Raw genomic sequence first — 57,397 nt, forward strand, 5'->3', positions numbered from 1 at the left:
CAAAGGCAACCGCTTCTATTGATCAATTGGCCAATGGTCGCTTGCTTTTGGGAGTAGGATCAGGTGATCGTTATGCTGAGTTTCCAGCTTTTGGAAAGTCTTTTGAGGGAAGAGGTGAATTGTTTCGCGAGGTTTTCCAAGACCTACAGACGTTACATCGCGTCGATACGCCTAAAATGAATTCAAGTTTAACGAAAATGCAGGATTTAAACGTAGTGCCTAAACCCTTACATCAAGGCGTTCCGATGCTAGTCACAGGGGCGAGTCAACAATCTTTAGATTGGATTGCCACACATGCCGATGGGTGGATCACATACCCTGGACCCACAACCACGAAGGAGGATACGCTGGGGTTAAAACAAAAAATAGCGGCATTTAGAAACCTAGTACCTCAGGGGATATTCAAACCGCATATGACCAATGAATGGATTGAATTGGATGAAGACCCACATTTTCCACGAACTCCGTTAAGAGGGGGATTTGTCTTGAAAACAGGGCGTTATGGCTTGCTAGACTTACTGCATCAATGGGAGGAAATTGGAGTGAATCACGCGGCTTTAGGAATACAGTTTGGCAAACGTGATATCGGTGAAACACTGGAGGAATTAGCTCAAGAAGTATTGCCTTATTTTAAAGGGGAGCATGTTTAGTTGATGTAGCACTAAATAAATATTGTTGTAAGATGTAAAAATAGAACCTTTATGATTCGTCATAAAGGCTCTATTATTTATCTTTTTTGAATCAAATTTAGATGTGATACATTAGATTCTCTTCATATTATTTTGAAAGTTTGGATTAAACTCCTTTTTCCAGCATTAATTTTTCTGTGGGTAATCCATCTTCAATACCAATAAAATAGCTTTTAAAGCCAAACTTTTCAAGCAGTTTTTTGGATGCTATATTTGCTGGGTCAATGATTCCAATAATAGATGTAGTTGGATAGGTGCGTGCTGCAAGGGCTAAGAGTTCCGAACAAATTTGGGTTCCATACCCCTTACCCCAATAAGATTCCTTGAGGATATAACCAATTTCCAATTGTGTGCGATCGCGTTTGTTCCATTCCATTTTACCATCCCCTAAATACGCGCCTGTGGCATTGTATATTTTAAAGTAACCCAACATCGGATCTTGTGCATTTACTTCGAGAATAGAAGCAAATTTTTCTTGCGCTTGTTCTTCGGTCAGTCCCTGTCCAGAAACATAACGCATAACAGCATCCTCTTTGACTAAAGAATAAAAGATAGTAAAATCATTTGGGGTGTACGGGATGAGTTGAAGTGGTTCCATAAGGTGAATTGAAAATTTTATCAAAGATAGGAATTTATTACGCAAGTAATCTGTTGAATGCCGCTGTAAATCGGATACTATGATTGTTTTTATGAGTACTAAAATCTTGAGAAGTCGTTCTTGATATATAGGTGGTACAACATATTAATACGAAAAATACTTTGTTTTTGTTTTATATTAAAATTAATGGGGATATTATATACATTTAGTGTATGATATCCCCATTTTTCTCTACATTATTAATCTTTTTGTGATTTATTTCTTTTAAACGTTATATTATTTACAAGGAGAAGCGAACGAAGAGTATCACTTGCTTTACGTTAACTTTTAGCTTTATTTTTTTAGTTATTTTTTGTAAATAATCTCGATATAGTATGCTTTTTGCATTTATTTAAGTAAGAAAGCGATTTCTTTTTTTAAGAAAAACCGAAAGTACAGTATCGCGATACACTGTTCTATTTTAAACAGAAAATAAATACGAAATAACGAGTATATTCAACTAGAAAGAAATTTTTTCTTGTCAGAGAAAAAGAAGTTATCACTAGAAAATAGGATGACTAAATAGATAGAGTAAAAATAGTAAAATCAAAAAAAATGAGAGATATTTTTTGGATCATTGTTATTCTTCTACTGCTAGGATGGGGAGTTGGTTATTTTGCCTTTGGGGAAGTAATTGGAGAACTGATACATATTTTGTTGTTAGTTGCCTTAATTATGTTAGTTGTACGCCTTGTTCAAGGAACGAAAAGGAAAGTATAATAGACAAACTCATCCCAACGAATAGCATAAAACAAAAGGAAAAATAAATTGTAAAATGTTGCTTGATCAATTTTTATAAATCAATTTAAAAAAAGATAACCGATGAAAAAAGATGAAATTTACAAGTATGGAAAAATCCTTTGTTGTGCGGCTGCAGGCCTAGCTGTATTAGCCGTAGTTTTAAAGAAAACAGTATTTAGTGAAGGAGCATGTTTAGATGAATGTGCAACCGATGAAGACTAAATGGTTAAGTGAATAATATAGTTCACCGTATAAATTAAATAATAATCATAAAAACGATACCTATGAATAAGTTAGAATTAGAAGGAAAATGGAAAAGAGTAAAAGGAGCCGTTAAACAAAAATATGGAGAATGGTTTGATAACGATAAAGTTTTCGCTGAAGGGAAATTTGATGAAATAGTAGGGAAGATGCAGGAAAAAAGCGGAAAAACTCGAGAAGAAATTGAAGATGTAATTCGAAATTGGAAGGAGGAATAATATAATTCTGTTTTAGTTCAATATACTAAACTTACGAAAAGAGAAGTACTAAACAGGTATTTCTGCGATAGGCTTCTCTTTTTTTACTAAAACAGTATAGGTGGTTGATAATCAAGAGTAATCCATCTCAATCGGGTTAAGGTTTGATTGTTAGGCCCCATATAAAACGTAAGTCTATGAAAAAGAAGAAAACCCCGTATGCTAGTCATATGGGGTTTTGTTTTTTGTTACGAGGTGAGGTTTGCTTTTTTGTGTGGCGGTGAGAAGGTGAGAGGGTGAGGTTTGTTTTTTGTGAGACGTTGAGGCGGTGAGAGGATGAGGTTTGCTCACGCCTAACTTCTCATCGACTCATAATCCACACCCAGTATGTCACCCCGACGGAGGAGGGGGCGCATTAGTCACTCAACGCGAGTTATCCTTTTCAGTATTAAAAGCAGGAACTCTATTTTAACTAGAACATTCACTTCTTTCTCTTTTCCAATTTCCCCTCTCCAATTTGTGCTTTGTGAGGCGGTGAGGTGGTGAGGTTTGCTCATCGTCTCATAATCCACACCCAGTAATCACCCCGACGGAGGAGGGGTCGCATCTCGCGCTGATACCACGCTATCAAATAGCTGTTTGGTACAACAAACATTGGTTGACGGATTGGTACAGTGTTCCGATTAAAGCAGTAACTCTGTTTTAATTAGAAAATTTACTTCTCTCCCTTTTCTTCTCTCCAATTACTTTGTAAGGTTTGCTCATCGCCTCATCCTCTCACCTTCTCATAATCTGCACCCAGTATGTCACCCCGACGGAGGAGGGGTCGCATCTCGCGCTGATACCACGCTGTGGAATGGCTATTTGATACAATAAACGTTGGTTGACGGATTGGTACAGTGTTCCGATTAAAGAAGGAACTCTATTTTAATTAGAAAATTTACTTCTTTCCCTTTTCTCCTCTCCAATTACTTTGTAAGGTTTGCTCACGCCTAACTTCTCATCGTCTCATACTCTCACCGTCCCACCAATCTCATCACTATAAAAAAACAAAGAGGAAACATAAAGCTTCCTCTTTGTATACAGAAAATAACGAAATATAAAAATGTACTAACTAGTAATTGTATCGACTGCCAAAACCATAGCGTTTTGATCTGCGGTTGTTGTGGGATGAGTCTGAATTAGAGTCAGTAAAGATTGAATCTCTTGACGTATCCATCGCATCGTAGTTGCGAGATGTTCTTCCTGCAGTGCTACGAGAACGACTACTGCGTCCTGTTTGCGATTGATTATACGTTTGATCATAGGGCTGATTTTGGCTGTATCGTTGGTCTTGATGACCGTATTCTCTTGGTGAGTTCATGCGGTAAGGACGATCATACTCCTCATCATAACGATTGCGAAACGTTTCATTATAACCATAGTTATCGTCGTTGTTTTCGTAACTATTGTCATTGTAATTCTCATTGTAATTGGGATGATCTGAGTAACGATCGTTTCTAGCGTAGATCTCTTTGTTGTAATCTCTTTGACGGTTCATTGGATATTCCAAGTTTCTGTCGTAGCTATCCATGTAGTTTGAACGTTGATTTGGGTGGTATTCATTGTCGTTGAAATACCCGTCATTTTCATAATCTACATTACTGTCGTATTGTGGATTTCTCGAATTATTGAATCGATAATCCTCTCTATCATTTGTGTTGTGATTATAATCGTCAAAATGATAATTATCTTGAAACTGATTCTCGTTGTGGTTATCGTAGTTTCTTGAATAACCTGAGTTATTTCTGTTGCTTCTTTGGCGATTCGATCTTGATCGGCTGTTATTGCGATTATTCATAGTCTTGAAGTTTTTGTGATTAATAAAAAGTAGTGACAGCTAGTATTTATTATTTCATTGCTTCAATGTTGTTATAACTAAGGCAAAAGTCATGCAAAAGACTGAATAGTGTTATTATTTTATTTTAATATTGTTATTAATTCTTCATTAGCTTAAAGACAGAAGTATAGGTTTATACCTCTTGAAAGGTTTTTTTTTATTTAAATTGTTGTTTTTCAAACTATTGTTTCCTATTAAGTCTATTTTATTTTTCATCTTTTTATTGATGAGATGTTATACATGTTGTAGAAATAATACCCAATTATTCTACAGTATAAAAGTATTTGAAAAGCAAGAGATGAAGAATGACAAGGAAGGCTAAGAATTGCATGGTTTTAGTTTTATTAGGTTGAAATAAAAAAGAACATGATGCAAGAAAAAGAAAAAAAACAGCAGCCTCCTGGAAGTGAGCACCAAATGAAGAATTACCCGGATCACGGAGAATATACGTATAAAGGACATGCGTTATTTACTGGGAAAACCATATTGATTACGGGAGGAGATTCTGGAATAGGAAAAGCGATAGCCATTGCTTTTGCACGGGAAGGTGCAAATGTCGTATTTGTTTATCTATCCGAGCAAGAACGCGAAGACGCCGCGGATACGCTTTATTGGATTGAACAAGCAGGCGTAAAAGGATTAGCCATTGAAATGGATTTAAAGCAAGCAGAGAACTGTAAAAAGGTAGTGCATCAAACGATTGCATCCTTTGGACAAATTGATGTATTGATTAATAATGCCGCTTTTCAGAAGGAACATAAAGAGTTTAAGGATATTACCCTAGAGGATTGGAAAACGACTTATGAAACCAATGTAAATGCGTTGTTTTATATGACAAAATACAGCTTGGAGCATATTCCAAAAGGAGGGAGTATCATTCATACAACTTCAGTAAATGTATACGATCCCAATCCAAGTTTATTGGCCTATGCTTCTACAAAAGCAGCGATTCAAAATATGACAGCCAGTATGAGTAAAATGTTTTTGGAACAAGGCAAAGAAATTAGAGTAAATGCCGTTGCTCCAGGTCCGGTTTGGACACCGCTAATTCCCACGACACTATCCAATGTGGATACATTTGGACAAAATACGCCAATAGAACGCCCAGCCCAGCCAAAGGAAATCGCACCCGCCTATATCTTTTTAGCCAGTGAAGATGCAACTTATGTTTCAGGTGCAATTATTGCAGTAACAGGAGGGCGGATTACGTTATAAATGATACGAAAAGTATAAAAAAATCGAGGACAGTATTCTTTTTTTAAGTAGGGGAGTGCTGTCCTCATTTTTTTTTTAATACATTACTGTTGAGTTCCTATATAACCTGATATTTTAACCATTTCTAATGGACTAAAATCGACGGAAAAAGAAGGCGAAATAGTGTATTTATACACAATATAAAAAGTGTTATTAAATTGTTATACTTTTTAGAAATATGTACATTTGTTGCTTAAATAGAACTGTTTAAAAAATTTAAATCAAATATAAATAACAGAAGTGGTATATATGAATCATTTTCATATGCGTCACTTTCGTTTTTTTTGTATAATTTGGAAGGAAATAAAGGCTCCTTTTCTTTTTTTGGTAGGGGTATTCTTGTATCAAAAAAAGAAAAGGGAGGAAGTAAGTTTTACAAGCTGAACGGTTGAGATATCTCTTATTTGTTGAATAATGGTAGTAAAGTACAATTGAACTTTAAATTAGATTTATTAGGTAGTGAAACTAGTGGGGAGAATTTTGAAAATCAATAAATGAACTAACAAGGTCCGATGTCTATTACAATCAGCAAAGAAAGAGTTAAAGCGTTAATTGAAGCGCTTGAAGAATTATCCAAAGGGAATTACACTAGACGGCTTGACTTGAAAGTGGAGCAAGATTGTTTTTCTCATGCTGAAGTGTTGTTCAATATTTTAGCTGGTGATTATGAAAGTAAATTCAAATATTTTATTTCCTTACAGCCTACGTTGGGGTATGAATTTGTAACGACTAGTATTGTCAAGATTAGTGCACAAGGACAAATTTTAGATATTTCACTTGTACAAGATAATCAGAAATGCTTTGACGAAACGATATATATTAATCGGAATGTTCTTGATTTTTTGGAAGATGACCAACAAGAGAAGTGGATGAAGAATTTTTTACTGTTTCTTCAGACGCCTTCCCATAAAAATTCATTTTCCTTACAGTTGACTGTGGCGGATAAAAAGCTGAATGGATATTGTGGTTTTCATTATATGGATAAATCTCATGATATTTGGATGAGTTTTGCTTTGGTAAATCCCATTGTTCAACAAGATCCATTGACAACGCCTATAAGTTTGGAAAAGCTTCGGAAGATGAGTGAAGAGGAACGGGATAAGATTCAAAAGATACACGCTTTAATTGGAAACAAAGAGTATGAAAGAATCTATACGATTGAAGAATTGTGTCAGCGATTTGATTTGAGTAAAAATGCGTTTCAAAAGGGATTTAAATTATTGTATAACCAAACGTTTTATACCTATTATCTCAATAAGCGGATGGAATATGCCCAACAATTGCTTGCTTATTCCACCTTGTCTATCCAGGCTATTGCTGAAAAGTGCGGTTTTTCAGATTATTCAAACTTCTTTCGAAACTTTCAAAAGGTTGTACATCTTAGTCCAGCTCAATATCGCAAACAAAATTACAAAGGGTTGAAAATAGAAGATTATATCATCAAGTAAACCGCCTAAATTGAAAGTATTTAGGCGGTTAGAAAAAAAAATAAAAGCTTAAAAATGTTGCTATTTCAGTTGCTTATTTTTAATAAAAGTAGCCGCTTCTAAATGCGAACGTACTTCTTGTAGGGTCTCATTCAATTGTGTTCTCATGCTGTAATTATCGACATGGTTAATGGCGTCAATCAGGACATCAGCCGCTTTATTGTGTTTTGAAATGACAACTTCCAGCCATTTTTGATCAAAATTCTTTGCGTTTGTCTTTTCTAAATCTTGTATTTCCTCCCACTGTTTATCCGATAGATTATGAGGAACGGCGTACATCATATCACTGGCTAAAGCATTGAGCTTTTGCAATCTATTTTCGTGGTGTTTTTCTAGTTCTCCAGCAAAATCGCGAATCTTTTCATTGTTCGATTTTCGCTTTCCAAGTTTGCCTAATTCTACTTCAAATAATTGATCGTGAACAACATCAACTAAATAAGAAGAATAATCTGTATTTTTTTGCTCAACTGTATGTTGTTGATTGGCTTTGTTTTGCTCTTTCGCTATTTTTTCAGGCTCTTTTGCGTTTGGTCGGTCTTTGCATGAAGCTAAAAGTGCAAGCATAAAAAAGGCTAAAAACAGGGTTTTTGTATGTAATTTCATAGTTATAAATTTTGGTTAAACATAATCTAATAAGTTAACTCCTTGATCAATGCGCAATTCAATCTCTTGTATTAATTTGCTGTAGAACGTTTGTAAATCGGAATTTTTGGTATTCTGTTTTAAATCCCATAGTACTTCTCGAATGCTAAATTGCAGTTTGATGGTTTCATCCAAAAAATCGCGATCATAGCTGCTGAGATTTGGTGATTCCAATGTATTGATTGTGAATCGAGTGTTGGTTCGAAATAAGATTTCATTTTGTTTTTCCTTGCTAATCAAGTTTTCCATTTCCTTGAGTGCATGTTCATATTCCAGCAAGATTTGTTCAGCAAATTCCTGAATCTTTGGATGCTGACTTTGAGTGATTGCAATTTTGGTATAGTGTAACTGTGTAGCTAATAGGTTGCTAAAACGTTGCTCTAAAACCTCTTGATCGGTGGTATCATAGTTCGTTTCATAAGAAAAAGGTTCTGTATGTACTGGTTTTGGATTGCTCTCATCTTTATATAGATATTGTTCCGAATTAGATTTGTTTTTACAAGAAGTAAGAAACAAAAAGACAAAAAACAAGAAGGTAAAGAGGATAACAAATAGTTTGTAATTGAATGATACTCCCATAGGTATATGTGTTTAAGTGAATAAAAGTGGCTTACCAAGGATGTTGTTATTATGGTATGAGTAACTATGGAAATTACCTTGTGTAAGCCACTTGATTTTCAATTCTAGCAATTTTATTGAGCTGAAACTAAGTTATTTTTGCTTTGCTCCTTTATTTTTTGTAGCGCTTGCGCTGTTTCGTTTGGTACTGCTTGAAGAATTTCTTTGCTCTATTTCATCTTCACTATCATCGTCCTCTTCATTTTCATCTTGCTGCGAATGTTCGTCTTCACCTGCTTCTAGGTTTATGTGACATTCTCCTATTTGTGTAAGCTCGAAATCCGTTTCTTCTTCTTCTTCAAGGGTTTGTTCTAATAAATTAGCTATTTCATAAGCATCGATGGCCAAGGCAAATTGAATTAATCCACCGTAGGTAGCAATCTCATAGTGCTCAATTTGTTGAGCAACTACAATGAGCCCTGCATCTCGTACCATGCTACCATCGGGAGTCACCTGGATTATTTTCTTTGTAATAGCCTCAAAGGTTTCCATGACACTACACGGCTGCTTTTCGGGTGTTAAGTCTAGCTTTCTGAAGATTCGCTCTAAGCGCATGATTTGTCTACGCGTGACAATTTCATGGTCTTGAAGGGTGTCTTTCAACTCCTGTGTGGTAGCTGCTTTTATCAGGGGTGGCAAAGCTTCTATGATTGCATGTTCTGTGTTATAAATACCTTTTAACAAGGTGATAAACAGTTTTTTGAATTCAGTGCTTGCCTGGGATGTATAATTCGAATTTTTCATATTTTCTTTTTTTTATAAAAGAAGGAGCAGAGACTCCTTCTTTTAATTGATATTGGCCTAGCAGTCGATTATCTTCTAGCATTGCTTGTTGAACGTCCGCCACCATGGGATGCACGACCACCCATTCTCGCTATTTCAGTTCTCTTCGCTTTGCTCATTGCTGCGAAACCTCGACGACCAGTACCTCTATTTGAACCACTAGATGAATTCGAGCGGTTTGTGTTTGAATTATACGATCCTCTTCCTGTTGAAGATTGACCACTTTGAGAAGTAGAATTATAAGATCTTCTTCCGGAACCTTGGCCCATGTGGTTAGATGAACCTGATGATCTTCTACCAGAGGAAGAACCATAGTTAGTATTATTGTAACTAGATGAATTTCCAGATCCTTGAGATCTACCTCGTCTTGATTTAGATACAAAACGTCCTTGTGCATCACGAGGATGGTCTTCTTCGTCAAAGTTAGAACGGTGATCATAACCATAGTCATCTTCTCCGTCATAATCAAAGTCTTCGTCGTCAAAGAAGTATTCCATGTCTTCTTGATCCATTTCGTCATCGTAACGCTCATCATCTGCTCCGTCGTCATATCCATGTTCGTAACCTAATTGATAAATCTCTTCTGCCATGTGGTAAAGATGCGATTGTCTACTACTTTGAGACTGACTGTGTCTTGAATTTTGGTGATTCATAATTTCTTTTTTAAAGGGTTAATATGAACTGTGATACTAGCTGTCATAAAAAATTTCACAGTTGCTAGTAAATGTTCAATTTCTATGCACAAAAAGAAATAATGTTATTTAAAGATAATTTTGCTAATGTGTTTATAGATAGTGTTAAAAAAATAAATTACAACAGCTATTCTAGTCTCAATAAGGGATTGAATGCTAGTTGTGTAATTTTTAATATAAAAAAGAATAATATTTATTTTTTATTAAAAATATGTGTATTAAAAACTAAAATAGATAATTACACTAGTTTGTTTATTTTTTTTATGTTAAACTATTTTTTATAATCTTGATAAGTTAATGTTTAATTTATAATATATTGATTTACAGTATGTTATTGTTTTTTATGATTTCGTTGTATTTTTATAAACTATGTTTATGAAAAATGAATAAAATGTGTATATAATACCCGTATTGTGTATTTTATGTGTATTATTTCTACGTATCTTAATTTTTTTATTTGAATTTTATCTTCTTTTTGCTAGTTATAGTGATTAATAGCAATGGTTTTATTAGATTATTAGCAATATAATGCTCAAAGAAAAATGAAGCATAAGAAAGTAGGGGTGATCCGTTTTATATGAGTTGTAGCAGTTGTGAGGCGGTGAGGTTTGTTCTTTGTAGGGTGGTGAGAGGGTGAGGTTTGTTCTTTGTGAGGCGGTGAGAAGGTGAGAGGATGAGAGGGTGAGAAGATAAGATGGTGAGGTTTTTGAAATCGGAGGTTTTATTGATTAAAGAAGATGAGATTAGACTTTACTCATAACCCCATAACCCATAATGGTGAGACATTCTTCTTTAAGCGAAGAAATTATCAAAAAAGCTTTTGACAAAAAAGCGAAAAGAGTAATGCGTTATGAGATACTCTTTTTCAAAGCAGATAGTAGAAAACCAATTTACTTAAAAGCAAAAAACATCTTTACAAAAGACAATGTACTCCCAACGTAAGTCAAATAAAGAGCGTCAAATGTTTGAAAAGGCTGTAAAAATAAAAGGTGTTTGAGCGTAGCGAGTTCTTTTATTTTCAGACTTAAAAACAAATTTGACCTTTATTTGGGTTAGTTGAGGGGGTTTTTGTTTCTTTTTTACCCTTTAAAAAAGAAAGGGGGGACTTTGTGAGGTTTGTTTTTTTTGTGGCGATGAGGCGGTGAGGCGGTGAGGTGGTGAGGTTTGCTCATCGTCTCACCTTCTCATAATCCACACCCAGTATGTCACCCCGACGGAGGAGGGGTCGCATCTCGCGCTGATACCATGCTGTGGAATGGCCATTTGATACAATAAACGTTGGTTGACGGATTGGTAAAGTGTTCAATTAAAGAAGGAACTCTATTTTAACTAGAACATTTACTTCTTTCCCTTTTCCAATTTCCCCTCTCCATTTTGTTCTTTGTAGAGGCGGTGAGAAGGTGAGGTTTGCTCATCGCCTCATCGTCTCACCTTCTCATAATCCACGCCCAGTAAGCGTTAGCTTCTTGAATAGAGAGGCTAGTATTGTAATCCTTGCACCAGTAAAGTCAAGGCGCGTTGTGCTTGTTGCTTATTTTTAGTAGCTGTAAATGCAGTAATTGCACCGCCCATCATCATCAATACGAGGATTAAATCTTCCTCTATCGTAAAGTCAGGACGCAATTGATTCGCAGCTTTAGCTTGTACCACCGAATTGCTGAAAATGGAAAATAAGAATTGAGAAGCTTCCTGGTTTTGTTCTTCTTTCATGTGTGGAAGTAACAGACTGTAATCTATTTGTAATTCTACGACCGCATGGAGTAGTTTAAAAAAAGCTTGGTCCTCATTTTTAAGCTGTTCGGCATAGCTCGCCAGTTGATTTAAATTATGTTGGAATACCGCAGCTATGAGGGCTTGTTTATCAGGGAAATTGCGATAACAGGTCATTCTTGATACTTTGGCAGCCTTGGCAATATCCGTTAAAGATACCTCAGGCCCCTGTGTTTTAAACAATTTTAATGCAGTTAGGATTAATATTTGTTTATTCTGCTGGGCATCTTTTCTTGTTGTGGGCTGTTCCTTCATTTTCTAGTTTTGATTCGTTTTCATCTTTCAAAGATAAATGTTTAAAGTGTTACAATGTGTAACATTTAAATAAAATGTTGTATCTTAGGGTTTTAGTTGATGGTTTAATCAGGGAGCGTGTTCATATACAACACATCTAAAACAGTAACTCGTCTTTGTGCGCTATGCATGACCTATTTTGAGTGATCATCTTCTCTCCATCAACTAGTTCAGGTTAATACATAGGTCAACCATAGTAAGCCGTGCTGTTTTTTTTGTAGATAGAAAAAGATTACCCTAATATTTAACTGTAAACAAATGAAAAATAAAAAAGTAAAAACAGGTGCAGTCCTAGAGCCTCAAACGGTAGACTTACTCGTTGTAGGATCTGGAACAGGTTTGGCAGCTGCTTTGGCAGCGTATGAAAATGAATTATCAACCCTTGTTATTGAAAAAACGCCTTATGTAGGAGGATCAACTGCGCTATCTGGTGGGGCATTTTGGATTCCAGGTAATCAAGTGCTGAAGAAGGATGGATCAAAGGATGATGTCCAAGATGGTCGACAATATTTAGAAGCGCTTATTAAAGGATATCCTCAAGAGCGATGGAAGGCTTTTCTAGATAAAGGAAATGCCGCGATAGCCATGCTTTATCGACAAACTGCTTTGCATTTTTTCTGGGCGAAGGGCTATTCCGATTATCATCCGGAAACACCTGGAGGATCAGCTACTGGGCGTACTTGTGAGTCCAAACCGTTTAATTTAAATCGCCTAGGTAAAGAAAAGGAACGCTTTCGCTTGGGCAAAATGGAAGCTCCTCTGCCTATGCCTGTAACAGGATATGATTATAAATGGATCAACTTGATGCTGAAAAAACCATTGAAAGCCTTTCCTATTATTCTGAAACGATTAACACAAGGGGTTGGAGGATTGCTTTTAGGGAAGAAATATGTGGCTGGTGGTCAAGCTATTGCTGCGGGGATGTTTGATGGGGTGCTTCGAGCGGGAATTCCCGTATATACAAATACAGCCCTTAAAGCCATTCAGGTAGACAAGGGGAGAGTGACAGGTGTTACGGTCATGCAGCAAGGAAAAGAAGTAGCGATTAAAACACGCTATGGAGTTGTTTTGGCCGCTGGTGGATTTGACCATAATATGTTGATGCGTCACCAGTATCAATCACCTACTTTGGTAAATGACTTGAGTTTTGGTGCAGAAGGAAATACAGGGGATGCGATTGTCTTAGGAAAAGAGATGGGAGTCTCATTGGCTAATATGAAAGAGTCTTGGTGGTTTCCAGCAGTTGCTCCAGTAACAGCCAAAGAAGGTCCTCAAGTACTTTTAGCAGAACGATCACTTCCTGGTAGTTTTATGATTAATGCTGCAGGAGAGCGATTTATCAATGAGTCTGTTGACTATATGACTTTCGGACAAACCGTACTACAACTGGAACAAGAACAGCACCCAGTTGGTGAAATGTGGTTGATTTTTGATCAAAAGTATCGCAACCAATATCTATTGGCAGGTTCTGTTTTTCCAATGATGCCTATTCCAAAGACGTGGTACGAACAAAAAATTGCTTTTTCAGCTTCTAATGCCGAGGAATTAGCAAAAAAAATACAGGTTCCTCTAGGTGCATTTGACCAAACTTTTCAACGATTTAATAAGTTAGCTAAAAAGGGTGTTGATACAGATTTTAAACGAGGTGAAAGTAAGTATGACCAATATTATGGGGATCCAACGGTAAAACCCAATCCTTGTTTGCGTCCACTTAAAGGAAAACTATATGCAATAAAAATCGTCTTGTCGGATTTGGGGACATGTGGTGGTTTAATGACGAATGAAAATGCAGAGGTGCTTTTAGAGAATCAGGAGAAAATAAAAGGACTTTATGCTATTGGAAATACGGCAGCGAATGTTTTTGGACCGGTATATCCTGGTGCTGGAGCAACAATTGGACAGGGATTGGTTTTCGGTTATATTGCTGCTAAACACGCTGCAAGCCAAAAGAAAATAGACAAACTGTCATAAGAACTCTCGTTCGTATTACTTAGATGTAGACAATCTCACAGTATACATACGTGTTTTTATATTACATGTAGCGGGGATATTATCTGTATAATATCTCCGTTTTATTTCTTTTTTTGGGTATTTCTATTCATCTCAATATGATGTACAAGGAGAAGTGAAGAAAGGGGGTATGATATTTTAGTTCAACGGTTAGCCTTTTTTAAAGAAAAAAGAGTAGATATAGTAAGGGCTTGGTGTTGTTTTACTGGAATTAAAAAGGGGGAACTCATAGGAAAACCATGGAAATAGTCTAATTTTGCACCAAAGATTAAGATAATGAAAGACGCTAAAAAAGTACAAAAGAAGTTACATGAACGCAATAAACACCAAAAGGGATATGATTTTGATCAATTGAGATTGGTGGTTCCTGAATTAGAAGCTTTTATTATCAAAAATCCATCGGGAAGGGATACGATTGATTTTGCTCTTCCTGAAGCTGTTGTATTGCTTAACAAAGCAATCTTGATGCAAGATTATAAAATAACGTTTTGGGAAATGCCTAAAACGAATCTTTGTCCACCAATTCCTGGACGTGCAGATTATTTACACTATATCGCTGATTTGATGGGCGAAGACAACGGAGGTAAGATTCCTACTGGTGGAGGAGTGAAGGTGTTGGATTTGGGTATTGGAGCTAATGTGATTTATCCAATCATTGGTGTGGCAGAATACGGATGGGAGTTTGTTGGATCTGAGGTCGATGTAGTATCGATTCAAACGGCAAGTCACATTGTGAATAACAACCCTCATTTGAAAAATAAAGTAACAATTCGCCAGCAAAAGAGCAAGCGAAATATCTTGAAAAATATCATTGGAGAAAAAGAATACTTCGATGTAGTCATTTGCAATCCTCCTTTCTTTTCATCTAGAGCAGAGGTATTGGCTAAAACAACCCAAAAGCTTCGAAATTTAGGCAAAGAGGTTATTGGAAAGCCTGTACAGAATTTTAGTGGTCAGAATAATGAATTGTGGTGTGAAGGTGGAGAAAAAGCATTTATTACGAACTATATTTACGAGAGTAAACACTTTAAAAGACAAGCGGTTTGGTTTACGACGCTCGTTTCAAATAAAGATAACCTAAAACCATTGCAGGCGTTGCTAAAACGATCTGAGGTAGCTGAAGTCCGTGTCATTCACATGGAACAAGGCAATAAAGTGAGCCGTATCTTGGCTTGGAAATATTAGAGGTTTATGCTTTGTAGGGGGTGAGGCGGTGAGAGGATGAGGCGGTAAGAGTTGTGCTTTTTGAAGTTGTAAGATTTATCGATTAAAGAAGGAACTCTGTTTTAATTAGAACATTTATTCCTCTTCTTTGTGAGGCGGTGAGAGGATGAGAGGGTGAGGTTTGCTCACGCCTAACTTCTCATCGTCTTATAATCTACACCCAGTAATCACCCTGAGGCAACGAAGGGTCGCATCTAGCGCTCACACCTAATACTGAACGGAATAACTAGCGTTGAGTACGGATACATCCCCTCTTTCGTCGGGTTGACATAGGAGAGGGTGAGATGGTGAATTTGTTCTTTATGAAGTTTGCTCACCGCCTCATCCTCTCACCGCCTCACCACCCATAACCCTAACTCATACGCTCCATTTCTCTTTAAGCAGTTCTTCCAATTGATTGATTTCTGCTGCATACATGGTTTTCTTTCTCGTGCCGAAGTACAAGGTGTTTTCTAACGGTTGGATTCCTTCCCATACTAGTTTAATCTTACCTGATTGAAGGCTATCCTGACAAAGGAAATCGGGTACAATAGCAAATCCTACACCATCACTTAGACAGCGAATAATAGAGCTCATATTGGGAACGATGTAATTCGGACTAAAATCAGGGTGTTGTTTAAAATGGGCCAACCAGAAATTCTTTAAGTGCTCCATATCTGCTGCGGTACTGTACCACAGCTGTTGTTTAAGCAATTCTCTTACTGCTGTGATTTGTTGATCTGCTAAACGTTGTTCGATTTCTTTCGTATCGGTTTGGTTACCCGCAATAAGTACCAATCGTTCTTTAGAGAAAGCGGTGTATTCCAGGTTTTGTTGATTTCCTTTTTGTGGGGTAATAATTAAGTCTAATAATCCGTGATCTAGATCCTGTTGCATTTGCGGATACTCGCCAAACTTAATGATTAGATTAAAGGGAAGAGTAGCGATATGTTCTTCTAATGTATATTGAAAGGTTTCAAAACACATGCCCACGCTAATTGTCGTGCGATCTGTTTGGGCGCGTTTGTGAAAATGTTGCTCTGCAACTTCTAGTTTATTGAGCGATTCTAATACAAAGTTATACAGTATTTTTCCTTTTTCTGTAGGAACCATTTTTCTAGCAGAACGATCAAAAAGTTTATATCCCGTATAAGCCTCTAAGGAGTTTAGATGTAAACTTACCCCTGGTTGAGAGATAAACAATTCTTGAGCAGCAGCAGATAGTGTGCCTGTTTCGTAAATCGCTTTAAAGGTTCTGATCCATTCTAGATTCCAACGCATAATGTATAATATTTATAATACAAAAGTAAGATTTAATTCATTACAATAGTATGTTGAGGCTATTGTAAATGGATGATTGTGCCGCAAATGAAGGAAGCCATACCATTGAGAGATTGTGTACTAAAAAAAGTGAAAATGCCCTATTTTATAGGGATAAAGGTGTGTTAGGTAGCATGGGATAAGTTTTTAACTATTATAATTCTAATAGTTTATTATAAGATAAGTTATTTTTCTAATATATATTAATGATAGAACTTTGTCTTATCAATAATTAAAATAATACCTATGAAAAAGATATTCATTATTAATGGTGGGCAGACGTTTGCACATTCGGGAGGTTTATTCAATAATACAGTAACCAATTGGACAGCAGATACGCTTGGTGAATTAGGTCATGAAGTACGCATCACCAACATAAATAATCTTTATACGCCAGCAGAAGAAGCTGAAAATTACAAATGGGCAGATGTGATCATTTACCATACACCTATTTGGTGGTTTCAAGTGCCGAATGGACTAAAAAAATACATTGATGAAGTATTTACGGCAGGACATAACAACGGTATTTACGCCAATGATGGAAGAAGTAGTAAGAATCCGGACATCAACTATGGTACAGGTGGATTAATGCAGGGAAAACACTATATGGTGACGAGTTCATGGAATGCTCCTCAAGCGGCCTTTACACTAGAAGGAGAGTTTTTTGATGAGCATTCGGAAGACGAGGGTGTTTTGTTTGGTTTCCACAAAATGAATCAATTTATTGGTTTAACCAAGCTAGAAGGATTTCACTTTCACGATTTAGAGAAAAATTGCACAGCAGCGAGATTACAAGCTTACCATCAAGACTATGTCGCACACCTAAAAAAACAATTCACTAACTTTATATGAGTATCATGAACATTAGTATAACTGCTATTATTAAGGCCAAACCTGAATATCGAGTGGAAGTTTTGGCTGTATTGCTTCATATGGTTGAACAAAGTCGCAAAGAAGCTGCTTGTTTGCAATATGATTTACATCAAGACCAATCCGATGCGTGTACGTTTGTTTTTTATGAGATTTGGCGTGATCAACAAGGATTAGATCAACACAATCAACAACCTTACCTACAAGAATTTGGTGCCTTAATAGGAACGCAATTACAAGAACAACCACAATTATTTATCACAAAAAAAATATAATACAATGGAATACAGAAAATTAGGAAATACAGATTTAGAATTATCCGCAATCACGTATGGTGCATTTGCTATTGGAGGAACGATGTGGGGAGGTAATGAACAAAAAGATTCTATAGCATCAGTGAAAGCATCCATTGATCATGGTGTAACGACATTAGATACAGCACCTTTCTATGGATTTGGGTTGAGTGAGGAAATGATTGGTCAAGCCATCCAAGGGTATGACCGAAGTAAAATTCAATTGCTTAGTAAATTTGGTTTAGTATGGGACGGAAGCAATAACGGCAAAGGAGAATTTTTCTTTAATGCTGAAGAAGGAGGGAAGCAAATTCCAGTATATAAATATGCTTCTAAAGCCAATGTAATCAAAGAGGTGGAAGAGAGTTTAAAACGCCTGCAAACAGATTATATCGACTTGTTGCAAATTCATTGGCCAGATCAAACGACGCCTATTGCAGAAACCATGGAAGCATTGGAACTGCTACTTCAACAAGGAAAAATACGCGCTGCAGGGGTGAGTAATTATAGTGTAGATCAAGTAAAAGAAGCTCGTCAAACGTTGAATATTGCGAGTAATCAAGTGGGATATAGCATGTTAAATAGAGGTATAGAACAAGATTTAGTTCCTTATGCCTTGGATCACAACTTAGGTCTTATTGTTTATAGTCCGATGGAAAGAGGATTATTAACAGGGAAGTACTTTAACGAGGGAAAGCTAAAAGACAATGACCACAGAAAGGGGTATTTTCAACAATTTGATTTAGCGAAAGTAGAAGCGTTTTTACAAGCGATTACGCCATTGGCCCAGGATAAAGGAGCAACACTTTCTCAGTTGGTATTGCGTTGGACCAGTTTGCAACCCGCTATTTCAGTGGTATTAGCAGGTTCCCGTAATGCAGAACAGGCCATTGCCAATGCTCAAGCGATGAGTATTCACTTGACAGAAGCCGATTTACAATTCATTCATGCGGAATTAGCTAAAATCTAATCGCAGGAAAGGATTGGTATATCAAACAAAAAAGCGCGAACCACAGTTCGCGCTTTTTTGTTTGCTTTATAGTGTATCCGCAATACACAAAATTGCGTGCTCCTTACATTCGAGCAAGATGTTTTTTTAGGTACTGACCTGTAACAGAATTAGTGTCTTGTATTAGATCCGTTACGGTACCTGTAAAGACGATAGTTCCTCCATTTTTTCCTGCACCAGGACCTAAATCAATAATCCAATCTGCTTGAGCAATGACATCTAAGTTGTGTTCAATCACAAGAACGGTATTTCCCTGGTCTACGAGATTATTGAGGTAATCCAAAAGTTTTTGTGTATCGCTTGGATGAAGCCCTGTACTAGGTTCATCTAAGACGATGATTTGATTGGTTTGTTTTAATTCTTTCGCTAATTTAAGGCGTTGTCTTTCCCCGCCAGAAAAAGAATCTAGGCGTTGCCCAAGGGTTAAATAGCCTAAACCCAGTTGGAGGAGAATAGAAAAGACGGACGTGTAATTAGGCGATTCCTTGAAGAAAATAAGGGCTTCTTCAACGGTCATATTCATAAGGTCTACAATTGACTTTTTGCGGTAGGTATAGTGTAAAACCGCTGGCTTAAATCCTGACCCTCCGCAAACTTCACAAGGTTGTTCGATATCATCTAAAAAAGCCAAATCAATTTTCTCTGTGCCCAATCCTTTACAATTTTCACAAGCACCTTCACTATTGCGGCTGAAGTATTTATCCGAAACGGCATTGGCTTTTGCAAATCGCTTTCTTACATCATCCGATAAGCCTAAAAAGGTCAGTATATTGGATCGTTGATTAGCGGTAAATGGCGATTGATCAATAATCGTAACTGCTGGATAATAGTGGGGTAGTACCTTGTTTAGGAGGGTGCTTTTCCCAGACCCTGCCACTCCTGTAACCACGGTTAGTACCTGTTGGGGTATTGCTACGCTTATGTTTTTTAAATTGTGCAAACTCGTTGGGCCAAGTTGTAAATAGGCCGTTGCTTTTCTTGGCGTCGTATTGCTTGTTGGAGGGGTAGCAAAGTAGCGTCCTGTGGCTCCTGGAGAGGTTGGAAGTGCTTCAAAAGTTCCCGCATAGCAGATCGTTCCGCCAGCCTTACCTGATTTAGGCCCCATATCAATAACCCAATCCGCTATTCTAATTAAATCAGGATCGTGTTCTACTACTAGAACCGTATTGCCTTTATCTCGGATTTGCTTGATGATGTTTGCAATATTGTGTAAATCCTTGGGATGTAATCCGATACTGGGTTCATCAAAAATATAAAGCAAATCAGTGAGGCTGTTGCCTAGATTTCGCACCATTTTAATTCGCTGACTTTCCCCACCTGATAGGGTTTCTGTTCGTCGGTCTAACGTTAAATACGACAATCCAATAGCAAGTAAGTTTTGAAACTTTTCTTTTAAATCGTCTAAAATAACTTCAAATGTATGAGATGGAAGTGATTGGATGAAATCCAGTAATTCGTCGATGGACAGGGCTGTAGCATCGGCAATATTCAACTGATTTATCGTACAAGATAAAATCGTTTTGTTTAATCGTTGTCCGTTACAACTAGGACAGGTTACGGTAGTTGTTACAAGATGTAAATCTTTTTTGCGTCTGCTGTTTTCTTTGGAGTTCTTCTTTAAAAATGTTTGTTCAATTCGCGGAACTAGCCCTTGGTACTTTACTGTTTTTCCCCATTCTTTGCTGGGATTTAAGGGTTTGTGTGTTGAAGCATATAAAAGCATGTCCCATTCTTCTGGGGTGTAATCGGCTAACTTTTTATCTGGATCGAAATAACCCGACTGTGTATAACGGGTTAATCTCCATCCTCCTGGTTGAAAGGTCGGAAATAAGATAGCTCCTTGATGTAGGGATTTGCTTTTATCCAATAGGGCTTCTAGGTTTACTGTTTGAGTAATTCCCAGCCCTTCACAGGTCAAACACATGCCCAGCGGATTATTAAAAGAAAAAGCGTTGGAGTAACCAACAAAAGGAGTACCCATTCTCGAATATAACAAGCGGAGGGAGGCGTAGATATCTGTAGCTGTCCCAACGGTAGATCGGGCATTACCTCCAAGTTTCTTTTGGTTGATTAAGATGGGTACATTTAAGTTTTCTATTTTATCTACATCAGGAATCCCCAAGTGCTGCAATCGATTGCGCGTAAAACTGTCTTGTGTCTCATTGAATTGACGTTGAGCCTCGGCTCCAATCGTTTTAAATACCAAAGAAGATTTACCTGATCCAGAAACTCCTGTAAAAACGGTGATTTTATTTTTTGGTAGGGTTAAGGATAGGTTCTTGAGGTTATTTTGTCTTGCATTTATGACGCGGATATCTTTCATAGCATTTAACCTTGTTAATACTTAACAAAGTTAATGATTGTTTTGAAATAGAAAAGAATTGAAGTCTCAAATTAATAGTTAACTTTGTTAAAGAATAAGGAAAGAAACGAGAGGATGAAACGTAACGAAAAAGAATTTTATAATCTTTTTACAGCACTTCAATGTTCTGTATTAGCCAATGCGAGTAAAAGTAGTACACATGGCATTACAGCTACGCATTATACTATTTTGGAGTATTTGTATCACAATGATAAAAGTACAGGGAAACAAATAGCCTGTGACTTTCAAATTAGTGCAGCTGCAATCTCTCGACAGATTAAGTTTTTACTGGAACATAACTTTATTCAACAAACACAGTCTACAACAGATCGTCGAACGTTTTATATGAGCCTAACAAAAAAAGGCAAAGACGTCGTTGCCCATTCCGAGAGTTTCAGAGCGAGCTTTACTCAAAAGGCATATGAAGTATTAACCAAAGAAGAAATAGAAGTGTTTCAAACACTTTTAGCCAAAATAGTACAATCAACAACATAAATGAAAACATTAGTACAACCACAGCGCTTACAAAAAGGAGATACCGTAGCAACGATTTCCTTGTCTTGGGGTGGAGCAGGTGATTTGCCTATCCGTTATCAAGCTGGTAAAAATCAGCTTGAAGAACAATTTGGATTGAAGGTTGTTGAAACAACACATGCGTTGCAATCGGCACAATGGATCTATGAACACCCAGAAGCAAGGGCTGCTGATTTAATGGAAGCCTTTCAAAATCCTGAGATTAAAGCTATTTTTTCTACTATTGGAGGAGAGGAAAGTATGCGTCTCCTCAAGTACATTGATTTTGATATTATTCGTCAAAATCCCAAGATTTTTTTGGGATTTTCAGATACAACGGTAACGCATTTCATGTGTTTAAAAGCGGGATTAAGTTCGTTTTATGGAACTTCAGTTTTAGTTGGCTTTGCAGAAAATGGTGGTATGCATGCGTATCAAATAGAAGATATCAAACGCACGCTTTTTAGTACAGCGCCTATAGGAGAATTAAAACCCAATAAGGCAGGATGGACCACAGAATTTTTAGATTGGTTTGATCCTTCTTTGCAACCGATAAAGAGAACACTTACCCCTAGTGAAGGATGGGATTTTGCAAGAGGGAAAGGGAAAGTACAAGGTCCTTTGATTGGAGGGTGTATGGAAGTCCTAGAATTAATAAAGGGAACGATACTATGGCCAGAATTGGAGGTATGGAAAGGGGCTATTTTATTTTTAGAAACCTCAGAAGAAAAACCAGCGCCTTTTTTTATCAGGCATTGGTTGCGCGGGTATGCAGCTATGGGGATTTTAGAGGTAATACACGGTTTGATTATTGGGCGACCGTATGATAATCTGTATGCTGCGGAATATAAACAAGCGATTTTGCAAGTATTAGATGAAGAGGGATTGGGAGGTTTACCTGTAATTATGCAAATGGACTTTGGTCATACTTGTCCAACATTTACCTTGCCATATGGGCGATTGGCAGAAATTGATGTGGAAGCAAAGCGCTTTGCTATTTTAGAGGCTGGTGTGCAATAAGAAGGAGAATGTAAAGAAGTCTTTTTGTTTGTAGTAAGATGATTCTTAACACAATAAAATCACATAAACCCTAGATTTTTTGTATCTTAGTTCATTCAGCTATTCGTTTATTCTTCTTGATTGAAAAGAAAGTACAAGCATAAAAATTTGAACTTCTGTTCAGGTAAATAAAAAACCGATTAGTTCACTAATCGGTTTTTTCAATTATACGGTAAAATAGTTTGTAAAAGTATTCATCCAATTTAAAATCGCAATAAAATGAAAAAAGCATTGTTAATCGTTGATATTCAAAATGATTATTTTGAGCAAGGAGCATGGGAATTAGTGGGAGCCACAGCAGCAAGCTTACAAGCACAGAAAGTACTCCAACATTTTAGAAAAGAGGATTTACCCATTATTCACATTCAACATGTTGCCGTTGGTGAGGGACTGCCATTTTTTAAACCTAATACACAAGGCGTTGAAATACACGATCATGTAAAGCCTATAGCATCGGAAATGGTCATTGTCAAGCATTATCCGAATAGTTTCAAAGAGACTGCCTTGTTGGAATATTTGAAAGAAAATAAAATTACCTCTTTAGTTATCATGGGAATGATGACCCACATGTGTATTGATGCAACTACGCGAGCAGCAAAGGATTTCGGTTTTGACTGTACGGTTATTTCGGATGCTTGTGCATCAAGAGATTTGGAGCTGCAAGGAAAGACAGTAAAGGCCTTGGATGTTCATACCGCCTTTTTATCGGCCTTGGGATTTGCTTATGCCGATGTTGTACCTGCTGATGTATATTTGACTTCCACTAGGCAATAAGAAATTTTTAAAAGCATCTTTACACTTAAAGATGCTTTTTTATTATGATAGAAGTACCATGCTGTATGGGTTTTGATTTTCAATGGCTCTTATTTCATCCTTCGATGTATAGTCTTAAAGTTCCTTAAATTGACACACCATACGCGCTCTTTTTGTCCTTCTACTTAAAATCAATATGAATTTGATTGTAAACTGTAATTAATATTTTATTATTTATTTTTAATCTGTAATTTTATGGTTAAATAATTGATTATTTTATTTTTGGATCAGTCTAGTAATAAATCGGATTTTCTATTGTTAGAATAGAAAGGAGGATTAAAAACCAGTTAAACCTATGCGTAAACAATTCGTCGTTTTTTCAACATTACTTTTAATTGTAATGCTTCTACTTTCTATATTTTTAAATAAGAATTGGAGCATCTTTTTTGTAATTGTTCTCTTTTTTGTGATTATGGGGTATCAGGATATGTACCAAAAGAAACATACACTGAGGCGTATTTATCCAATTTTTGGCCGACTTCGCTATGTGATGGAAGAACTTCGACCTAAGATGTATCAATATTTTATTGAATCAGATACGGATGGTAAACCGATTAGTCGTATCGACCGCGCAACAATCTATCAACGAGCTAAAAAAGAATTGGAAACAGTTCCGTTTGGAACGCAACTAGACGTTTATGCGGAGGGATACGAGTGGATGTGTCATTCCATTGCGCCAAAAGCATTTGACAAACTAGATCACAATCCTCGCGTACTGTTTGGTAATAAGGACTGTAAACAGCCGTATTCGGCTAGTATTCTCAATATTTCAGCCATGAGTTTTGGTTCTTTAAGTGCACAAGCAGTAGAAGCGATGAATGGTGGTGCAAAATTGGGGAATTTTGCACATAATACTGGAGAAGGAGGGATTAGCCCTTACCATTTGAAAGGGGGAGGAGATTTAATTTGGCAAATTGGTACGGGATATTTTGGATGTAGAGATGAAAAGGGAAAATTTGATCCAGCTTTATTTGCTGAGAAAGCAAAACTACCTAATGTTAAGATGATCGAGTTGAAGATTTCACAAGGGGCCAAACCTGGACATGGAGGAATACTTCCCGCATCTAAAAATACAGTGGAAATTGCGCAAATCAGACACGTGACACCTCATACTATTGTGGCTTCCCCACCGTATCACTCGGCTTTTAATTCTCCATTAGAATTGGTTGAGTTTATTAAAGAATTGCGAAACTTATCAGAAGGTAAGCCCATTGGGTTTAAACTGTGTATTGGCCACAAAGCAGAGTTTATCTCTATTTGTAAGGCGATGGTTCACTTAGATACTTATCCTGATTTCATCACAGTAGATGGTGGAGAAGGAGGAACAGGAGCTGCTCCCCAAGAGTTTTCGAATTATATTGGAGCACCAATGTTAGATGGATTAGCTTTTGTGCATAATATTTTAACTGGAATGGGAATTCGCCAGCACATTAAGATTATTGCTTCTGGAAAAGTAACTTCTTCGTTTCATATTGCGCGTGCTATGGCTTTAGGAGCAGATACATGTAATTCCGCTCGAGCAATGATGATCGCTGTGGGATGTATTCAAGCCCTTTTATGTAACACCAACCGTTGTCCTACAGGAATTGCTACGCAAGACCCTAAGCTGACCATCGGCTTGGACGTTGCTGATAAAAAAGTCCGCATGGCAAATTACCATAAGGGAACGATTGAGAGCTTTGTTGAATTATTAGGAGCTTCGGGACTGGATGATATGAAAAACATTACGCGTACCCATATTTATAGACGTGTATCATTGAACGATATGTTGACGTATGAAGAAATTTTTCCGTCTCTAAAAGTAGGGTCTTTACTAGAAGGGAACATACCCGATCGATACAAACAAGATTTTGAATATGCAAATATGAACCGATGGGGGATTTCAAATGAAAACCAAGCCTAATTAGGCTTGGTTCTTGAATCCGCTTCAAAACAAAAATCCGTGCCTAGTTAACTAACTAGGGATGGATTTTTTGTTTAATAGAATAAAAAAAGGCTGTCTCCTTCTTTTGAGACAACCTTTAAAAGTTGCTTTGGATTATTTGGTCTGATATAAAGGAGTAATATCCATATAAATTAATGTTTGACTAATTTTATTGTTTTTGATTATAAAGATATCTGTGACAGGAAGTGTAATCTTACTGCCATCTAATCTGATATAAGTAACTTCCATCTGCGCGACAATAGAGCCAGGTTCTACCCAAGTTTTTAAAATAGTATGTTTTGTGCTTTTAACAGAGGAAAAAAAATCTGTTTGCGCTTTAAATACTTCTTTTTTACCTGTTGCAGGTGGAAAGTTACCAAATTTAAAAACAGAGTCGTCCGTTATTATTTTAGCAAACAACATTGGATCTCCACTATCAATAGCACTTATAATTGTTTCTATTTCAATTTGTTTTGGGGCTTTTTTACTCTGTGCGACAACTAGAGATCCAATCATAATCATCGTCAATACAATACATAGTTTTTTCATAATGTTAAATTTAAAATACAAAGTTATCCTTCGTTGTTGAGTTAATTATTGAACTAATGCAAGAAATGAAACGAAGAGATTTTTATAGTGGCTTTCGTAAATTTCATTCTTGTTTCATGTATTTGTGTAATGAAAACGCTATTAAATTAGAATAACGTAGTCCCGACAAATACTCCTATATTTTGTTTATAGGTTGCTTTTGGGCCATAAAAATCTAAATTAGCACCAATACCCATTTTTACTTTTTTATACGTAACGCCTATTCGTAAATCAATATAGCTTCTATCGTGTGCTTTATGATTCAAATCATAGTTGTATAAGCCTTGGACTCTTCCATAAAAACGTAAATTTTCGGTTAGGCTTGGAAAGTATTCAAAGATTAGGACATTTTCTATATTGTGATTTTCAATAAGATCGACTCTAGGCATATTAACTAATACAAAATCTTTACCCAGGAGCGTGTGACTTAATCCAATCGTGGGTCTTGTTCCTATTATGTTGTTGGTCCACATACCTCCATGAATCGATACTCCTTTCAAAAGCTCATACGAAACTGTTGCCAATACCATTGTCTCATTTTTGTCTTTATTATTGTCATAAGTATTCAACAGGTCAACAGCACTAAAAAATCCCCATCTACTTTGAGCAACTATTTTCTTGTTGACTGTCATTTTCAGGTTAACAGCTTCTGTTGTAAATAGCGCTTCTATTGGAATAGGTGTTGTTGAAAGTTCACTGTTTGCTTGTTTTTCTTGTGCAAAAGAAGAAGATACCAAACAAAGAAAAATCAAAATAGGTATACTAAATCTCATTGTGTATAGTTTTAGTTAGATGTATTGCTCAAAGTTCTAGCTTAAGTAGTGAAAAAATATTAAATTAGTTTAATAAATTATACTTTGTTTTGCATTATGGGTCAATTTTTGAATTATATAAATAAATATACATTACTTCAAGATGAGGAAGCTGAGCAGATTTTGTCCTACTTTGAGACAGAAGAAATAAAAAAAAATGAATTTATTTTAGAGCAAGGAGAGATATGTAGATACAATTATTTTGTTCTTAAAGGGTGTTTGAGAATTTATATTTTCAACGATGCAGGAAAGGAACAGATCCTACATTTCGCTATTGAGAATTGGTGGATTTCGGATTTATCTAGCTATTTTAACCAAACAAAATCGCGCTGTTATATACAGGCTTTGGAAAATTCTCAAGTGATTAAAATTAGTTATCAGAATTACAATCAATTAGTAGTTGAAAATCAAAATTTCAGTCAATTCATGAGAATCATATTTCAACAATCGTTTACTAATCTACAGGAGCACTTTGTTGATACATTAAATAGAAATGGAAAAGCTCGATATTTAGATTTTATTCAAAAACATCCAAATTTGGTTCAACGAGTTTCCCAGTATATGATTGCTTCCTATTTGGGATTAACACCTGAATTTATCAGTAAAGTAAGAAAGAAAATAGTTCAGTAATTTCTTATGTATAGTAATAGGATAGAGGTAAAACCAAAAAATCCATAAATAGTTACGCTTTACGGATTTTTTTGGTCTTTTAAGTCGGGATGGCAGGATTCGAACCACTACTTGTAAATATTTTTTAATCAGCTAGTTGTATTATTTGTTTGAAGCCAGCCCACCTAATAGCTCACCAGTAATGAAGTCTCTCAGTGCCCATGTATGAAATGAAAGCGCGCATTACATTTAATCTCAACTTAGTTTTTTATTGTAAGGATGTAATAGGTGAACTATTAATATTTTGTAAAATTATATTGTGCACAATATAATTGAATGTATATTTGTATAACAATTTTATAATCATAGTTGTATGAATGATTCTTTAGCACTTGAAAATCAAGTTTGTTTTCCTATATATGCGCTGTCAAAGACGATTATCAATCAATACCGTCCTTATTTGGAGGCTTTAGATATAACGTATCCGCAGTATTTAGTATTAATGGTATTGTGGAAGGAGAAACAACAGACGGTAGGGCAATTGGGTGAAAAGGTATTTTTAGATAGTGGTACACTAACGCCACTTTTGAAGCGAATGGAACAAAAGGGAATCGTTGTTCGAACAAGAGGGCCAGAAGATGAGCGTGTGGTCAAACTATCTTTAACAGAAAAGGGGATAGGATTAAGAGAACAAGCAAAAGGTATTCCACAAGAATTAATGAAGGCGATGCATGTTACTGAAGAAGAACTAATCGCTTTAAAAAATAGTATAATGCATATTTTAAATAAACAAAAATGAAAAAATTGTATGAAATTGGAGCCACAGCTACGGGAGGTAGAAATGGCCACGTAAAAAGTGAAAACGGTATTTTAGATTTACAAGTGCGTATGCCAAAAGCCTTGGGCGGAGCAAACGATGACTTTGCAAATCCAGAGATGTTATTTGCTGCAGGTTATGCTGCTTGTTTTGACAGTGCACTTAATTTAGTGATTAAACAGCAAAAGATTAAAACTGGAGAAACTGCAGTGACAGCCAAAGTAACTATAGGTCAATTAGACGCGGGAGGTTTTGGACTGGCAGCGGAATTACACGCTAATATACCTGGTGTTACCATAGAGGAAGCTAAGTTACTAATTGAAAAAGCGCATCAGATCTGCCCTTATTCGAATGCAACTCGTGGTAATATGGAAGTGGTATTAACAGTTTCTACGAACTAATTTATGTTTGCTATACTTGCAATTGTTCTTGTGGTTTTCGTTATCATAGAACATATTTATATCGTTTGGATGGAAATGTTTGCTTGGGAAACAGCAGGAAAGAAAGTATTTGGCAAATCGTTACCTCATGAATTATTTACCCCTACCAAAGCACTTGCGGCTAATCAAGGGTTATACAACGGGTTTTTAGTTTTAGGCTTGCTTTGGTCCTTTGTTGTTCAAGATGAAATCTGGAGTGTTAATCTTCGGTTGTTTTTTCTTGGTTGTATAAGTGTAGCTGGATTATATGGGGGACTAACGGCTTCGAAGAAGATCTTTTTTGTACAAGGGGGTCCAGCGCTTTTAGCCCTTCTATTTATATTAATTTCAAAATAAAATACATGTCATTATTAGACAATTTAAAATGGAGACATGCTGTAAAAGCATATGATCCAACAAAAAAAATAAGCGAAGAAAAAATTAATCAGATTGTTGAAGCGGCGCGTTTAGCTCCAACCTCTTCTGGATTGCAACCATTTAAAGTTATTGTTGTACGTGATCAAGCACTTAAAGAACAATTAGCAGCAGGTGCTTTAAATCCGGAATGCATGAAAGACTGTTCTCATGTATTAGTTTTTGCCGGATGGGATCGCTATACAGAAGAACGCATTGATGAAGTTTTCAATTTTACAACAGATGAACGCGGCTTACCACGTGGACGATTTGACAGTTATACTTCCATGCTGAAAAAAATGTATTTAGTACAACCACAAGAAGAAAATTTTGCACACATTGCTCGTCAAACGTATATTGCTTTAGGATTGGCACTAGCACAAGCAGCAGAATTGAAAGTAGATTCTACTCCTGCAGAAGGGTTCAGTAATGAAGTTGTAGATCAAGTTTTAAACTTACACGCGCACGGGCTAAAAAGTGTTTCTCTGATGTATATTGGAGTGGCAAACCCAGAAAATGATTGGATTGCACCAATGAAAAAGGTGAGAACTCCAAAAGGAGAATTTGTCATTGAAATGTAATCTAATCAAATGATGGATTGCATTTACCTGATTGAAGGATATTAGATTAGTGCATTTGCACTCGAAATTGCCTTCGGGATTTGGGGCGTAATAAGCTAGGGAAGCTATAGATAAGTTGATGAATGCTTGATGTATTTTAATGATAAAGAGCATTGTCAATACACACAAACAGCAGCAATCGAAGAGATGCTGCTGTTTGTGTGTATGATAGATAGATTAACTATAAATCTCGGGATTAACTAGTGTCGGCATTGGTTTTCCCTCTATAAAAGCGACAATATTTTCTGCGGCTACTTTTGCCATTCCTTCACGTGCTTGTTCAGTGGCGGAACCAATGTGAGGAAAAATATTGATGTTCTCAAGTTCAAGTAGGGGAGAATTGACAGGCAAAGGCTCTTGTTCTGTAACATCTAGTCCTGCGCCGAAAATCACACCGTTGACAAGAGCATCATATAAATCACTTTCTCTGATAAATCCCCCTCTAGCAGTATTGATTAGCAGGGCATTCGATTTCATCTTTGCAAAGGTGTCTTTGTTGAATAAATAGTGTTCTTTTGGCGTGTAATTGGCGTGAATACTGATTACATCTGCTGTTTGCAGTAAAGTCTCAAAGGAAACATAAGTAGCCTGAAGTTCGCGTTCTGCATTTTCATTTCTACTGCGGTTATGGTAGATGATCTTCATGTTAAAAGCAGCTTTACATTGTTTGGCCATTTCATAGCCTATTCGCCCCAAACCAAAAATACCTATTGTTTTGCCATGTAGTTCTTGTCCTAAATGAGCCAAAGGATTAAAATGGGTACTCCAACCACCCTTTTTAACTTTTTCCAAATTAAAAGACGCTTTACGTGCCGTCATTTGCATCAGTAAAAAAGCAGTATCTGCAGTGGCATGACTCAACACATCAGGTGTATTAGAAAGAGCTACTTTTCGCGCTGTTGCTTCCGCTATATCTACGTGGTCATAACCTACGGAATACAATGCAATAGCTTTAATATTTGGACATTGTTCAAAGAAATCACGGTCAAGGTTTACTTTGCCTACACTGAGAATTGCATCACTTTTTTGGCAGTATGACAACCATTCTTCTCTACTTAATTCGTCTTTATTCGGTAAAATTAATTCAATATCCTTGTGATGTAAAAGTTGCATACCAATAGTTGGAATGCGTTTATTTAGAAATACTTTCATAGTAATTTAGTTTTTTATGACGCATTTTTTGAGTAGTTCCATAAAAGTACAATTTTTAGGTGAAAAAAATGATTATAACAGCTAAACTAACAGAAAGAGAAAATAGTTGTACTATTTGTTGACTAACGCTTAAATAACAAGGAAGGAGAAGAAACGTGTCTTTCTGTTTTTGTGAGCCTATTTACTTTTAGTTTCAGGTAAACAAAAATAAAAGCTACTTTTTACGATAGGGAAACAGTGCTTTGTGTGGAGTGATGATCCAGAAAAAGACTTGCATCTTGATTGAGATTTTCAATGCAGATTGACTAAAGGAGAAGCAAAGCTATACTTTGTATTGTTGTAAGTGATTTAGAAGTTGGATTTGCAGCAAGATATCCAAACGCAGTTTAAAGCTTTAAATTCTGTTGGATATTTTCTGCTGTACAAAGGATCATAACGGGTACTTGTATGGAGTACCCGTAATAGTTATTTTTTCTTTTTTTTCTTTGATTTATTGTACCAAATAACAAATCCAGTAATCGGTAAAGAAGCACAAATTAAGGATCCGATAAAGGCCATAATTTTAGTAGGATAACCCCAGATGGTTCCAACATGCAAATCATATTTTAGCGAATTAACCTTACTTCCTAAAGCAATGCTTTGGTAGGTATGATTTTGTAAGGAAGTGATTTGCCCTGAATTTTTATCAAAATAAATCCACTCGAATTTACTTGTTTTATCTTGTTCTAATCGCACCTGTAAATTGTGTTCTGTACTGGTCTTATCTCCCAATCGGAGTGACACCATATCAGCAGTTGGAAAAGTTTGAAGCACATACTGTACAGCATTATCAAGCGTATTGGAGTACACTTGATCCACAAAATCAAATGCAGTAGGTTCCATAACCTGAAACTTAGCCTCATCTACTTTATTTAACGTCTTTTCGACAGACTTACTGAATGTAGGAAAGGCAAATAGTATTCCTGTAAAACCAATAAGAATTGCGAGCACAAAACTATACATGCCCAATAGGTTGTGAAAATCGTAATTTAGTCGTTTCCAATTGACCGAAAAGTCAAAGGCAAAACTTCTTTTAAATGTTTTTCCTTTCCATTTTTTTGGCCACCACAACAGGATTCCTGTGATGCTGATAACAAGAAATAAAACGGTACTACCTCCAACCACCCATCCACCATATTTACTGCCTAACCAAAGGTTGCGATGTAGTTGTAAAACCTGGTAAAAAAATTCGCGTTTGCTATCTTCTACTTGTTGTACTTGCCCAGTATAGGGATTAATAAACACGCGTTTGTAATACACTATTTCATTGCCGATGCCGAAAGCTTCTTTGTCTGTTTTTAAGGCTCGAAATACCCAAGTTCTGTTTTTAGCGGGATAGATATCTACTCGATTAATGGGGTAGTCTTTTCCCACAGCTTCTTGAGCCAAACGCTCAACTTCTGAATAAGGTAACGTTGCTGTATTCGCTTCATTCTTGTCATTTACAAGATAAAAATGATCGGGATAAACTACTTTTTTTAAATCATCATGAAAAACATAGATACAACCTGTAAGACTGACTACGACCACGATAATACCCGTAAACAATCCCAACCATTTATGTAACCATAAAAGAAATTTCTTCATGGATTAAAAATTATATTGTACACTTATAGTTGCTTGCATTCCATTACCTCGAATGTAATCTGCATCTAAAGCGCGATATTGACTTACAACAGGATAGTATGTTTTATTGAATATATTTTCTACTCCCATACTCGCTTTCCAAGCTTTGTTGAGGGTATAGGTTGTTGCTAAGTTGAATAAACTGATATCTTTGACTGCTCCTTCGCTGTTTTTGTATTTTCCTTTTTCATTTACCTCAAAGCGATCTCTGCTTCCTGAAAACAGCCAATACAGTTGAATACTCCATTTATCCGTTGGCGTAAAGTAGACAAAACCCGTTGCTTTTGGCGGAGAAATACGTCCACCGTTTAGATACACTTTATTTCCATCATCAAATTTAGCTTTTCCTTCTACATAGGCATAAGAACCACCAACAGTCCATTGTGGAGATAAGGTAGCTTCTCCAGTAATTTCAAAACCGTGTACACGTTCCGGTTCTCTTTGAGCAACTAAATATCCATTGACATCCACCAAATTAGCCCCTAATTTAGAGGTACTAAGGTAATAAGCACCTGTAAAATTGAAAATGGAGAATCTACTTGAAAAACCGATTTCGTAATTATTGGTAATAATCGGTTCGGTTTCTAATTGACCTAATGTACTTTCGGTCGCTCTTCTTAAAATACGCCCTAATTCATTAATGGCAAATCCTTGTGAAAAACTGACAAAAGGATTAAATGCTTCGTATTTATTGTAGCGCAATCCAATGTTAAATAACGTTGTTTTATAAGGGATTTTACCTCCTTGTACAAAAATACTCCCCTCATTATTAGGTCCAGAAGCGATGGTATTAAAATCCTTAACTTCTACATTTGCATTTTCATATCTAATTCCTCCTTTAAAAATAAGATGATCCAATACATCTATTTTTAACTGAGCATAAGGTGCTATATTCACCATATCCATTGTAGGAATATAAACCCTTCCGTCCGTTAAGTCTTGATCTGTTTTATCGTTTAGTAAATCAATACCATAGGTTATTTCACTAGGTCTATTAAATAAAATAAAAGGAGTATTTAAATTCAGACGAACTCCTTTTTTATTGGAGTTAATTCTCGTTTGCCCAGGACCATACCAAGCAGTGCCTTGTTCAACGTAGCGATTCATTGATCGGAAAGAATTCATATAGAAAGACAAATCAGCTTGGGTATCAAGAAACAAATTACTATGGGTATAGCCCAACATAATATTGTGATTATAGGGTGTTCCCGCATGTTCTCCTGGATCAGTTCCTGCAATTCCTATTGTAGGTTCGCTTCCATATTTTCCTGTTTTACTAATGTATCTTGCATGTTGTGTACTAGAATACCCATTGTAAAAAGCGCGAATAGTAGAATTTTCATTGATTTCATAGGTAATCTGTGCAAATAAATTCTTCTGATAAGTATTGGATAATCCATCCGTTTGCCCAACAATGAATCCTTCACCATCACGCTGAACGCCTGTATAATCTAAAGATGCCCCTGCGATATAATTCCATTTTTGATACTTCCCTCCAAAAGATTGGGATACTTTGTACCCTAAAGTACCGCTGCTATTGGCTGGATTAAATGAAGTTCCCAAAACCGTTGTTCCTCCAAATGCGTTATCTCCTTGCTTTTTCTTGGTGATGTAGTTGATGATTCCACCTGTAGAACCATTGCCGTAAATTGCTGTAGCTCCTTTGATGACTTCCACTCGTTCAATAGCAAATGGAGCAATTGAACGAATATCTCTGGCTCCATTCATGAGTGGGGTTGATTGTGGAATACCATCTATTAAAACAAGTAGCGGTCTCCCTCTTAATGTTTGTCCAGAAGAAGTACCTTTATTCGTAGCACTTCCTAATCCTGGAACTAGATTGCTTAAAATCATAGAGATATCAGTCGTCACGCTCATCTGTTTCTCCATTTCCTTTTGGTTGATGATCGTAACAGAAGAAGGGATGGTTGCTATATTTTCTGCACGTCGACCAGCCGTGATGACAATTTCATTCAAAGCATGTTCAGCTGCTTGTAATTGTATCGGTAAAATGGCTTTTAATTCAGATTTTAAAACCGTTAGAATTTGTTCCTGATAGCCATTTGCTGTGATTAATAAGGTAGCATCTTGATAAGGAGTCCAATCTAAAACTAACTCTCCACTCGTATTTGTTACTCCTTTATTTTCTCCATTAATCGAAATTACGGCTTGATTAACCGCATGTAAATCTTGATTGGTAACTTTAATAGTTACTTGTTGAGAAAATAGGGTGGTGGTTGAAAAAATAAAAATGAGCCCAAAAAATAAAGCTTTCATCTCCCAATCTTTTATTGATACTAGCATAAAAAACACCTTGTTTTATTTAGAATAAATCTATTTAACTGGCGCAAAAGTAACTATATTTTAGAATTATTCTATTTAAAGAATTGTAATTTTTTTGAAAAATTTGAGGTTATACTTCCAAGCGTTTATAAGGAGACAGTTTGCCGTTTATTAAGCAGTTTTCAAAGTGGAAGATCAATTGGTAGTTCCGTTCACTTAAATAGATGTCCGTTTGATTGTGTACTTTACGCAAATAGCTTTTAAGGGACTTGCTGTAGAGAAGTAGTTCTTTAGTGTACCACAAGCTAATTTACTTGTTGTAATCGCTCTATGATAGGATTATTAGGATAGATGTAAAAACAAAAAATCCGTAAATAAGTACTATTTACGGATTTTTTTCGGTCTTTTAAGTCGGGGTGGCAGGATTCGAACCAATGGGTACAGGTCAATCCGCGAACGTATGTTTTCTTTTTATAAATGTAATTTCATGCCTTCGTGCGAAGCTACAAAACCTAATTTCTCATAGAATCGAATGGCATTAGGACGTTTTTTGTCCGAAGTCAATTGCAATACATGAGCACCTTTTGCTTTGACACGCGCAATGGCCCAACGGAAAAATTGCTCGCCCAAACCTTTGCCTCGAAAATCTTTATGAATACGCACGGCTTCAATCTGCGCACGAATACCTCCTTGGTATGTTAAATACTGTAAAAAGCTCAATTGCAGTGTGCCAATAATTTGCCCATTTTCATCTTCAACAACAATCAATTCCTGATTTGGGTCTTTGTCAATATTCTGAAAAGCATCGGTATAAACTTTTGGCAAAGGATTTTCAAAACGCTCTCTTGTTGCACCCAATGCATCATCCGCCAACATTGCAACAATCATTGGTACATCTTCTAATTTTGCTTTTCTAAAAATCATAAGTTTCTAATTTTTGTTCCTTTAAAACACTGGATAAATGTAGGAAATTGAAGAACAAAAATAGCTGTTTTGTCAGTAAAATACGCTGTAAAAATAAACGACATTTAGATTGATTTACTGTAGATTAGTAGGGTATGGTAAAAACAAAAAATCCGTAAATAAGTACTATTTACGGATTTTTTTCGGTCTTTTAAGTCGGGGTGGCAGGATTCGAACCTGCGACCTCCTGGTCCCAAACCAGGCGCGATGACCGGGCTACGCTACACCCCGAATAAGCGGAGAGACAGGGACTCGAACCCTGGCGACCGTTACCAGTCGACAGATTAGCAATCTGCTCCGTTACCACTCCGGCACCTCTCCTGAAAACTGAGGAATCCCTCATTTTTACTGGAGCAAACATACTATTACTTTTTATTTTATGCAAATAATTTTAAGGTAAAAATAGCAGAAAATAAGGTGTATTTTTTTACTACATTAAGTATGAGGTGGATATGATTGAAAAAAAAAGTAAAAAAGAAATGGAGGACATTCATTTTATCTTAAAACCACCCTATTTTAAAGGGAAGAAGGGAAGTTTGATTTAAATTATCTCGTATCTTTGTGCCAGAAATAAAGATAGAGCGAAGAAAAAAATGCAGTTCTAGCCTAAATCAATGCAGCAATTTATGAAATTTGATACAACCTTAACTTTTTCAAGTGATCGCTTGAAGTTTATTATTGTAAATGACCAATACGTAGAGGACATTTTTAGAGAGTTAACTCCAACAGTAGCTAAATTCTTACCTTTTATCCCTACGCAAAAAAAAGAAGATACATTTGGCTTTGTGGCTTATAGCTTGGGACAATTAGAAAAGCAAAAAGATATTACTTTACTTGCGACTGATAATCAAACAGGTGAATTTATTGGATGTTGTGGAATCCACGATATTTGTGATGAATCTATCTCGATAGGCCTTTGGATCAAAGAAAGCGCAAACGGAAAAGGATATGGTAAAGAAATCGTCCGAGCATTAGAACAATTTGTTTTCGATCATTTAGCAGTGGATTATCTAATTTACAATGTAGAACGAAACAATGCGGGAAGTATCAACATTGCAGAAAAATTAGGTTACGCTTACCACAGTAATTTCGAACGCAACATCAGTGAAGAAAAAGTATTGGATATGTTGCATTATCGCAAGGCTAATCTTGCCAAGCAATAAATCCAATTAAAAATAAGTGAATAGAAAAGTTCAGTTTGATTCTAACGAATTAAATTGAACTTTTTTGCATAACAACCGGAATAAATATGAAACAAATATCCTCCTATACGCCAGAAAATCTTGCTAAACTTTCCTTTTTAGAGGAATCAGATCGAGAACTTATATCTTTATTGGAAGCATTATTTCGGGGTGAAACCAATTGGTCTGAAGTACTCCTGCAGGTAGAAGAAGCTCCGGATTTATCAGTGGTTTATCCTTGTATACTCTCGAATATAGTGGAAAATAGCACCCAAGAAGCGACGCTGATTGAACGCGAAGTACAGCTGCGATTACTCGCTGTAATACTGCAAAAGATGGGTAAGTACTGGAATAACTATCGCTCAGTTTCGATACCCAATACTGCAGCTTGGCTAGAAGGATTGATTGAAAATCCCAAACAAGAGATAGCGAAAGAAGAGCAAACCAAGCAAGTTTGGTTTCACTTGTTGCAACTGCTATTAACAGCTCAAGACGATCTCAATCAAGTGACAACCTACAATTTAATTCAAGCAGGAATAAAGCAAGAGATAACGATGATTGTAGCGATGTTAGCCCCTCAAGAGCGAAAGGTATTTGCTGCTCATGAGCAATGGGAAAGCACTCGATTGATGTTTAGAAAAATACAAGAAGACGATAAAGCACTCTTGCAAGATCACTTTACACCAGCAGTTGGAAAATATTTGAGTATAGATGCCTTAAATCATCCCGTATTAGTACAAGCCTATATTCAACAGTCACAAGTAGAAATGCAACAAGGGACTTGCTTAGTTTTAATGGCTTTTGAACGTGAAACGAATGTGTTTGTTGGTTGTTTAACGCTGAATGATATCAATTTTGTAACTGCTGAAATAGGATTGTGGGTCAGCGAAGCCCAACAAGGGAAGGGGTATGGCAAAGAATTACTCAATCAAGCAATTGCTATAATAGAAACAAGTATTCCAACGAATGAAATTATTTATACCGTTGAAAAAGAGAATCATATTAGTATAGCACTTTGTGAGAATATGGGATTCCAATTGGAACGAGAATTAATCCTAGAACCTACACCTCTAAAGAATAAGTATAGAGAAATGTTGCGCTATGGTAAAACTGTAACCAAGAGACAATAAATAGATGTTAGCCCCTTGTTAGTAAGAAGAAATAGCCAATAGTGGCGTTTATTTGGTAAAGGAGTAAAAAAAATAGCGAGGGTTACTCGCTATTTTTGTATCGTTATAAGAGAAAAGAGAAAAATCGGTGCATTAGAATTTATAACGCACAGCAATACCTAAGTCTAGGTATAAACCATCTCTATACGCATTGTTCAAATACAATTCTGGACGTGCGTCAATGGCAATTTGCAAGGGAATATCCAAATTGTATTCCAATCCCACTGTTCCTGTTAATAGACCAAATGTTCCATCGTCTTTGTATCGACGACCATGGTCATGGTATTTGTAGTCATAAGTTCCTACAGCCGCACCAGCACCAGCAAACCAATTCAGATTGCCTTCAATATTCCAAACCCATTCGTACAATCCTGTAACCTTCACTGTATTGTAGTTATGGTTGTCTCTAAATCCTAGGTTAACCTCTAAGCGATTGTTACGCATTAAATCTCTTTGGTAAGAAATCTCCGTTCCTAATCCTGAATTTGCTCCAAAACGCAAACCAATAGCATTTTTAGGTCCTTTTTGTGCAAAGGATGTTGTAGCAACAAGCCCAACTAATCCAATTGAAAGCAGCAATTTTCTCATTTTCTTATTTAATTTTTAGTTTAAGACTGCAAAAATAAGGAATCCATGAGGATTATAAAAGAGGAGTGTATAAATGAATTAAAGTGATAAAATTGATTTTTTTGTTGTCAATTTTAAATAAAGGAATTATCTTTGTCGCTTAATTATCAGGAATTTTTCTAAAAACAAGTAGAAAAATAGCAACCTGCAACAACAAGCAAGGTGCTGCAAACGATAAGCCAGTAATGGAAAAAATGTTGTATATACCACACTTAGGTATAATTGATGTAGTATTTTTTTTCATTTGGTACACGTTGTTTACTTGCTTTTAGAATAAAAAATAGAACTATGTCAGACAATAAATTCTACACTCTTATTCCCTTTTTTGTATTTGTAGCTGTCTTTTTAGGTAGTGGAATCGCTTTGGATAATTTTTATCAATTGCCCTCGCCTATAGCTATTAGCTTTGGGATTATTACAGCGTTCATGCTTTTTTATAAAACCCCAATTAACGACCGTATAACAGCGCTAATTGAAGGCTGTGGGGATAGTAAAATTATAACCATGTGTTTGATCTACTTACTCGCTGGGGCTTTTGCAACTATTACCAAAGCAATTGGAGGTGTTGATGCAATGGTACATATCGGTTTACACTATATTCCAGTGGCTTATTTAGCTGTGGGAATTTTTGTCATCTCTTGTTTCTTATCCCTTTCTATTGGAACATCAGTCGGAACGATTGTGGCCTTAGGACCAATCGTTGTAGGATTAGCAGAAAAAACAGGAAGTGCTATGGGCTTACTTTGTGGTGCACTATTAGGAGGAGCTATGTTTGGTGATAACCTCTCTGTTATTTCAGATACAACAATTACAGCAACGCAGACAATGGGATGTGAGATGAAAGATAAATTCAAGGCCAATTTTAAAATTGCTATTCCAGCAGCTTTGTTGACGCTTGTTGTTTTGGTATTCATGAAAAATGATACGGTAGATGTTGCTTTAGCTTTGGATGAGCAAACCAATTATGTCTTGCTGATTCCTTATGTATTGACCATTATCTTGGCCTTGGTCGGAATCCAGGTTTTCGTTGCTCTTTTCATAGGTATTCTCTCAGCAAGTCTTATTGGTTTAGTGCAAGTAGATTTTGATGTGGTAGGTTTAGCTACCCATACTTATGAAGGGTTTACTTCCATGACGGAAATCTTCTTATTATCCATGTTGACAGGAGGTTTAGCACGTATGATTGAACAACAAGGAGGGATTGCATGGATCTTGAAAAGCATGCAAAAGAGAATTCGAACCAGTAAAGGGGCGGTTTTTGGTATTGCCTCTCTCGTTTCAGGGATTGGGGTTTGTGTGGCAAATAATACCGTTTCGATTTTAGTTGCAGGAAATTTAGCAAATGATGTCGCAACTGAATACAAACTAAATCGCCCATATGTCGCTTCAGTATTAGATATTTTTGCTTGTATTATACAAGGAATACTTCCGTATGGAGCTCAAATTCTTATTTTATTGAGTTTTACAAATAAGAAATTAGGCTATCTTGAATTGATTTCTCAAGGATACTACTTTGCTTTTCTATTTTTAGTTACTGTGTTTTACATGATGTTTTTTAGAAAAGAGGTACAAACAACTTAAAATAGTTATATTTGCGCTTTGTCAAAACAAAATTTAAATATACATGAAATTATTAGAAGGAAAGATAGCAATTATTACCGGTGCTACACGTGGAATTGGTAGAGGTGTGGCAATAGCGTTTGCAGAGCAAGGAGCTAATGTAGCTTTTACTTATAGCTCATCTGTACAAGCAGCAGATGAATTAGTAAGCGAATTAGTAGCTTTAGGAGTTCAAGCAAAAGGATATCAATCAAATGCAGCAGAATATGCAGCAGCAGAACAATTGGTTGATGAAGTTTTGAAAGACTTTGGTAATATTGATATTTTAATTAATAATGCAGGTATTACAAAAGATAATTTGTTAATGAGAATGTCAGAGCAAGATTTTGATGCAGTTATCGAAGTAAACTTGAAGTCAGTGTTTAATATGACAAAAGCCGTACAGCGCACCATGTTGAAAAATAGAAAAGGATCTATTATTAATATGAGTTCTGTTGTAGGGGTAAAAGGAAATGCGGGTCAAGCAAATTATGCAGCATCTAAAGCAGGAGTGATTGGGTTCTCTAAATCAGTAGCTTTAGAATTAGGATCTAGAAATATTCGTTGTAACGTAATTGCACCAGGATTTATTGAAACAGAAATGACGGGGAAATTAGCAGAAGATGTGGTAAAAGGATGGACAGATGCGATTCCATTAAAACGCGGAGGAAAACCAGAAGATATTGCAAATGCATGTGTGTTCTTGGCTTCAGAGATGTCTGCTTATATTACAGGACAAGTAATCAACGTGGATGGAGGAATGTTAACCTAATCCATTTTAAATACAAAAAGGAGAGAGTAAATTTGATTTACTCTCTTTTTTTTTGCTCTCGTGGTGCATGGATTCATCTTGGTATAGGAGCAATTTGTTTAAAGGGAAAGAAAAAAGAAAAAGCAAACCTTAAAAATATTTGATTTATAGACGAAAAAAGGATAATTTTAAGATTCAGTTGAAATGATTTAAGCTTTAAAAACATTGAAAGATTTTATAACCCACAATCAAAAAGTCTGGGATAATCAAGCAAGGGCTAATGTCGCTTGGTCTCAACCTGTTAGTAGTGAACAAGTAGAAAATGCAAAAAAGGGAATATGGGAGTTGTATATATTGCCAACCCCAATAGACAAAGATTGGATTGGCGATGTTAAAGGAAAAAAAGTATTGTGTCTCGCTTCTGCTGGTGGACAACAAGGTCCCATATTAGCTGCTTTAGGAGCAGAAGTAGTGGTATATGACTTATCTGAAGAACAATTGAATAAAGATGCGATGGTAGCACAACGAGATCACTTAAATCTGCGTATTGTACAAGGCGATATGTGTGATTTATCTCCGTTTGAGGACGCGTATTTTGATTTAATTGTGCACCCTATCTCCAACTTATATGTCGATGATGTCAACAAAGTATGGAAGGAGTGCCATCGTGTTTTAAAAGTGGGAGGAAAGCTCATCAGTAGTTTCTATAATCCTATTGTTTTTGTCGAAGATCGAAGCGCAGAATTAAAGGAACAAGGATTAATTCGCCCGCGTTTTACTATTCCTTATGCAGATAGTGTAGATTTAACACCAGAAGAATTACAACAAAAAGTGGATAGAGGTGAGGCATTCGTGTTTGGCCATACGTTGAAGGATTTAATTGGAGGGCAAACACAAGTTGGTTTTGCTATTACAGCGTATGAGGAAGCATGGCAACCCAATCCTCGTTTCACAATAGACACTTTTATTCCAACCTTTATAGGAACACAAAGTGTGAAATTATAAAAACTCATAGTCTTGAATTATATGGAAAAAAAACGTACGTGGTTAGGAATAGATACAATTTCGGTTGAGCATCTGACCTGTATTGAAAAAGAAGGTAGTTATCACTGCAAAGGGGAACTCGTAGGCAATAAAAATAATCGCATCTATGGAGTAGAATACCAAATTGTAGCTACTTCCAATTGGGAAACCAGATTTTTTGATATTCGTTGTCAAGAAGGACATCGTTATTATCAATTAAGTGGACATAAATTAAATGAACAATGGATGTTAGATGAACAAGAATATCCCCATTTAAAAGAATGTTTAGATATTGATATTTCAGTTACCCCTTTTACGAATACGTTACCCATTAATCGATTAAAACTAGCTATAGGAGAGTCAAAGACAATCCCTGTATTGTATATTAATCCTTTAGAGGAAAATTTTACGATGATACAACAGCAGTACACCAAATTAGCTGACAATACCTATCATTATAAAAATATTTGGAGTGATTTTGAAGCTACCATTACAGTTGATCAAGATGGATTAGTGGTCGAATACCCAGGACTTTTTAAAACCGTTTAGAGCAGTTGCCAATGCGAATTTAAAATTTGTATTGTGCGAGGATATAGAATAGAAAAGAGCATTGATATTTCAATGCTCTTTTTTTTGTTCTATCCTAGAGCCCTATCAAAACAACGGCTTGTTTCTTCACTTCTGGAAATTTCACATTTTTAAAAACAGTTCTTTTTTGTTAATTGTTTTGGTAATATGATCATGTTTTTAACAGAATGAATTAAAATGTTGATTTTATTTCAAATAGTTTTATACTATTCTTTGCATGTTGATCATGTCAAATAAGTGATTTAGGTATTGATTCGTTTCGTATTGAACGGAGCAAAAGAATGAAAACACAACTTCAAACTAAAAAAACTTTCTATATCAACAATTGTATGTTGAAAAATCACATAAAAGAGAACATCGGGATAGTAATAAAAAAGAAGGGATAAAAGCGATGGACAATGGATAAATATAGAATTACTGATGAATCCATGGAGTATAATGGGCACAAATTGTGGCGTATTGAATGTTTGCGTACACACAAAAAGGGAGGTTGGATTCAAAATGAAACCAATTTGAGTCAATTAGGCGAAGCATGGATTGCAGACAATGCTAAAGTATATGGAGAAGCATCAATTTCAGATAATGCGAAAGTAAGTGGAAATGCGGAAGTATTTGGGGCAGCACAAATTACAGCAGACGCACAAGTCTATGATCATGCTATGGTTTCTGATTATGCCAAAGTGTGTGATTATGCTACTGTTGAGGATTCTGCTCAAATTTACGGACATGCCACTATTTCGGGACATGCGCTTGTAGCTGCATATGCGCAAGTATATGATTATGCTTCAATAGAAGGGTGTGCACAAGTCTATGATAATGTGCAAGTCTATGGTCATGCAAGAGTAAAAGATTATGCTCATGTTTTTAAAGAGGCTCGCATCAAAGGATATACAGTTGTATTGAACAATGATCGTGTAAGTGAAAATTTATATAACTGGGAAGATATTAATGAGTTGTCTTTCTTGGAAATTAGTGATGTGAATGGCAGTAAATCTGCACAACTCTATGCAAATGGTCGACATCAAGTAGCCGTGAAGGTATCTTTTGTGGCAAAAGATCGAAATAAGAACACAATAAAAATATCAGCAAAGGAAATCTTTGAAAATATTGAATTTGTGGATGAAGAAAATAGACTCATTCAAAATGGAATAACCTATACCGATACTCCAAGTATATATGTTTACCCACTGCCCGATCAAACAAGAATAACGAACAAGGAGACAAAATCAACAGCCTTGTTTTATTGCTCCATAGATCGCATGATTAATGCCTTTAAATTATGTGTTAGATGCAAAATTAAGCAGTGGTCTATAACGAATGGAATGGAGAAGATAAAACGCATAGAATATAGTACTTCGATTGAGAATAATAATGACCTGATGAAAGAAGATTTCATAATCTTTCATGTGGTTCCGAAACGACAGTTTACCCAATCAAATTTAGCTGTACAAATTTTTACTGAAACGGAGGTCAATGGAATACCTAATTCTATTTTGACTAAATATTATGTCCAATTTAATCAACTCGATGGTATAATAACACGACAAGCATCTTGTATTGAGAAAAATTGGTTCCATTATAGGCAAATGGGTATTTATAAAGGATGCAGTGTCTCTACGGATAGTTCCTTTGTGAAAAATGACAACGCTTTGTTTACAATGAAATTTGAATATACTTCAAGTAAATATAAAGTGATAACTGCTAAAAATCACGAGGTAGACGGTCTTTGTTTTTGGGTATACCAATTGTGGGAAGGACTATTATGGTCCTATTATGAAGGGGGAGGTGAAATGTATTTTTTACTGTATGATCAATATGGTAATGAAGCCAATTTAAAAGCACAAGTAACAGAAGATGGACGATTGAATTTTCATGTTCGATTGTTAGCATTAAACCAGGAGTAAATTAAATACGCTATGAGTCATTTTTATTCACAAAGCCAAAATTTGGCAAGTACAATACACACAGGAATTGATCCGCGAACGGGTTCATTTTCTTTGCGCATTCCTATCGCTTTAGTACGGTGTAACTACGGGAAAGGTCCTATGATAAACCTCACGTTACAGCATCAAACGCGAAATAAAGAACAGCAGGGATTTGGTCTTGGTTTTAGTTTCTCTTTTACCTCTTATGATCAAGAAAATAAAATATTAAAATTAGCAACAGGCGAACAATATCAAATAGAGGATAATGAAATCTCTTTTGAAGTGAAACAAAGCAAGCAAAAGAACTTTGTTTTTGAGCGTTTAATAGACTGTTATAGAATTACGTATGAAACAGGACGAGTAGAAATATTAGCTAGCCCATCGTCCAAACAGAAGATTAAAAATACCGTACGCATAGCGAATCAGGAGGGTTTTTCCGTAACCTTAAAATGGGCTTTAAATCAGGCCAATTATTTAGTAGAGATAGCGGATGAACAGACAAAGCTTGTGCAAATTGATTATACGGATCAACTTCACACTAGTATCATCCTTTTTCCAGGTACCATAGAAGAGAATAGGTTTGACCTGACGCTGGTTAACGACTATTTAAAGACGTTAAAGCAAGTGACAACAGAGGATACTTGGGCTTTTGATTATACCACTGTTGGATTATTAGAACAAATTGTACATCCAACGGGCATAACCGAAAGGATTGAATATCAATCAGAATACCTTCGTTTCCCTCAGGATGTGTATACCGCTTTGACCGTTGCTACCTGTCATATCATCTATGCTAAAAACCATCAACTGCGCTCCGTTTCTTCCTTTATTTATACCCAAACCAATTTCTTAGGGTTTGCTAGTGCACTAGATTTTAAATGCAATCGAGATAATCTGTATGAGCTATTGAATACCTATCAATATGGATGTATAGAAACACAGGTATTGGATCAAGAGGTGATAGAAACACAACGACTGTATAATAAGTATCATCTTCTTGTTAGTGAAATTATTTCTTTTAATTCTCCCAATGGCTTAACGAGTATACAAACAGAGTTAGAATATTACGATGTAGTAGGTTTGTCCTTTGCTCAACAAGTTGATGAGTTTCAGGTGTTAAAACGAAAAAGAATCACTTGGAAAAAGAATCACAAGGAAATACAACAAGAAGTTTTTCATTTTGAATTTGATCCCCAAGGCAATCTGCTATTTGAAATCCATCCCAACGGAATTGCTATTGCTTAAAAACAGGGTTTTAATAGTTGAAAATAGCATGGAATCAGATGCATTAAAATAAAAAAATAATACTGTAAAGAAAAACATAAAATAGACTCCTACCATTGGGTAAGGAGAGTGAAAAGCTTGTTTCATTTTGACGGGAAAAATCCTATTTTTTTTAAAAGTGTTGTTTTGTTAATATAATAAGGGTTTTGATCAGTGAATTAACCTATTTGATACCGTTTTGGTTGGTATTTGAGCTAGTTTTATCAGACTTCTTTTTTAAAATAAGAATAGTAAAAATAGAAAGGGCTTGGTTTAAAGTATAGAATATTGATTGAAAATACCTTTAAAAATTAAAAAAAGATGGGAAATGACTCCATATAGAAAAGAAATAGAGGAACAAAAGAATAAAAATTTAAAAAAAATAAAATACTAGAAATTAAAAAAATAAAAATATGAAAAAGTATAAACTTACTGATGAATCGATGAATTACAGAGGGCATACCCTCTGGCGTATCGAAGAGATATTAAGTGGTGAAAAAGGAGGTTGGGTGGAAAGTGAAGCCAATTTAAGTCAGTCTGGGAGATGTATTATCCTAGATGAAGCCAAGGTATATGGAAATGCGAAAGTATATGGTAATGCTGTAATTAGTGGCTTTTCAAATGTTTATGATGAGGCTGAGGTGTTTGATAATGCGGTTGTATCAGCGTATGTCAGTATTTTTAATCAAGCTAAAATTTATGGACATGCAGAAGTAAATAACGATGCAGTTGTGAAAGATAGAGCTCAAGTATTTGGACATGCAAAAGTTGAACGATTCGCTGAAATAATGGGACATGCTGTTGTTTATGGGTATGCTATAATTAGTGGAAATGCTGAAATTCAAGACTATGCTCGTGTGTATGGACATAGTCAAATTTTAAATGAGGCAGTTGTAAAAGATAACGGATTAGTTCACGGTCATGTTATTGTAAAAAATGCTGCCATTGTTGGGGGAGAGGAAGAACTGTTTGATGGGCAATATACGTGGGATGACATAGATTCTTTCTCAACACTAAAATTATATATTCAAGATGGTATCGGCACAAATTATACTAAACTTTATGCGAATGGTAGGCATCAAGTAGGCGTAGAAGTCATACTTGAAGCCAAAGATCAAAAAGGAAGATATATTCAAATTCCTGAAGCAGAAATTCGTAAAAATATTCAGTTCGTCAATTATAGAAATGATCCTTTTGGCAATCGATTTGAATATCATGATTCCGCTGGTGAATATTTTACAGGCCTACCATTGCGAACTGAAGCAAATCCAAGAAATGAAATAAGTTCAGCCGCTGTAGTTTATCTCTCTACACTTGAACGAATGGGGGAACTTTTGCTTTGTGTACGTTGTTGGGTTACTAGAGTAAATAGGGGAGTCGTCACAGTAGAGGAATATTCTACAGCAACAGAGAATAATAGTAGAAGCCCCATGCCATATTCAGTAACCTTACAAGTCTTGCCTCAATATATATTTTCCAATGGAGATATTGAAGTTTCTGAACATACTGATAATAAACCTACTTATGTTTTGAGAGCTAATTATGTGCGATTTCATACCAGAGGTATGCATCGACTGCATCATGGAGAATGTATCAAAGAAAATAATTTTTATTATGGTTCATCTCCAGTTGGGTTTTTTTCTGGAAAATATTATTCAGCTACCTCTACAGATAGCTCGGTGGAAGTGAATGATGATTCGTTTACTTATACATTTGGTAGAGGTACAGGTAATAGTTGGACTATTACTGGTAAAAATCATGAATATGAAGGATTGTGCTTTTGGGTTTTTGAAAAGAAGTTAGAAGTGTTTAATAGTTTTCATGAGACCCTCATGTTGTGTTCTCTTTTTGATAGTTATGGAAATGAGGCAAAATTAAGTATTAAAATTTCACAGATAGATAGAACAACATTAGAGGCTTACGTGATATAAGTAGCATCTTATTCCTAATGTTATAGGAAAGAAAAATAAACGATAATATAAAATATAAAAATGAAAAAGTATAGCCTAACAGAAGAGTCGATGACACATAGAGGATGCGTTTTATGGCGCATACAACATATAGCAACACAAGAAAAAGGAGGGTGGATTCAAGAGGAGAGCAATTTGAGTCAAGATGGAGGGGCTTGGATTTCCGAAAATGCAAAAGTATATGGAGAAGCTTGTGTATCAGATGATGCTTGCGTTAGTGGAAACGCAGAAATATTTGGAAACGCCCAAATTAGAGAAACTGGTCAGGTCTATGGTGAGGCTAAGGTTTATGAGGATGCTATTGTAGAGGGCGTAGCGTTGGTATATGATAAAGCTGAAGTTTGTGGTACAGCAAAAATTCAAGAGGCTGCGGCAATTTATGGTGAAGCTTGTATTAAAGGAGAGCGAGTTATCGTTGGGAATCAACGTATAGGTCAAAGAGAATATACTTGGGAGGATGTAAATTCCCTTCAATCCTTAAAGATTGTATTTAGTGGAGGACAGCGAGAAAATAAACTCTATGCGAATGGAAGACATCAGGTATGTGTACATGTGAATTTAGTAGCGAAAGATAAAGATAACAATATTATTATACTCGCTGAAGAGGAAGTTTTTAAACATATGGAATTTGTTAATATGCTGAACAGGCCTTATGGTAATGATTTCCAAATAAGTGCTGAACCAGGTGAATACGTGCTTCCTCTAGAAAGGATCGCAGAAAAAGCACTTACGACCAGCCTAGGTGTTTTTTATTTTTCAACAAATAAATATATAGCCTCAGAAGAAGTTTGTGTTAGATGTGTGGTAAATCAAAAAATAGATTCTAATAATCAGGCTGTTGATAAACAGGTAGAGTATACAACAGCAAGAGAAAATAACAATGGAAACATCCCACCAACTTATATTGTTCTAAATATGCTCCATCAACGGGTTTTTGATTTAAACGAGATTGAAATTTATTCAATTGTATTAAAAAAAGCAGATAATTATGATTCAATCCTCACTAAGTATTATATACAATTTAAAAATACGGCTATGGCCTCTATTCATCATGCAGAGTGTGAAGAAAGTTTGTGGTTTCACTATACACAGGATGGTAATTATAAGGCGTTTTGCACAACAACAGATAGTACTGTAGAGGCGAATCCTAAAGCTGTATATACTGCAGTTTTTGATATTACAAAGAAATGGACGATTGAAGTTACTTCAACAAATCACGATATGCCTGGTCTTTGTTTGTGGACGTATCGCATATGGCATGGTGCACTTTGGTTTTGGAATAGATGGAATAAACCAGTGCAATTTTCTCTTTTTGATTTCTATGGGAATGAAGCGAAAATCAGGGTAGAAACTTTAAACGATGCAGTCTTAAGATTTAGTTTGGTATAGTATACACAAAGCAATAAAATAAAATGATGATAAGTAAATAGAGAATTACAGATGAATCTATGATTCGATGTGCAGAATCTTGTGCTTAACTCAGGTTGAGGGTACGGCTTATGAAAGTTCCACCTATTCAAAAAATTCAATAGAACTGTTTAAAATAGGATTAAAGTACAATTTTCCTCACACCTTTTTTGCAATTAATACTCCAATTCCATATGTAAATCTAAAAGGTTTAGTGACCAGATTTCCCGAAATATATGAAAATATAATTTTAGCGTGTTGCACTAAATTTTATAGAAGATATAGCATTTAAGGCAAGTTATAAATGAACTTTTTGAATAATTATGTTGCTGATATTGCGAAAAGAACAGTAAAAAGCAATACCAGAGAAGAAATAAAAAAGACAACATTGTAAGGGGAGAAAAAAGGATTTAATTTAAAAATGAAATAACTATGGCAGTTAAGTACAATAAAACTGAAGAATCAATGATTCACAAAGGACGTACGCTTTGGCGTATAGTGGAAATAAGTACAGGACGGAAGGGGGGATGGATTGAGCATGAACGAAATTTAAGTCAATTTGGAAACTGCATGATTTGGGGTGAGGCAAAAGTATATGAAAATGCTATCGTTTCTGGTGATGCTCTTGTTGAGGGGCAGGCAGAAATTTATGGAAATGCAAGAGTCAATGGGAATGCAAAGGTTTCAGACTATGCTCAGGTTTACCACAAGGCTCATGTATTTGATAATGCAGATGTATCTGGATGGGCTCAACTTACAGGGAGTGTCACGGTAGGTGATAATGCTATGGTTTCAGATCACGCGATGATCCAAGAGTGGGCATTTATAAATGGTAAGGCTAAAGTATATGGGGAAGCCAAGGTCTTTGATACTGCTACAATTACCGATGCTGCCGAAGTATATGGAAGGGCACAAGTATATGGCTATGCCACCATACGCGATTCTGCAAAAGTATACGACGATGCTCGTGTTTGTGATTTAGTTGTTGTGTTTGGACAGGCAGAGGTATTTGAAAATGCTTTTGTTTCCGGAAAAGGTGTAAAAGGGGATCATGCTAAAATATATGGTCATGCTAGATTAGATGGTATGACGATCGTTTTACACTTTACACAAGTATATGGCCATGCGCAATTAACGGGTAATATATCCTTATTCAATTACGCGGAAGTATATGATAATGCAAGCCTCAACGGAGCAGTGTTACTGGCAGATAATGCTAAGGTTTTTGAGGATGCACAGGTATCAGGAGAATTAGTTGTCATTAAAAATGATGCACAGGTTTATGGAGAAGCTACAGTAGAAAACTACGCCCGTTTATATGATTATGCTCAAGTATATGGTCATGCAACCATTAAAGACCGGGCTCAAGTTTATGGAAAAGCTGTAGTATATGAGCAGGCTATTGTGAAAGATTCTGCTCAGGTTTATGGTACTGCAGCGGTCAAGGGATCAACGGTCATTGCTAATCATGAACATGTATTCGACTAAAGAATGTATTCCCGCTCTATAGTGTAGCGTAATTTTGGAGGAATCTTTTGAATAGTGAAGAAATGAAAAAAGCGCATTAGATTTTTCAATGCGCTTTTTTTGTATCAACTAACCTTAACTATTTCTTTTATGAAATCAATTATTTATGAAGCAAATATCGTATTTCATTGTGAATGATACATGAAGGCTAGGTTATGTTTATGTTGCTTTTTCATTCATTTGTTTGTTGTGAACAATCTAATCCTTAGCATAATAAAACGCTTTAAAGATTGATAAACAAAAAAGCAAAACTTAGGTTTACTTCCCAAATAGATCCAAGATACTTTTCTTTTTTTCTGTTGATGTTTCTGTTTTCTTCGTGTTGTCCTTTGTGCTATTTTTGGTTGAACCAGCTGAAGAATTGGCTGTGTTATCTTGTTTGCCAAACACCTCTTTTAATAAATTTGTTGAACGAGCATTGTCCTCGTTGCCTCGAATTTTATTTTCTTCCACAGCAATCATCGTAAATACTCCATCCATTGTTTTTTCCGTTACATAATTCGTCAAATCAGGGTTAATGGGTGAAACTAAGGGTAAGCTATTGTATTTGGTAAAAATGCCTTCCCAAACTTTTGTCGCACCAACTTGAGATAAAGATGCTTCAATCACAGGAGCAAATTTACCCGCCAATTGCTTAGAAGTCTTTTCTTTTAAGTAGCTCGTTGCTGATGATTGACCTCCCAATAAGATGTTTTTGGCATCGTTAAACGTCAGGTCTTTAATGGCTTGTACGAAGATAGGAGTAGCCTCTTTCACGGCGTCTTCCGCTGCTCTGTTTAATAACTGTAATCCCTGATCTGCTACACTGCCCATTCCCAGAGAACGAAGAGTTTTATCTACTTTTTGTAATTCTTCTGGTAGCATGATTTTTACCATTTCATTCTTAAAGAACCCATCAGGTTTGGCCAATTGACTTACTTGTTCTTGAATTCCCTTATCCAAAGCTTCTTTAAGCCCTTTTCCAATCTGATCTTGGGATAAGTTTCCCAATACATTCCCCAATTTACTTTGTGCGTGAACCGTATAGTGGGTTCCTAAAACGCCTACCAATAAGCAGGTGCTAATTAAAATTCTTCTCATACCTTTTAATTTGTTATTGAACTGATTTACTATAAATTAGCTTGTGTCTCTTCTTTGATTGCTCGAAGTAGAATTTCTACTTTATTCTGAATCTTTACGGATTCATTCAACAAGAGATTTTGATACAACAACGCCGAAGTGGCCTCAGGCAATTTTGCGGTGTGTTGAATCGTTGTAATAAGGGCGTTTTTGGTATGCATAACAATAGCCCACAGTTCAGGGGAAACATAAAGCTGTTGTGTAACATTGTATTCATATTCTTGCTCTAAATGTTGAACCAACAAATGAGCATAAGCTTGGGTATCTGTACTTAGAGGTTGTACTCTCAAAATTAATTTCTTTAAATCGCTTCGCTCAGCATAAATGACCAACCGTTCACAGGCTTGTAACTTAAGCGCTTTTGTATCAATTCCCGTGTCTTTGTTAGAGAGCTGCGCTAGGATAAAACGATCTCTTTGGGTCTGTTTTTCTAAAATCTTCTGAAAAAATACATAAGCCAGTCCAGCTACAATTAATGCAGGAAGTACATACTGAAGTGAAGTAAGTAGTAAGTTGAGATTCATACAATATAAATTTGAACAAAAGTAAGAATTATTGTGAAAGATAAAAACGCTTTAATGTGAACAAAACTTGCTATAAACTAATAGTAGTTGTAATTTTGGCTTTTTACGGTTTTAGACACTATGCAAAGTTATATCGATCAACTTAATGAAGCTCAAAGAGCACCTGTATTACAGAAAGATGGCCCCATGATTGTGATTGCTGGAGCAGGTTCAGGAAAAACAAGGGTATTGACCTTGAGAATTGCCTACCTGATGCATCAAGGTGTGGACGCTTTTAATATTTTATCACTAACTTTTACCAATAAAGCAGCACGAGAAATGAAAAATCGTATTGCTCAAATTGTAGGAAATAGTGAAGCAAGAAACCTTTGGATGGGAACGTTTCACTCTGTTTTTGCCCGTATTTTGCGTGCAGAAGCAGATCATCTAGGCTATCCAAGTAACTTTTCTATTTATGACTCTCAAGATACGCAACGTTTAATAGGTCAGATTATTAAGGAGTTGCAATTGGATAAGGATGTTTATAAACCCAAAGAAGTTGCAAGTCGTATCTCTACCTATAAAAACAACTTGGTAACGGTTAAAGCGTATTTTAATGATCAAGAGTTACAAGAAGCGGATGCCATGAGTAAACGACCGCGTATTGGTGAAATTTACGAACATTATGTAGAACGTTGCTTCAAAGCAGGAGCCATGGATTTTGATGATTTACTATTGAAAACCAATGAATTGTTGACTCGTTTTCCCGATGTTTTAGCTAAATACCAAGACCGTTTTCGCTATATTTTAGTCGATGAGTACCAAGATACGAATAACTCACAGTACTTGATTGTACGTGCTTTATCGGATCGCTTTCAAAATATTTGTGTAGTAGGAGATGATGCTCAAAGTATTTATGCCTTTCGTGGAGCGAATATCAATAATATTCTAAACTTCCAAAAGGATTTTGACAACGTTCAAACCTACCGATTAGAGCAAAATTATCGCTCTTCTAAAAATATTGTGGAAGCAGCGAATACCATTATAGATAAAAACAAAGTGAAGTTAGAAAAGGTCGTTTGGACAGATAACGACTTTGGACCTAAAATTAAAGTTCACCGTTCCTTAACTGATGGGGAAGAAGGTCGTTTTGTAGCATCGACTATTTTTGAAGAAAAGATGCAAAATCAAAAAAACAACAGTGATTTTGCTATTTTATACCGTACCAATGCACAATCTCGTGCCATGGAGGATGCCTTGAGAAAAAGAGATATTCCTTATCGTATTTATGGAGGATTATCCTTCTATCAACGCAAAGAAATTAAAGATGTATTGAGCTATTTGCGCTTAATTATCAACCCGAAAGATGAAGAGGCTTTAGTGCGTGTAATCAATTATCCTGCACGTGGAATTGGGGCAACAACCTTAGATAAATTAACGATTGCAGCGAATCACTACAAGCGTTCTATCTTTGAAGTGATGACGCATATCGATAAAATTGATTTGAAAATCACAGCGGGAACGAAGAATAAATTGACTGATTTTGTCAACATGGTAAAAGCTTTTCAAGCACTAGAGGAAACGAAAGATGCGTATGAAATGGTGGAACATGTAGTGAAAAAGACAGGATTAGTACAAGAATTGCGCAAGGACACTACGCCAGAGGGAATTACTCGTATGGAAAATATAGAGGAGTTACTCAATGGGATCAAAGACTTTATTGAAGGACAACGTGAAATTGATGGAGCTAGGGGAGCCTTGTCGGAGTTTTTGGAAGATGTGGCTTTGGCAACTGATTTAGATAAAGATACGGGAGATGATGATCGTGTGGCTTTGATGACGATTCACTTGGCAAAAGGACTAGAGTTTCCAACCGTTTTCTGTGTTGGAATGGAAGAAGATCTATTTCCTAGTGCGATGAGTAGTAATACCAGAACGGAGCTAGAAGAAGAACGAAGATTGTTTTACGTAGCGTTAACTCGTGCAGAACATCAAGCCTATTTAACCTATGCACAATCGAGGTATCGTTGGGGAAAATTAATTGACTGTGATCCATCTCGTTTTATTCAAGAAATTGATGATCAATATTTAGAGTTTTTAACGCCTGTAGAAACGAACTATCGCTATACACCAAAAATTGATGCGGATATTTTTGGAGATGTAGATAAAAGTAAGCTGAGATTGGCTAAGCCAGTTAATGGAACACCACCTGCTTATCTGAAAAATAACGAAGAACCTACTATAGATCGTAATATTCGAAAATTGAAACCCGTTAATGCCGCTTCAACCGCAAGCAGTAAAGGGGGAGATGCTTCCAATAGCGGACTTTCAGTAGGTCAACGCGTGATGCATGAACGATTTGGACAAGGTGTAATCTTAAATCTGGATGGAGTTGGCGCAGACCGCAAAGCCGAAATCAATTTCGATGTAGGAGGGATAAAAAAATTACTATTGCGATTTGCGAAGCTTCAAGTTTTAGCGTAAATTGTGTAAAACAATAAAAATCAATGATATGGCACAGTTTGTAAAGATTTATCCAGAAAATCCAAATGAAAAGGAGATTAATAAAGTGGTAGAGGTTCTACGCAATGGAGGATTAATTATTTATCCAACGGATACCGTATATGGATTGGGTTGTGATATAACCAATACAAAAGCATTGGAGCGAATTGCCCGTCTAAAAGGTATTAAGTTAGATAAAGCAAATTTTTCTTTTGTGTGTCATGACTTGAGTAATATCTCAGATTACATCAAGCAAATCGATACAGCAACATTTAAAATCCTCAAAAAAGCATTGCCCGGTCCATATACCTTTATTCTTCCAGGAAATAACAACCTGCCGAAAGAGTTTAGAAAAAAGAAAACGGTCGGAATTCGTGTACCAGATAATACGATTGCAAGAGAAATTGTGCGCAAACTGGGAAATCCTATTGTTTCTACATCTATTTACGATGAAGATGAAATTTTAGAATACACGACAGACCCAGAATTGATCTTAGAAAAGTGGGACAATAAAGTCGATTTAATTATTGATGGGGGATATGGTGATAATCAAGCGTCTACCGTTATTGATTTGTCTGGATTTGAACCTGAAATTATAAGAGAAGGAAAAGGATCAATTGATATTTTCTAAATTAGAGGAACAAAAATCAAATATTTTTTAAATTTAATAAAGTCAAATGCAAGAATAAATAGGACATATGCAGAATTAAATTAGGGAAATTCAAACCTAATTATTATTTTTGTATCTGTTTATTTTTAAAGCTAAACGTATTACACTATGAATTTACATGAATTTCAAGGTAAAGAAATATTAGCTAGCTACGGAGTTAGAGTACAACGTGGTTTAGTAGCTAACAACGCAGATGAAGCTGTTGAAAAAGCAAAACAACTTACAGAAGAAACTGGTACAAGTTGGTATGTAGTAAAAGCTCAAATCCATGCTGGGGGAAGAGGTAAAGGAGGAGGAGTAAAGTTAGCTAAAAACTTAGATGAAGTAAAAGAGCTAGCTGGAAAAATCATCGGTATGGACTTAATTACTCCACAAACTCCACCAGAAGGGAAAAGAGTAAATAGAGTATTAGTTGCTGAAGATGTATACTATCCAGGTGAAAGCGAAGTTAGTGAATTCTATATGTCTGTTTTATTAGATCGTGCTAAAGGTAGAAATATGATTATGTATTCTACTGAAGGAGGAATGGATATTGAAGAAGTTGCTGAAAAAACGCCACACTTAATCTTTAAAGAAGAAATCGATCCTGCTGTAGGATTACAAGGTTTCCAAGCAAGAAGAATTGCATTTAACTTAGGTTTATCAGGTAATGCATTCAAAGAAATGGTTAAATTCGTTGACGCATTATACAATGCTTACATCGGAAGTGACTCTTCTATGTTCGAAATTAACCCAGTATTAAAAACGTCTGATGATAAAATTTTAGCAGTTGATGCTAAAGTTACTCTTGATGACAATGCATTATACAGACAAAAAGTATATGCTGAGTACAGAGATATCACTGAAGAGCGTCCAATCGAAGTAGAAGCTAAAGAGGCAGGTTTAAACTATGTTGATTTAGATGGAACTGTTGGATGTATGGTTAATGGTGCTGGTTTAGCAATGGCTACGATGGACTTAATCAAGTACGCAGGTTTTGAACCAGCAAACTTCTTAGACGTAGGAGGAACAGCAGATGCTAAACGTGTTGAGATCGCTTTCCGTATTATCTTAAAAGATCCAAACGTAAAAGCTATTTTAATTAACATCTTCGGAGGAATCGTTCGTTGTGACCGTGTTGCTCAAGGAGTTGTAGATGCTTACAAAAACATGGGTGACGATATTAAAGTGCCTATCATTGTACGTCTTCAAGGAACAAACGCTGAATTGGCAAAAGAATTGATTGATCAATCAGGTATGCCAATCTTATCAGCTGTAGCTTTCCAAGAAGCAGCAGATCAAGTAAAAGCAGCTTTATCTTAATCAGATAAATCAGTATATAAAAAAAGCAGTAAACGAAAGTTTACTGCTTTTTTTTTGGACTAAAATTATTTAGAATAATAGATTTTGTTGATTTGTCAGCCTAGGCGAATCCTGAAAAATATTGTTTGTTCAATAAAGATTTTTTCTACTTAAACCAAAGGGATTTCATGATCGATATCCCTTATTTTTTTGTCGTTTGTCACTGCTTAGATCAATAGATAAGGGTAATCAAAGCTTGTTTCATTTTGATGGACAAATCCTGTTTTTTTAAAACATATTGATTTGTTAATTTTCTTTGGTTTTGATCACTTGTTTAAGAGAATATACAGGAGGGGTAATGAAATAACGCTCTACTTTTAAAATGTTTTAGTATGCTGAAACAGCGTTTGTTAGCATATACCAAGAAAGGAGAAAAGACGGATGAGTACAAGTTATTAGTTAAAAAAAAGGTTTTTTTAGTTTCATGGTATCGTTGAGTATATGTGATGATTGCTGTTTTGTGCATACGGAACGAAGTAATGTAATCTTAAAACCAAATACTTATGAAGGAATTTTTCTCACAAAGTCAGAATTTCATTGGATCCCATCAAACGGGGATTGATCCAAGAA

The 57,397-nt window shown here is 35.9% G+C and carries 53 protein-coding genes, 2 tRNA genes and 1 riboswitch (1 of these 56 cut by a window edge); of the genes, 35 read left to right on the forward strand and 20 right to left on the reverse strand.

The features are described 5' to 3' along the window. Positions 1-650 carry the 3' portion of an LLM class oxidoreductase gene (locus AWV75_RS12630; protein ID WP_060874719.1) on the forward strand. 325 nt of this gene lie to the left of the window's left edge, so the window shows 650 of its 975 coding nt (coding positions 326-975); the start codon falls outside the window, past its left edge; it ends in the stop codon at positions 648-650. A gap of 145 nt (positions 651-795) precedes the next feature. On the opposite strand, the gene AWV75_RS12635 is transcribed toward AWV75_RS12630, so the two are convergent. After that, entirely contained in the window at positions 796-1,287 is a 492-nt protein-coding gene (locus tag AWV75_RS12635) for a GNAT family N-acetyltransferase (RefSeq protein WP_060874720.1), read from the reverse strand. A 594-nt stretch (positions 1,288-1,881) separates the two neighbouring features. Here AWV75_RS12635 and AWV75_RS18755 point away from each other — a divergent pair. From AWV75_RS18755 to AWV75_RS12640, 3 genes are all read left to right on the forward strand, one after another. Then, the gene (locus tag AWV75_RS18755; RefSeq protein WP_156424197.1) at positions 1,882-2,046 is read left to right on the forward strand and encodes a lmo0937 family membrane protein; all 165 of its coding nucleotides are present in this window, start codon (positions 1,882-1,884) and stop codon (positions 2,044-2,046) included. A gap of 102 nt (positions 2,047-2,148) precedes the next feature. Further along, the gene (locus AWV75_RS18890; RefSeq protein ID WP_197429581.1) at positions 2,149-2,289 is read left to right on the forward strand and encodes a hypothetical protein; all 141 of its coding nucleotides are present in this window, start codon (positions 2,149-2,151) and stop codon (positions 2,287-2,289) included. 62 nt (positions 2,290-2,351) lie between these two features. Next, positions 2,352-2,546 (forward strand): CsbD family protein, encoded by a 195-nt coding sequence (locus AWV75_RS12640; RefSeq protein WP_002991971.1) that lies wholly within the window; start codon positions 2,352-2,354, stop codon positions 2,544-2,546. Between the two features lie 1,093 nt (positions 2,547-3,639). Here the strand turns inward: AWV75_RS12640 and AWV75_RS12645 are convergent. Next, on the reverse strand, positions 3,640-4,365 hold the full coding sequence (locus AWV75_RS12645) for a hypothetical protein (protein ID WP_060874721.1): 726 nt from the start codon (positions 4,363-4,365) through the stop codon (positions 3,640-3,642). A 405-nt stretch (positions 4,366-4,770) separates the two neighbouring features. On the opposite strand from AWV75_RS12645, the gene AWV75_RS12650 reads away from it, so the two are divergent. Further along, positions 4,771-5,619: an SDR family oxidoreductase gene (locus tag AWV75_RS12650; protein ID WP_231738134.1), complete on the forward strand. Its 849-nt coding sequence runs from the start codon at positions 4,771-4,773 to the stop codon at positions 5,617-5,619. Between the two features lie 551 nt (positions 5,620-6,170). Beyond that, positions 6,171-7,106, forward strand: a complete 936-nt coding sequence (locus tag AWV75_RS12655; RefSeq protein WP_060874722.1) for a helix-turn-helix domain-containing protein — start codon at positions 6,171-6,173, stop codon at positions 7,104-7,106. A gap of 60 nt (positions 7,107-7,166) precedes the next feature. On the opposite strand, the gene AWV75_RS12660 is transcribed toward AWV75_RS12655, so the two are convergent. The 4 genes from AWV75_RS12660 to AWV75_RS12675 all read right to left on the reverse strand — a co-directional run bounded on the left by AWV75_RS12660 (position 7,167) and on the right by AWV75_RS12675 (position 9,841). Further along, positions 7,167-7,748 (reverse strand): DUF4142 domain-containing protein, encoded by a 582-nt coding sequence (locus AWV75_RS12660; RefSeq protein WP_060874723.1) that lies wholly within the window; start codon positions 7,746-7,748, stop codon positions 7,167-7,169. 15 nt (positions 7,749-7,763) lie between these two features. Continuing rightward, a complete protein-coding gene (locus AWV75_RS12665) occupies positions 7,764-8,366 on the reverse strand; it encodes a DUF4142 domain-containing protein (protein ID WP_060874724.1) in 603 nt (200 codons plus the stop codon). A 132-nt stretch (positions 8,367-8,498) separates the two neighbouring features. Continuing rightward, positions 8,499-9,149, reverse strand: coding sequence for a DUF892 family protein (locus tag AWV75_RS12670; protein WP_060874725.1), 651 nt, complete (start codon positions 9,147-9,149; stop codon positions 8,499-8,501). 68 nt (positions 9,150-9,217) lie between these two features. Continuing rightward, complete coding sequence (locus AWV75_RS12675; protein WP_060874726.1) at positions 9,218-9,841, reverse strand: KGG domain-containing protein; 624 nt, start codon at positions 9,839-9,841, stop codon at positions 9,218-9,220. Between the two features lie 813 nt (positions 9,842-10,654). Between AWV75_RS12675 and AWV75_RS18760 the strand changes: the two genes are divergently transcribed. Then, the gene (locus tag AWV75_RS18760; RefSeq protein ID WP_156424198.1) at positions 10,655-10,822 is read left to right on the forward strand and encodes a hypothetical protein; all 168 of its coding nucleotides are present in this window, start codon (positions 10,655-10,657) and stop codon (positions 10,820-10,822) included. 537 nt (positions 10,823-11,359) lie between these two features. On the opposite strand, the gene AWV75_RS12680 is transcribed toward AWV75_RS18760, so the two are convergent. Next, the gene (locus tag AWV75_RS12680; protein ID WP_060874727.1) at positions 11,360-11,905 is read right to left on the reverse strand and encodes a TetR/AcrR family transcriptional regulator; all 546 of its coding nucleotides are present in this window, start codon (positions 11,903-11,905) and stop codon (positions 11,360-11,362) included. A 297-nt stretch (positions 11,906-12,202) separates the two neighbouring features. On the opposite strand from AWV75_RS12680, the gene AWV75_RS12685 reads away from it, so the two are divergent. Together AWV75_RS12685 and rlmF are read left to right on the forward strand one after the other, a co-directional pair. Then, positions 12,203-13,915 (forward strand): 3-ketosteroid-delta-1-dehydrogenase, encoded by a 1,713-nt coding sequence (locus AWV75_RS12685; RefSeq protein ID WP_060874728.1) that lies wholly within the window; start codon positions 12,203-12,205, stop codon positions 13,913-13,915. Between the two features lie 315 nt (positions 13,916-14,230). Continuing rightward, positions 14,231-15,139: a 23S rRNA (adenine(1618)-N(6))-methyltransferase RlmF gene (rlmF, locus tag AWV75_RS12690; RefSeq protein WP_060874729.1), complete on the forward strand. Its 909-nt coding sequence runs from the start codon at positions 14,231-14,233 to the stop codon at positions 15,137-15,139. A gap of 396 nt (positions 15,140-15,535) precedes the next feature. Here the strand turns inward: rlmF and AWV75_RS12695 are convergent, their stop codons facing one another. After that, positions 15,536-16,438: a LysR family transcriptional regulator gene (locus AWV75_RS12695; RefSeq protein WP_060874730.1), complete on the reverse strand. Its 903-nt coding sequence runs from the start codon at positions 16,436-16,438 to the stop codon at positions 15,536-15,538. Between the two features lie 285 nt (positions 16,439-16,723). On the opposite strand from AWV75_RS12695, the gene AWV75_RS12700 reads away from it, so the two are divergent. The 3 genes from AWV75_RS12700 to AWV75_RS12710 are packed head-to-tail and all read left to right on the forward strand — an operon-like array spanning position 16,724 to position 18,610. Then, positions 16,724-17,329 carry an NAD(P)H-dependent oxidoreductase gene (locus AWV75_RS12700; protein WP_060874731.1) on the forward strand — a complete coding sequence of 202 codons (606 nt, stop codon included), beginning with the start codon at positions 16,724-16,726 and terminating at the stop codon, positions 17,327-17,329. Positions 17,330-17,334: 5 nt separating this feature from the next. Continuing rightward, complete coding sequence (locus AWV75_RS12705; protein ID WP_060874771.1) at positions 17,335-17,622, forward strand: putative quinol monooxygenase; 288 nt, start codon at positions 17,335-17,337, stop codon at positions 17,620-17,622. 4 nt (positions 17,623-17,626) lie between these two features. Next, entirely contained in the window at positions 17,627-18,610 is a 984-nt protein-coding gene (locus AWV75_RS12710; RefSeq protein ID WP_060874732.1) for an aldo/keto reductase, read from the forward strand. 103 nt (positions 18,611-18,713) lie between these two features. Here the strand turns inward: AWV75_RS12710 and AWV75_RS12715 are convergent, their stop codons facing one another. After that, entirely contained in the window at positions 18,714-20,972 is a 2,259-nt protein-coding gene (locus AWV75_RS12715) for an ATP-binding cassette domain-containing protein (RefSeq protein WP_060874733.1), read from the reverse strand. A 114-nt stretch (positions 20,973-21,086) separates the two neighbouring features. Between AWV75_RS12715 and AWV75_RS12720 the strand changes: the two genes are divergently transcribed. The 4 genes from AWV75_RS12720 (at position 21,087) to AWV75_RS12735 (ending at position 25,299) form a co-directional block, all read left to right on the forward strand. Further along, the gene (locus AWV75_RS12720) at positions 21,087-21,506 is read left to right on the forward strand and encodes a MarR family winged helix-turn-helix transcriptional regulator (protein WP_060874734.1); all 420 of its coding nucleotides are present in this window, start codon (positions 21,087-21,089) and stop codon (positions 21,504-21,506) included. Beyond that, positions 21,507-22,544, forward strand: coding sequence for a S66 family peptidase (locus AWV75_RS12725; RefSeq protein ID WP_060874735.1), 1,038 nt, complete (start codon positions 21,507-21,509; stop codon positions 22,542-22,544). Between the two features lie 258 nt (positions 22,545-22,802). Further along, on the forward strand, positions 22,803-23,357 hold the full coding sequence (locus tag AWV75_RS12730; RefSeq protein WP_060874736.1) for a cysteine hydrolase family protein: 555 nt from the start codon (positions 22,803-22,805) through the stop codon (positions 23,355-23,357). 334 nt (positions 23,358-23,691) lie between these two features. After that, positions 23,692-25,299, forward strand: a complete 1,608-nt coding sequence (locus AWV75_RS12735; protein ID WP_060874737.1) for an FMN-binding glutamate synthase family protein — start codon at positions 23,692-23,694, stop codon at positions 25,297-25,299. A 135-nt stretch (positions 25,300-25,434) separates the two neighbouring features. On the opposite strand, the gene AWV75_RS12740 is transcribed toward AWV75_RS12735, so the two are convergent. Both AWV75_RS12740 and AWV75_RS12745 read right to left on the reverse strand, forming a co-directional pair. Continuing rightward, positions 25,435-25,869 carry a nuclear transport factor 2 family protein gene (locus tag AWV75_RS12740; protein WP_060874738.1) on the reverse strand — a complete coding sequence of 145 codons (435 nt, stop codon included), beginning with the start codon at positions 25,867-25,869 and terminating at the stop codon, positions 25,435-25,437. Between the two features lie 146 nt (positions 25,870-26,015). Continuing rightward, positions 26,016-26,681, reverse strand: a complete 666-nt coding sequence (locus tag AWV75_RS12745; protein ID WP_060874739.1) for a hypothetical protein — start codon at positions 26,679-26,681, stop codon at positions 26,016-26,018. 108 nt (positions 26,682-26,789) lie between these two features. Between AWV75_RS12745 and AWV75_RS12750 the strand changes: the two genes are divergently transcribed. The 5 genes from AWV75_RS12750 to AWV75_RS12770 all read left to right on the forward strand — a co-directional run bounded on the left by AWV75_RS12750 (position 26,790) and on the right by AWV75_RS12770 (position 29,560). Further along, the gene (locus AWV75_RS12750) at positions 26,790-27,350 is read left to right on the forward strand and encodes a Crp/Fnr family transcriptional regulator (protein WP_197429582.1); all 561 of its coding nucleotides are present in this window, start codon (positions 26,790-26,792) and stop codon (positions 27,348-27,350) included. A gap of 352 nt (positions 27,351-27,702) precedes the next feature. After that, entirely contained in the window at positions 27,703-28,128 is a 426-nt protein-coding gene (locus tag AWV75_RS12755; RefSeq protein ID WP_060874741.1) for a MarR family winged helix-turn-helix transcriptional regulator, read from the forward strand. After that, positions 28,125-28,547, forward strand: a complete 423-nt coding sequence (locus AWV75_RS12760; protein WP_060874742.1) for an organic hydroperoxide resistance protein — start codon at positions 28,125-28,127, stop codon at positions 28,545-28,547. Before AWV75_RS12755 ends, AWV75_RS12760 begins: the two co-directional genes overlap by 4 nt. A gap of 3 nt (positions 28,548-28,550) precedes the next feature. Then, positions 28,551-28,922 carry a DUF1304 domain-containing protein gene (locus AWV75_RS12765; protein ID WP_060874743.1) on the forward strand — a complete coding sequence of 124 codons (372 nt, stop codon included), beginning with the start codon at positions 28,551-28,553 and terminating at the stop codon, positions 28,920-28,922. A 5-nt stretch (positions 28,923-28,927) separates the two neighbouring features. After that, on the forward strand, positions 28,928-29,560 hold the full coding sequence (locus tag AWV75_RS12770) for a nitroreductase family protein (protein ID WP_060874744.1): 633 nt from the start codon (positions 28,928-28,930) through the stop codon (positions 29,558-29,560). A 216-nt stretch (positions 29,561-29,776) separates the two neighbouring features. Here the strand turns inward: AWV75_RS12770 and AWV75_RS12775 are convergent, their stop codons facing one another. From AWV75_RS12775 to AWV75_RS12800, 6 genes are all read right to left on the reverse strand, one after another. Beyond that, positions 29,777-30,751, reverse strand: coding sequence for a 2-hydroxyacid dehydrogenase (locus AWV75_RS12775; protein WP_060874745.1), 975 nt, complete (start codon positions 30,749-30,751; stop codon positions 29,777-29,779). A gap of 465 nt (positions 30,752-31,216) precedes the next feature. After that, the gene (locus AWV75_RS12780) at positions 31,217-32,377 is read right to left on the reverse strand and encodes a PepSY-associated TM helix domain-containing protein (protein ID WP_060874746.1); all 1,161 of its coding nucleotides are present in this window, start codon (positions 32,375-32,377) and stop codon (positions 31,217-31,219) included. A 3-nt stretch (positions 32,378-32,380) separates the two neighbouring features. Next, positions 32,381-34,693 carry a TonB-dependent receptor gene (locus tag AWV75_RS12785; protein ID WP_440131139.1) on the reverse strand — a complete coding sequence of 771 codons (2,313 nt, stop codon included), beginning with the start codon at positions 34,691-34,693 and terminating at the stop codon, positions 32,381-32,383. A gap of 477 nt (positions 34,694-35,170) precedes the next feature. Continuing rightward, positions 35,171-35,623 carry a GNAT family N-acetyltransferase gene (locus tag AWV75_RS12790; RefSeq protein ID WP_060874748.1) on the reverse strand — a complete coding sequence of 151 codons (453 nt, stop codon included), beginning with the start codon at positions 35,621-35,623 and terminating at the stop codon, positions 35,171-35,173. 195 nt (positions 35,624-35,818) lie between these two features. Continuing rightward, positions 35,819-35,893 (reverse strand) — tRNA-Pro (locus AWV75_RS12795). Positions 35,894-35,899: 6 nt separating this feature from the next. Next, positions 35,900-35,983, reverse strand: a tRNA-Ser gene (locus AWV75_RS12800). Positions 35,984-36,288: 305 nt separating this feature from the next. On the opposite strand from AWV75_RS12800, the gene AWV75_RS12805 reads away from it, so the two are divergent. Together AWV75_RS12805 and AWV75_RS12810 are read left to right on the forward strand one after the other, a co-directional pair. Then, on the forward strand, positions 36,289-36,825 hold the full coding sequence (locus tag AWV75_RS12805) for a GNAT family N-acetyltransferase (protein WP_231738136.1): 537 nt from the start codon (positions 36,289-36,291) through the stop codon (positions 36,823-36,825). An 86-nt stretch (positions 36,826-36,911) separates the two neighbouring features. Beyond that, positions 36,912-37,973: a GNAT family N-acetyltransferase gene (locus AWV75_RS12810; RefSeq protein ID WP_060874750.1), complete on the forward strand. Its 1,062-nt coding sequence runs from the start codon at positions 36,912-36,914 to the stop codon at positions 37,971-37,973. A 132-nt stretch (positions 37,974-38,105) separates the two neighbouring features. On the opposite strand, the gene AWV75_RS12815 is transcribed toward AWV75_RS12810, so the two are convergent. Next, on the reverse strand, positions 38,106-38,600 hold the full coding sequence (locus tag AWV75_RS12815; protein ID WP_060874751.1) for a hypothetical protein: 495 nt from the start codon (positions 38,598-38,600) through the stop codon (positions 38,106-38,108). A 138-nt stretch (positions 38,601-38,738) separates the two neighbouring features. Continuing rightward, positions 38,739-38,844: riboswitch (SAM-I-IV-variant riboswitch) on the forward strand. Between the two features lie 83 nt (positions 38,845-38,927). Between AWV75_RS12815 and AWV75_RS12820 the strand changes: the two genes are divergently transcribed. The 9 genes from AWV75_RS12820 (at position 38,928) to AWV75_RS12860 (ending at position 50,653) form a co-directional block, all read left to right on the forward strand. Continuing rightward, positions 38,928-40,220, forward strand: a complete 1,293-nt coding sequence (locus AWV75_RS12820) for a Na+/H+ antiporter NhaC family protein (protein ID WP_060874752.1) — start codon at positions 38,928-38,930, stop codon at positions 40,218-40,220. Between the two features lie 43 nt (positions 40,221-40,263). Then, complete coding sequence (gene fabG, locus AWV75_RS12825; protein WP_002992235.1) at positions 40,264-41,010, forward strand: 3-oxoacyl-[acyl-carrier-protein] reductase; 747 nt, start codon at positions 40,264-40,266, stop codon at positions 41,008-41,010. A 204-nt stretch (positions 41,011-41,214) separates the two neighbouring features. Beyond that, entirely contained in the window at positions 41,215-41,994 is a 780-nt protein-coding gene (locus tag AWV75_RS12830) for a class I SAM-dependent methyltransferase (RefSeq protein WP_060874753.1), read from the forward strand. 21 nt (positions 41,995-42,015) lie between these two features. Beyond that, on the forward strand, positions 42,016-42,561 hold the full coding sequence (locus tag AWV75_RS12835) for a putative glycolipid-binding domain-containing protein (protein WP_060874754.1): 546 nt from the start codon (positions 42,016-42,018) through the stop codon (positions 42,559-42,561). Between the two features lie 437 nt (positions 42,562-42,998). Beyond that, a complete protein-coding gene (locus tag AWV75_RS12840; protein ID WP_060874755.1) occupies positions 42,999-44,504 on the forward strand; it encodes a hypothetical protein in 1,506 nt (501 codons plus the stop codon). Positions 44,505-44,516: 12 nt separating this feature from the next. After that, complete coding sequence (locus AWV75_RS12845) at positions 44,517-45,770, forward strand: hypothetical protein (RefSeq protein WP_060874756.1); 1,254 nt, start codon at positions 44,517-44,519, stop codon at positions 45,768-45,770. A gap of 461 nt (positions 45,771-46,231) precedes the next feature. Continuing rightward, a complete protein-coding gene (locus AWV75_RS12850; RefSeq protein ID WP_231738137.1) occupies positions 46,232-47,719 on the forward strand; it encodes a transferase in 1,488 nt (495 codons plus the stop codon). Positions 47,720-47,779: 60 nt separating this feature from the next. After that, on the forward strand, positions 47,780-49,147 hold the full coding sequence (locus AWV75_RS12855; protein WP_060874758.1) for a hypothetical protein: 1,368 nt from the start codon (positions 47,780-47,782) through the stop codon (positions 49,145-49,147). Between the two features lie 450 nt (positions 49,148-49,597). Beyond that, complete coding sequence (locus AWV75_RS12860; RefSeq protein WP_060874759.1) at positions 49,598-50,653, forward strand: hypothetical protein; 1,056 nt, start codon at positions 49,598-49,600, stop codon at positions 50,651-50,653. Positions 50,654-50,950: 297 nt separating this feature from the next. On the opposite strand, the gene AWV75_RS12865 is transcribed toward AWV75_RS12860, so the two are convergent. Continuing rightward, the gene (locus tag AWV75_RS12865; protein ID WP_060874760.1) at positions 50,951-51,772 is read right to left on the reverse strand and encodes a DUF4197 domain-containing protein; all 822 of its coding nucleotides are present in this window, start codon (positions 51,770-51,772) and stop codon (positions 50,951-50,953) included. 29 nt (positions 51,773-51,801) lie between these two features. Then, positions 51,802-52,335, reverse strand: a complete 534-nt coding sequence (locus tag AWV75_RS12870) for a hypothetical protein (RefSeq protein ID WP_060874761.1) — start codon at positions 52,333-52,335, stop codon at positions 51,802-51,804. A gap of 120 nt (positions 52,336-52,455) precedes the next feature. Here AWV75_RS12870 and AWV75_RS12875 point away from each other — a divergent pair, with 120 nt between their 5' ends. From AWV75_RS12875 to sucC, 3 genes are all read left to right on the forward strand, one after another. Next, positions 52,456-54,798 carry an ATP-dependent helicase gene (locus tag AWV75_RS12875; protein ID WP_060874762.1) on the forward strand — a complete coding sequence of 781 codons (2,343 nt, stop codon included), beginning with the start codon at positions 52,456-52,458 and terminating at the stop codon, positions 54,796-54,798. Positions 54,799-54,826: 28 nt separating this feature from the next. Beyond that, on the forward strand, positions 54,827-55,447 hold the full coding sequence (locus AWV75_RS12880; protein WP_060874772.1) for an L-threonylcarbamoyladenylate synthase: 621 nt from the start codon (positions 54,827-54,829) through the stop codon (positions 55,445-55,447). 147 nt (positions 55,448-55,594) lie between these two features. Next, the gene (gene sucC, locus AWV75_RS12885; RefSeq protein ID WP_060874763.1) at positions 55,595-56,788 is read left to right on the forward strand and encodes an ADP-forming succinate--CoA ligase subunit beta; all 1,194 of its coding nucleotides are present in this window, start codon (positions 55,595-55,597) and stop codon (positions 56,786-56,788) included. Positions 56,789-57,397: the final 609 nt, after the last annotated feature.

The sequence above is a fragment of the Myroides odoratus genome (genome assembly GCF_001549985.1).
Classification (GTDB): domain Bacteria; phylum Bacteroidota; class Bacteroidia; order Flavobacteriales; family Flavobacteriaceae; genus Flavobacterium; species Flavobacterium odoratum_A.

What these genes read in the sequence shown, in the direction of transcription:
- AWV75_RS12635 (WP_060874720.1), bottom strand. Translation starts at nt 1,287, where the DNA reads ATGGAACCACTTCAACTCATCCCGTACACCCCAAATGATTTTACTATC.
- AWV75_RS18755 (WP_156424197.1), top strand. Translation starts at nt 1,882, where the DNA reads ATGAGAGATATTTTTTGGATCATTGTTATTCTTCTACTGCTAGGATGG.
- AWV75_RS18890 (WP_197429581.1), top strand. Translation starts at nt 2,149, where the DNA reads ATGAAAAAAGATGAAATTTACAAGTATGGAAAAATCCTTTGTTGTGCG.
- AWV75_RS12640 (WP_002991971.1), top strand. Translation starts at nt 2,352, where the DNA reads ATGAATAAGTTAGAATTAGAAGGAAAATGGAAAAGAGTAAAAGGAGCC.
- AWV75_RS12645 (WP_060874721.1), bottom strand. Translation starts at nt 4,365, where the DNA reads ATGAATAATCGCAATAACAGCCGATCAAGATCGAATCGCCAAAGAAGC.
- AWV75_RS12650 (WP_231738134.1), top strand. Translation starts at nt 4,771, where the DNA reads ATGATGCAAGAAAAAGAAAAAAAACAGCAGCCTCCTGGAAGTGAGCAC.
- AWV75_RS12655 (WP_060874722.1), top strand. Translation starts at nt 6,171, where the DNA reads ATGTCTATTACAATCAGCAAAGAAAGAGTTAAAGCGTTAATTGAAGCG.
- AWV75_RS12660 (WP_060874723.1), bottom strand. Translation starts at nt 7,748, where the DNA reads ATGAAATTACATACAAAAACCCTGTTTTTAGCCTTTTTTATGCTTGCA.
- AWV75_RS12665 (WP_060874724.1), bottom strand. Translation starts at nt 8,366, where the DNA reads ATGGGAGTATCATTCAATTACAAACTATTTGTTATCCTCTTTACCTTC.
- AWV75_RS12670 (WP_060874725.1), bottom strand. Translation starts at nt 9,149, where the DNA reads ATGAAAAATTCGAATTATACATCCCAGGCAAGCACTGAATTCAAAAAA.
- AWV75_RS12675 (WP_060874726.1), bottom strand. Translation starts at nt 9,841, where the DNA reads ATGAATCACCAAAATTCAAGACACAGTCAGTCTCAAAGTAGTAGACAA.
- AWV75_RS18760 (WP_156424198.1), top strand. Translation starts at nt 10,655, where the DNA reads ATGGTGAGACATTCTTCTTTAAGCGAAGAAATTATCAAAAAAGCTTTT.
- AWV75_RS12680 (WP_060874727.1), bottom strand. Translation starts at nt 11,905, where the DNA reads ATGAAGGAACAGCCCACAACAAGAAAAGATGCCCAGCAGAATAAACAA.
- AWV75_RS12685 (WP_060874728.1), top strand. Translation starts at nt 12,203, where the DNA reads ATGAAAAATAAAAAAGTAAAAACAGGTGCAGTCCTAGAGCCTCAAACG.
- rlmF (WP_060874729.1), top strand. Translation starts at nt 14,231, where the DNA reads ATGAAAGACGCTAAAAAAGTACAAAAGAAGTTACATGAACGCAATAAA.
- AWV75_RS12695 (WP_060874730.1), bottom strand. Translation starts at nt 16,438, where the DNA reads ATGCGTTGGAATCTAGAATGGATCAGAACCTTTAAAGCGATTTACGAA.
- AWV75_RS12700 (WP_060874731.1), top strand. Translation starts at nt 16,724, where the DNA reads ATGAAAAAGATATTCATTATTAATGGTGGGCAGACGTTTGCACATTCG.
- AWV75_RS12705 (WP_060874771.1), top strand. Translation starts at nt 17,335, where the DNA reads ATGAACATTAGTATAACTGCTATTATTAAGGCCAAACCTGAATATCGA.
- AWV75_RS12710 (WP_060874732.1), top strand. Translation starts at nt 17,627, where the DNA reads ATGGAATACAGAAAATTAGGAAATACAGATTTAGAATTATCCGCAATC.
- AWV75_RS12715 (WP_060874733.1), bottom strand. Translation starts at nt 20,972, where the DNA reads ATGAAAGATATCCGCGTCATAAATGCAAGACAAAATAACCTCAAGAAC.
- AWV75_RS12720 (WP_060874734.1), top strand. Translation starts at nt 21,087, where the DNA reads ATGAAACGTAACGAAAAAGAATTTTATAATCTTTTTACAGCACTTCAA.
- AWV75_RS12725 (WP_060874735.1), top strand. Translation starts at nt 21,507, where the DNA reads ATGAAAACATTAGTACAACCACAGCGCTTACAAAAAGGAGATACCGTA.
- AWV75_RS12730 (WP_060874736.1), top strand. Translation starts at nt 22,803, where the DNA reads ATGAAAAAAGCATTGTTAATCGTTGATATTCAAAATGATTATTTTGAG.
- AWV75_RS12735 (WP_060874737.1), top strand. Translation starts at nt 23,692, where the DNA reads ATGCGTAAACAATTCGTCGTTTTTTCAACATTACTTTTAATTGTAATG.
- AWV75_RS12740 (WP_060874738.1), bottom strand. Translation starts at nt 25,869, where the DNA reads ATGAAAAAACTATGTATTGTATTGACGATGATTATGATTGGATCTCTA.
- AWV75_RS12745 (WP_060874739.1), bottom strand. Translation starts at nt 26,681, where the DNA reads ATGAGATTTAGTATACCTATTTTGATTTTTCTTTGTTTGGTATCTTCT.
- AWV75_RS12755 (WP_060874741.1), top strand. Translation starts at nt 27,703, where the DNA reads ATGAATGATTCTTTAGCACTTGAAAATCAAGTTTGTTTTCCTATATAT.
- AWV75_RS12760 (WP_060874742.1), top strand. Translation starts at nt 28,125, where the DNA reads ATGAAAAAATTGTATGAAATTGGAGCCACAGCTACGGGAGGTAGAAAT.
- AWV75_RS12765 (WP_060874743.1), top strand. Translation starts at nt 28,551, where the DNA reads ATGTTTGCTATACTTGCAATTGTTCTTGTGGTTTTCGTTATCATAGAA.
- AWV75_RS12770 (WP_060874744.1), top strand. Translation starts at nt 28,928, where the DNA reads ATGTCATTATTAGACAATTTAAAATGGAGACATGCTGTAAAAGCATAT.
- AWV75_RS12775 (WP_060874745.1), bottom strand. Translation starts at nt 30,751, where the DNA reads ATGAAAGTATTTCTAAATAAACGCATTCCAACTATTGGTATGCAACTT.
- AWV75_RS12780 (WP_060874746.1), bottom strand. Translation starts at nt 32,377, where the DNA reads ATGAAGAAATTTCTTTTATGGTTACATAAATGGTTGGGATTGTTTACG.
- AWV75_RS12785 (WP_440131139.1), bottom strand. Translation starts at nt 34,693, where the DNA reads ATGAAAGCTTTATTTTTTGGGCTCATTTTTATTTTTTCAACCACCACC.
- AWV75_RS12790 (WP_060874748.1), bottom strand. Translation starts at nt 35,623, where the DNA reads ATGATTTTTAGAAAAGCAAAATTAGAAGATGTACCAATGATTGTTGCA.
- AWV75_RS12805 (WP_231738136.1), top strand. Translation starts at nt 36,289, where the DNA reads ATGAAATTTGATACAACCTTAACTTTTTCAAGTGATCGCTTGAAGTTT.
- AWV75_RS12810 (WP_060874750.1), top strand. Translation starts at nt 36,912, where the DNA reads ATGAAACAAATATCCTCCTATACGCCAGAAAATCTTGCTAAACTTTCC.
- AWV75_RS12815 (WP_060874751.1), bottom strand. Translation starts at nt 38,600, where the DNA reads ATGAGAAAATTGCTGCTTTCAATTGGATTAGTTGGGCTTGTTGCTACA.
- AWV75_RS12820 (WP_060874752.1), top strand. Translation starts at nt 38,928, where the DNA reads ATGTCAGACAATAAATTCTACACTCTTATTCCCTTTTTTGTATTTGTA.
- fabG (WP_002992235.1), top strand. Translation starts at nt 40,264, where the DNA reads ATGAAATTATTAGAAGGAAAGATAGCAATTATTACCGGTGCTACACGT.
- AWV75_RS12835 (WP_060874754.1), top strand. Translation starts at nt 42,016, where the DNA reads ATGGAAAAAAAACGTACGTGGTTAGGAATAGATACAATTTCGGTTGAG.
- AWV75_RS12840 (WP_060874755.1), top strand. Translation starts at nt 42,999, where the DNA reads ATGGATAAATATAGAATTACTGATGAATCCATGGAGTATAATGGGCAC.
- AWV75_RS12845 (WP_060874756.1), top strand. Translation starts at nt 44,517, where the DNA reads ATGAGTCATTTTTATTCACAAAGCCAAAATTTGGCAAGTACAATACAC.
- AWV75_RS12850 (WP_231738137.1), top strand. Translation starts at nt 46,232, where the DNA reads ATGAATTACAGAGGGCATACCCTCTGGCGTATCGAAGAGATATTAAGT.
- AWV75_RS12855 (WP_060874758.1), top strand. Translation starts at nt 47,780, where the DNA reads ATGAAAAAGTATAGCCTAACAGAAGAGTCGATGACACATAGAGGATGC.
- AWV75_RS12860 (WP_060874759.1), top strand. Translation starts at nt 49,598, where the DNA reads ATGGCAGTTAAGTACAATAAAACTGAAGAATCAATGATTCACAAAGGA.
- AWV75_RS12865 (WP_060874760.1), bottom strand. Translation starts at nt 51,772, where the DNA reads ATGAGAAGAATTTTAATTAGCACCTGCTTATTGGTAGGCGTTTTAGGA.
- AWV75_RS12870 (WP_060874761.1), bottom strand. Translation starts at nt 52,335, where the DNA reads ATGAATCTCAACTTACTACTTACTTCACTTCAGTATGTACTTCCTGCA.
- AWV75_RS12875 (WP_060874762.1), top strand. Translation starts at nt 52,456, where the DNA reads ATGCAAAGTTATATCGATCAACTTAATGAAGCTCAAAGAGCACCTGTA.
- AWV75_RS12880 (WP_060874772.1), top strand. Translation starts at nt 54,827, where the DNA reads ATGGCACAGTTTGTAAAGATTTATCCAGAAAATCCAAATGAAAAGGAG.
- sucC (WP_060874763.1), top strand. Translation starts at nt 55,595, where the DNA reads ATGAATTTACATGAATTTCAAGGTAAAGAAATATTAGCTAGCTACGGA.